Genomic DNA, 57,671 nt, shown 5'->3' on the forward strand with positions numbered 1-57,671 from the left:
TTTTTCCAGATGAGAACAAAGATAAAAATTTGGGTAAAATCAAGCAAATAACAGCACTAACAATACTGGCTAATAGCCCCCCAATTATAACTATTATTAATCACCTCCTTGATTAGTTTAGATTTCCACCCAAAAACCACTACCCCACTATTATATAATATGCCATCATAAACTATTTCTGTATACCATTTGTCAATTATGCAACTTCAGCCTCCTTTTTTATCTACCTTTACAGATCGAGAAAAAAAGGCAATACAAGATTTGACTAGTTATTCTGGTATCCATTCCTTACCAGAAATATGGCCATTAGCAGCTCAACATTTTCGCGATATCACTGCTCTATATAACCCCCATAGCAAACCAGAGGTCAAAATCACCTACTCCCAATTGTGGGATCAAATCCAGCGTTTTGCCATAGGTTTACAGGTCTTGGGGGTAAACAAAAATGATGATGATCCCCACCCCCCACGCATTGCTCTCATAGCAGATAATAGTCCCCGTTGGTTTATTGCAGACCAAGGTATTATGACTGCTGGAGCAGTGAATGCAGTTCGTAGCTCCCAAGCTGAAAAGAATGAATTACTATACATTATCTCCCACAGTGGTAGTACGGTTGTGGTAGTTGAAGATGTTAAAACGTTAAATAAGCTAGAACCTGATTTGGCTGAGCTACCAATTAAGCTGGTCATTTTACTTTCTGATGAAACGGATATGCCTGAGTGGAATACCTTGCCTATTATAGAAACCTATTCGGTGATGAATTTTACTCAGCTGTTAAATCTGGCTAATGATCATACTTTGACTCCTGTCACAATTTCTGGTCATGTTTTAGCAACCTTGATTTACACTTCCGGAACTACGGGTAAACCCAAGGGTGTTATGCTTTCCCATAACAACTTATTACATCAGGTTCAAACCCTGGGAACTATAGTTCAACCCCAACCTGGTGATGTGGCTTTAAGCATTTTACCAACCTGGCACAGTTATGAGCGCAGTGGCGAATATTTTTTACTTTCTCAAGGTTGTACACAAATATATACAAATTTGAGAATGATTAAAGAAGACCTAAAAAGGTTTAGACCTAACTTTATGATTGCCGTGCCCAGACTGTGGGAGTCAATTTATGAAGGGGTGCAAAAGCAGTTCCGTAGCCAACCAGTGAAAAAACAAAAACTAATTCAATTCTTGCTGAAAATGGGTCAAGAATATATTTTTGCTCGACGTGTTGCCCAGGGATTAAGTTTAGAGCATATTGGTGCTTCAGAATGGATAAGATGGGCAGCAAAAATTAAGCAATTAGTCTTATCACCATTACAAATATTGGGGGAAAAGTTAGTTTATGCTAAAGTGCGAGAAGCTACAGGAGGAAAAATCAAGCAGGTGATTAGTGGAGGTGGGGCACTGCCTAGACATATAGATAACTTCTTTGAAATTATCGGGGTGGAGATTTTACAGGGTTATGGATTGACGGAAACTTCACCGGTGACTAATGCTCGTCGTATCTGGAGAAATTTACGCGGATCCTCGGGACAACCAATAGCAGGAACTCAGGTGAAGATAGTTCACCCAGAAACAAAAGACCCTCTACCTCCGGGGAAAATTGGCTTAGTTCTACTTAAAGGTCCCCAGGTGATGGAGGGCTATTATCAGAATTTGGAAGCTACAAGACAGGTTATTGACAATGATGGTTGGTTTAATAGCGGTGATTTAGGTTGGGTAACACCTGAAAATGACTTGGTGCTAACTGGTAGAGCTAAGGATACTATTGTATTAAGCAATGGTGAAAATATTGAACCCCAACCTATAGAAGATGCTTGCTTGCGATCGCCCTATATTGACCAAATTATGCTGGTAGGACAAGATCAGCGCAGTCTTGGTGCTTTAATAGTTCCTAACCTGGATGCTTTGGAAAAATGGGCGGAAGTTGAGAATATCAATTTACCTACTCAGGATGATTCCACGGAAAATGAAGATCAAAAAATCGGTCAAAAAATTGACTTAGAGAACAAAATAATTCAGGATTTATATCGGAAGGAATTAAATAGGGAGGTGCAAAATCGTCCAGGTTATAGGGTTGATGACCGCATTGGGCCCTTTAAGCTAATCCCGGAACCCTTTTCCATGGAAAATGGCATGATGACCCAAACCATGAAAATTCGTCGTCATGTTGTGGCACAAAAGTATGGTGATACTATTGACAGCATGTTTGTCAAGTAGGTCTAATTAAAAACAATTACAAACTAGTTAGGGTAAACCTATAATCTTTATGGAACTATCGAATCTGGAATTAATGCTCAAACGTGTTGTTAACGTGAAGGTGATTGTAACTCCACTATGGAAAGAGGAAGTACAACAACAATTGCAAGAACAGATCAACCAAACAGATCAGCAGTTGCAACAACTTGACATGGAAGGACAAAGAACAATTAGTGTTATTCAAAAACAGAGTCTGCAACCCCCCGGTCCCCAAACTCTACAACAAATCGACAATGTTCAACTACAAATTAACCAGAAGAAAAGCGAGTTGTTGGAACAGAAGAACCAATTATTGCAAAACCTTCAGCAAGTACAGTATTTGGATTTGGAGCAGGAGGTCAATCAGTTTCAAATGGAAAGTTTTTTCCAGGTGAAAACTGGTGATAATCTGATTAGTAAAATGCAGGTTGAAATCGTTCTTCGTGATGGTGTGATTGAAGAGATTCGTGGTGAAGTCTAATCACAGTCCTGACTAAGATCATCCTGGGTTAGATCCTGAGAAAAACAATCTCTTTGGGATCCAGCCCAGATCACCTCCCATACTTGTGGTGAATTTACTAACAGCGATCGCCCAAAGCGACTCATTTCAACACGATATTTAGTGGTGTTGACCACGCTATTTTTAGCTGGTGAGGGTTTGATAATTGTAACCAAGGCCTGATTAGGTTGGGGATACACTACCTGCACTTGTATTTTTTTATGAGAATCTTTACCTTCATCAATCATATTTAAAGCTATAGTAGCAGGGTCACTTCCTATCAAAAGAGAATTTACTGTTTCTAAAGGAATTATGTGGTAATCAGAACGTTCCAAGTTTATTCGTGCTTCATCGGGATTTATTTGCTTAGGGATTATTTGTGGCTGTCCATGGGCGGATAGGGTCAACCTTATAGAAGGTTGATGCTGAATCCAATAAAGTCCAGCAGTACTAATGAAAGTACCTAGGGCAAAAATTAAAAAAAACTTGAGTCTTGCTAACATGGTTGTGTGTGTGAGAAAGCGGAAGACAGTAACTTGTATCAGAGTGGGTGGCCCAACACGACTATAAGTCAATTAGGATCTCCCATTATTGAACCACCCATTGCACCATACAATTTACTATATGGATATTTCACACCAAGTTTAAGTTCCCGTTAAGTCCCAGTTAAGTTCCACCCTGACCTAAATGTTTGGCGAAAAATTCCCTTGGTGAGCTACAATTTGATTTGGGAACATACGTTAAATTCCACTCAAAAAATTACCAAATTGATTCTAAAGCCACCATTATGAGCATTCATGAAGTATTTATGCCAGCCCTAAGTTCCACCATGACGGAAGGAAAAATAGTCTCTTGGGTCAAATCACCAGGAGATAAAGTGGAAAAAGGTGAAACAGTGGTGGTTGTTGAGTCAGATAAGGCTGATATGGATGTAGAGTCTTTTTATGAAGGATTTCTAGCCCATATTCTCGTTCAAGCTGGTGAAACTGCTCCCGTTGGCGCAGCGATCGCTTATGTGGCCGAAACCCAAGAAGAAATTACCAGTGCTAAGATTCTTGGAGGTGGAGCTAGTGCGGTGACACCCACTTCCCCAGTAGCACCGGTAAGTGCATCTGTGGTTCCAGTACCTATAACAGTTTCCCAAAACGGGTCAAATCATCAACAGGGTAGGTTAGTGGTTTCTCCTCGCGCTCGTAAGCTGGCTAAGGAACTCAAGGTTGATTTAAATAATCTCCAAGGTAGTGGTCCTTATGGTCGAATCATTGCGGGAGACATAGAAGCTGCTGTGGGCAAACAACCCACTAGCCCTGTTATCAGTACCATTCCTACTATTCCATCTACCCCACCAGCTATACCAACAAAATCAGTACCATCCGTGGTTAATTCTGGTCAAGTAGTACCATTAACTACTTTACAGAATGCCGTGGTACGTAACATGATGTCCAGCCTATCTGTACCTACATTTCATGTTGGCTATACCATTACCACTGATGGTCTAGATAAGCTGTACAAGCAAATCAAATCCAAGGGCGTAACCATGACAGCCCTTTTAGCTAAAGCTGTAGCAGTTACCTTACAAAAACATCCTTTACTTAATGCCAGTTATTCAGAACAAGGAATTGTCCATCACCCCCAGATTAATGTTTCTGTAGCTGTGGCCATGGATGATGGTGGTTTAATTACCCCGGTTTTACAGAATGCGGATCAAATAGATATTTACTCCCTGTCGCGGAACTGGAAATCTTTAGTAGATAGAGCTAGAGCTAAACAACTGCAACCCGAGGAGTACAGCACGGGTACATTTACTATCTCTAATTTGGGTATGTTCGGTGTGGATACCTTTGATGCGATTTTGCCACCGGGACAAGGTGCCATTTTAGCAGTTGGAGCTGGGCGTTCCCAAGTTGTAGCTACTGGAGATGGTTCATTTGCTCTCAGACAACAAATGAAGGTGAATATTACCTGTGACCACCGAATTATTTACGGTGCCCATGCAGCTGCTTTCCTCCAGGATTTGGCAAAGTTGATTGAAACCGATCCCCAATCTCTCACAGTTTAGTTCTTAATAGTTTAGAGACGTTGGGTATTCAACTGCAACGTCTCTATATATAATTAGAGTGGGAACTAGTTCCTACCTAGCCATTTTTGACCGTTGAGACGGTAAACTAGACGGGATACCAGCAAGTCAAGGGTGATCTTACGCTCGTCTATTAAGAAGGACTCCAGCGTGCTGGGTTTTTTCCCTTCATGACAGGAAAACCCCTTTTTACCTTGAATGTCTTGGTCGGGAAAGTAAACATTAAACTGTTTAGACCCGTTTTGCCAAGAACCAATGATTTGCCAACACTCCTGGGAAGAATCAAAACCAACAATGGCATATTTCTGCTTGGCAAAGGTCAATTTTACGTCAGAAATACCTTCCTGGGCGATCGCTTTTTGTAAAGCAGGTAAGTAGTGTTCTTGCATAAACTCCTCAAATGGCTTATCTTCCACTGCTGGGGGTTTTTCTTTTTTAGCTACGGGTTTTTGGTTTGTTTCTTCCACCATCACATTGTCCTCTATTGTGTCCATACTTATATTTATTATTCCATATCAATCCGTTTGCTTACCAAAAAAACCACCCTAGGAAATGGGTGGCATTTTGAATGTTTAGGCAGGTGTTAGAAAAATCACTTGATTAAGGCTAGACACATACTGGCCAAAACCGCACCAATCATATAAAACACGCCCACCACCTGCAATTCAGACCAACCAGATAATTCCAGATGATGGTGTAAAGGAGCCATCTTGAATAATCGCTTGCCCTTGCCATCCGGTCCCTTAGTTGCTTTGTAGTAACTCACCTGTGCCATTACAGATAGAGTTTCTACAAAAAATATTCCACTTAAAATAAACAGTCCTACCAAATTATTAGTTAAAAGGGCCACTGCACCTAAAGCACCGCCTAAAGCGAGGGAACCAGTGTCACCCATGAAAACTCGAGCGGGATTGCGATTATGAGCTAAAAATCCCAGACAACTACCACTCACCGCTGCACAGAAGATCATTAAACTGGGTGCGGTGGGAGCAATCAACGCTCCTAAACCCAAAATGGCGATCGCCACTGTTCCCCCAGCTAACCCATCAACTCCATCAGTCAAATTAGTAGCATTGCTTTCCGCGACTAGCACAAAGGTAGCTAAGGGCCAAAACATGAATCCTAAAGGTAAAGAAAAACCCACCCAGGGCAAAACTATATTTGTTATACTAAAGTCTCCCCTTAAAATCATCCACACACAAAAACCAATGGCAAAAACAATTTGTAAAATCAATTTTGTTTTGGGGGATATACCCTTGTTGGATTTCCTCAGCAGGATTTGCCAATCGTCTATCCAACCTATGGTTCCGTAAGCAAGTGTTAAAGCGGAAACAGCCAATACATCTTGAGCAAAGTTGGAAAGCACACAAGCTACTAGCAGGGCCACGGGTATGAAAAATACACCACCCATGGTGGGAGTACCCGCCTTCTTTAAATGGGCCTTGGGTCCATCTTCTCGAATAATTTGCCCAGTTTTTAACGCTTGCAACAGTGGCACAACCCATAAACCAGCTACTGCACTACCCAAAGCACTCAGTAAAAATGGCATGGTTAAAGAGTTGGATTGCCAAAAAGCCCTATTTCCTAGACCATCTACAACTAGGGTGGCACAAGTCATAGCTGCTGCTAAAACCGATGCTAACCCGATCCCGGAAATACTCAATCCTTGGTTGGGAGATAATTTTGCGTCCACAGAAATTTTTCCTTCACTCCACACTTAAAAAAATTCAAACGTTTAACCTTGGTCACCAGGAAGAATAAAACCTATCCTAATCTAAGTTGATATTACTATCATCCATAGTCAAAATGGTAAATTCCATTCTCTTCAATACAAAAAAGCCAATGAATTGGTAATGCTTTATGTTGGTCTCCTTTAAAGAAAACTCATAAATCACTGCTCCATTCCTAGTTAAGTAGGGAGGAACGAGACCCATGCGGGTGTTGGGTTTCATACTTCAACCTAACCTACGTTGATCTTATATTTAATTCCACTCACCCACTTGCACTGCAAAATATCTGCCGTCATCTCCTTAGAAGAGCCTACATATAACAAAACCTTTTTTGATAATTTGTATTTGGTACTGTATTTGACGCGGTGTGATTTTAGTTAATCATTCAACCGTTTTTGGATTTATCCGGTACAGAGCAAAAAAATTTTTTTGTTAACGCCTTACAAATTAAAGCATCACCAGAATTATAACGTGGGAAATCCGCAAACAATAATATTAGATTCTCGGACTTTTGTCAATCATGTTCTTTATTTTACCGTTTCAGTTAGACCGAGCACAATAGTTTTGGTATTAACTGTCATCATTTTGATATAAGTATCCGCATCACTTCCCCTTGCACCCAAAGAGTCGGAATAAAGTTGATTTGTTGCCATTTTTACCCCCGCTTCTTGAGCTACTGTTTTCATCAAGTCTGGATTAATCGTAGTTTCGGTAAATATAGTAGGAATATCCGCTCTAATAATAGCATCTACCAATTCCTTTACCGTTTTAGCACTGGGTTTTTCTTCTGTACTAATTCCAATCAAAGTCCCTATAACCTCCATACCGTAAGCATCAGCATAATACTGAAAAGCATCATGGGAGGTAACTATTTTGCGGTTGGGCGGTGGAATAGTTTCAATTTCCTGTTTGATCCAATTATCCAACTTTTCCAGTTCCTTAGTTAGTTGGGCAGCATTTCGTGTAAATTTTTCCCTGTCCTTATCCGACAACTCCACTAAAGTATCTCTAATAGCATTTACCATGGTTATGGTGTTTTTAGCACTCCCCCACACATGGGGATCGGGAACTATTTCCCCTCGATGGGTTTTTAATTTTAAGGGTTTGACTACTTCCCCCACTGCCAGTTTTCTAGCCATTACACCCGTAGAATTCATTAACTTAATAATTCCTGGCTCTAAATTATACCCATTATATACAATTAAATCCGCTGTCTCTAAGACCTTGCCATCTCCTGGTACTGGTTCATATACATGGGGATCTGTTCCAGGTTGAAGTATTCCAGTTAAACTAATCTCCTCACCTCCTATTTGTGCCACTAAGTCCGTAATTATTGTACTTGTTGCTACAACTCTTATTTTGCTTAGTTTCCCACGACTGCCATTCTTCGAGGTTTCCACCTGAGAAACACTACATCCTAGTAAATATAATGGTAAAAATATTACTATCCATATCCGAATGTTTTTATTTTTCATATTTGTCTCATATTTTTAGCCTTCTTCATAGTAAGCTCAAAGTAGGATCTCAAGAATTATCAATCCTACTATGCAAAACACCTCCCCAAAATTTGGTCTATTACTAAAAACACCTCAAAGGATGCCCATAAATAGAGAGTTTAGGGATATTCATATTTCCCATTTAGGAGTACAATACCATAGACAAGACGCTTTACAGGATATAACCTGTACTATTAAAGCAGGAAGATTAACAGGAATTTTTGGACCTAATGGTGCTGGTAAGAGTACGTTGATCAAAGCAATTCTAGGATTAGTCCCCATGAGTATGGGTAGTGTACTGTATGACGGTAGGCCATTAGTAGACCAACTAGAAAAAGTTGCCTATGTCCCCCAAAGAAGCCAAATTGACTGGAACTACCCCGCTACGGTCTGGGATGTGGTCATGACGGGAAGAGTGAAAAAAACCGGTTGGTTACGTAGTTTTTCTAGTATGAGTCGGCAAATAGCAATGACAGCATTGGAACGGGTAGAAATGTTAAAATATACTGACCGACCTATAGGAGAGCTTTCCGGAGGACAACAACAAAGGGTATTCCTGGCCCGCGCTCTAACTCAAGAACCTGAAATTTTTTGTTTTGATGAACCCTTCGTCGGCATAGATCACAAAACTCAAGGTGTCCTTTTTAACATTTTTCAAGAACTCACAGATCGAGGAAAAATTGTCCTGGTGGTCAATCACGATCTGGGTCAGTCAATTAACCATTTTGACGATTTAATTCTACTTAACTGTCAACTTATAGCTAGTGGACCTCGTCTGCATGTACTTACAGAAACTAATCTACAACGTGCTTACTTTACAATATAATTTTCATTTTTAATATTATTTATGTTAAGCGAAATAATGGAGCCGTTGCAGTATGGATTTATGCAACGCTCACTAATAGTTGCAGTGTTAATTGGTTTGTTATGTGCTGTGGTTGGTACTTATTTAATGGTACAACGTCTGGCACTACTAGGCGATGCTATTAGTCATTCCGTTTTACCAGGACTGGCGATCGCCTTTATAATAGGTGCGAATATATTTGTGGGAGCTTTTATTGCTGCTATGGTAAGCACGGTAGCTATAGCAGTGATTAAAAACCGGTCTCCCATTAAGGAGGATGCAGCTATGGGGATCGTATTTTCTGGTTTTTTTGCTCTTGGTGTCACACTCATTACAGGGATTCAAAAAGCTAATAAAATCGACCTCAATCACTTTCTTTTTGGCAATATTCTAGGTGTTACCCCCAATGAGGTTAGGGATACGGCCATCCTTGCTGCTGTGGCCTTAATTATCGTTTTTTTACTCTACAAAGAACTACTATTCTATACCTTTGATCCCATAGGAGCCCAGGTTGCTGGTCTACCAGTTAATCAACTCAACATTAGTTTGATGTTGCTCATTTCCCTAACCATTGTTGCTAGTATGAAAGCAGTGGGAGTGATTTTAGTCCTATCAATGTTGATTACCCCTGGTGCTACAGCGTACCTATTAGTTAACAGACTACATCAAGTTATGATCCTAGGAGCTGCGATCGCCATAATTTCTAGTATTGTAGGAATTTATCTGAGTTACTTCTATAATTTACCCTCTGGACCAGCTATTGTATTAGTCGTTTGCACAGCATTTGTCCTAGCTTTTTTATTTAGTCCCAAATCCAGAGTTTTGGGAGCCCTTGTAAAACATGGAAGGTAGGAATTACCTTCCCGATTTTACAGATTGGCCCTTGAAAACATTGAAACCTTAATTGATCAATCCCCCCGGCCAAAACTGGGGGTTTTTTTAAAAACATGGAAATTAAACAGAAATCAAATAAATTTTCCGGATTCCATGTTATCCCGTAGGAATAATCAAACTAGTAAATGCACCTTAATTACATTGTTACCCTCAGTTATTAACTGTTCGTTATTGGCTGGGGGATTTATTTTCATACTCGTTAAATATTGATTGGAACCTACCTTAACTAGGATTATAAGACACCCCCCATAAATGTCAATAGTGCCAGTAATCTTTATGTAATCAAACCAGGGAGCTGTAAAACTCCATAGACAATGAGGTAGAAAATTAGGGTGATTAATAGTGTTAATACATAGCAAATACATACAAGCAGTCCATCTGACTCCATACTAGCCGCAGCAAACAGTAAAATGCCAATGGTGGGTATGGGATTAGTCAAAGGTACAGGAGAAATAAGTAAAATAGCCAACCAGGAAATGCAAAGACCGTTACACCTCCAGGTAATATCATGATTTGCCAATTTTGTCAAGCGAGGACGGGCAATTTTTTCTAACAACCTGGTGACCCTACCTAGGTTGTGAAGAATAGTTTGGGCAAAAACCCGGGGAAACTGATAATTGGCAATTTTTTTTGGTAACCAGGGCGATCGCCTGCCCAAAAGCATTTGCAATGATAAGAGCAAACAAGCGGAGCCAAGAGGACCCGTGAGTCCGGGTGGCATAGGGAACAAGAATGGTAAAACCAATAAAGCAATGACTAGAATGAATCCGCGTTGGGAGGTTGTCTCCAGCACGTCACCCAAGGTTAGAGGTTGGTGTGCTAGACGCTGTAGCAAAGATTTTATTTCCTCAGAAAAGGTCAAGCGCATTGTTCAGGGTTTGGGTAAAAGAACGGGGAACGATCAAATATAACACTTGCTTCATTCCCCCTGTCAGTCTTTGATTATCACCTTTTAACTAAAGTCATAGCTTGTTCTAGAGCTTGTTTGCGCTCTGTCACCAAATGGTGGGGGGGTAATAAACTTAGAACTCCCAAATTTTCCAGTCGCTTTTTAATCTTACCAGTGACGCCAACTAGAATAATTTGTCGGCCTTTTTCAACTGCTTCCCGAATTGCACTTTCGATAGTTAAAGAAGCAGTGACACCCATCATAGGAACATCGCTGAGGTCAAAAATAATCACATCACAGTCTTGAATGGCATTATGCTCACGAGAGATGGCCTTGGAAACGCCAAATATCATGGCACCACTTAAGTAGAATAACAAAATTCGACCCCCAGCTTGGTCGAGCAATCTTTTCTCTTCTTCGGTTAAATCAATATCATCATCAGCGTCACTGATGGCCTTAACTTTCTCAGAACTCATGCTGGACAAACGCTCAATTGTGAGGATGTTAGCAACAAATACACCTATCCCCACAGCTACAATCAGATCTACAAAAACAGTCAAGAGTAACACACCATACATAATGATGGAACCCTTGAAGGAAACTTTGTGAGATCGCTTTAAAAAACTCCAATCTAGGATATCAATCCCCACTTTCAGCGCAATTCCCGCTAAGACAGCCATAGGAATACTTTGAGTAACACCAGCAGCACCTAAAACCACTACCAACAAAACTAGAGCGCGGGTGATTCCAGATATTGCCGTCTGTGCTCCGGTTTGGATATTTACTACCGTTCCCATGGTCGCTCCAGCACCGGGCAAACCTCCACACAAACCAGAAACTAAATTGGCAATACCCTGTCCAATCAGCTCTTTGTCAGATTTATGTTCCGTACGAGTTAAGCTATCAGCTATTACTGCGGTTAATAGGGTATCAATACATCCCAACATTCCCAACATAACCCCATCAACCAACATAATCGTTACACTAGTGGGGGTAAAAGTTGGCATTTGCAGTTTTGGCAATCCAGTTTCAATCACACCGATACGTGGGATATCCGCATTACTAAAAAAGACCAGTGAAACTATAGTTCCTAAAACTAGGGCAATTAATTGGGGTGGCACAATGCGTTTGACCTTTGATGGTGTCAAATAAATAATTGCCACAGTCATTACACCCAAAATGAGGGCAATGGGATTAATCTTTTCTAGGAGCTGAGGTAAATTTTGAACTATTCCTAAAACTCCCCCTTTTGGGTTAGGTTGCCCTAAAAACGGTGCAATTTGCAAAATAATTAAAATCACACCAATACCCGACATGAACCCAGAGATTACACTATAGGGCATGAGGGTGATATATTTGCCCAGCTTGAAGATACCAAATATGATTTGAAATATCCCCGCTAACATAACTACGGTAAAAGCCATAGCCATGCCATTTTCTGGATCCATAGCTGTTAAAGAACTTATAATGCCAGTAATTACAACAGTCATGGGACCAGTGGGCTCGGAAATTAATGTGGGTGTTCCACCAAATAAAGCAGCAAAAAAACCCACACAAACTGCACCATAAAGACCAGCAACTGGACCTGCACCGGAAGCAACACCGAATGCTAAAGCCAGTGGTAAAGAGACAATGGCCGCAGTGACACCACCAAAAATATCGCTCCGTAAGTTGCGCGTGTTAATAGTATTAGTTATTTCCATGTTTGTTGATTGGTTTTAGATGGCGTTTAAGCGATGCTTAGGTTGCTCTATCAGCATACTCTTCTTAGGTAGCCAAAATTTACCAACGCAAACAATTTACTGAATATATATTCTTATGAATTGCATAGGTATTAACCTATAGCTGAGGAGAATCCCTAGTTGGGTACAATTAGGCGAATGTGATTCGCCTATTGTCATCCTAACCAACATCATCATGAGCAAAGCGATTAAACAAGAAGTCTAAAGCATAGTTACGCAATTGATAATATTGAGGATCTTCCATAATCAGAGTCCGCTCACGTGGTCGTGCAAAAGGAATTTCCATCACCTCCCCAATTTTGGCATGGGGTCCATTAGTCATCATGACCAATTTATCAGCCAAAAATAAAGCCTCATCAATGTCATGAGTAATCATTAACACAGTACAACGGTTTTCATTCCAGATTTTTAATAACTCCTCCTGCAATTCTTCCTTGGTGATAGCGTCCAAAGCGCCAAACGGTTCATCTAAAATTAAAACCTTGGGACGAATAGCTAGGGCACGAGCAATAGAAACACGCTGTCTCATCCCTCCAGACATTTGAGGGGGTTTTTTCTCCATAGCATCAGACAGTCCCACCATGACTAAATGCTCCCGGACAATGGCTCGTTTTTCCGCTTCTGGTTTAGTTGGGTAAACCGCATTTACAGCCAAATAAATATTCTCAAATGCGGTTCGCCAAGGTAGAAGGGCGTAGTTTTGGAATACCACCATCCGGTCCGGACCAGGTTTAACTATGGGTTGTCCTTCTAATAATACCTGACCCGTGGTAGGAGTGTTAAAACCAGACACCATATTTAATAGGGTGGATTTACCACACCCGGAGTGGCCAATCACACAAATAAACTCACCCTTTTGTACCTCTAAATTTATCCCATCTAAAACAGTAAAAGGTCCTTTTTTAGTCGGGTAAATTTTAGTGACATTTTCAATTGTGAGGAAGGATTGATGGTTACGGACTTGAGTAGAGGATGTCATCTGATTTTTCCCAGGGTAAATTGTTGAACAACTATCTAGAGCTATCTAGAAATATCTAGGCTACAAATTTTCTGTTAATGTCTAGAACAACTTCTGCGACAGAAAAATCTCGTTTAATTTCTAGACCATTAAGATAGGCAAAAGGATCATCAGCGTTAAAAGGTTTGCCATCAAATAACTGAATGGGTTGACGAGTATAACTGATATCCAAACCCAATTCCCTAGCGGCGGTACTAAATACACCCACGCGACAAACCCTTTCCACAATTTCTACCCAGTTGCGAGGAAAAGGAGTTTCACCCCATCTGGCCAGCTGGGTCATAATCCAAGTTTGTTCAGTCCTACTAGGACGATTAATTGCTGAGTTACCATAAAATTGATGGTGGGCATACTCACGCATGGGATGGTCTAAATCGCAGGTGTTACCACTGGGATCTTCCACCTGAATAAAATCCATATCAGTGTTCACATATTCCCGACTGGCTAATATTGCTCTCACCTCTTGTGCATTATTAGGATCTGCACAATATTTACACCCTTCCAACAAGGCTTTGGTTAAGGCAATATGGCTATTAGGATAAGCATTAGCCCAATCCTCTCTCACACCTAATACCTTACCGGGATGTCCCAGCCAAACCTCTAAATCTGTGGCTATGGTAAAACCTGAACCTTCAATAGCAGCACGATAATTCCAAGGTTCTCCCACACAATAACCATCAATAGTTTTAGCCCTCAAATCTACCACCATTTGCGCAGGGGGAATATTTTTCATCTCTACATCCACATCTGGATCAATTCCTCCTGCTGCTAACCAATAACGCAACAGTAAATTGTGCATTGATGCTGGATGTACTACCCCCATGCGGTGCATCTGATCTCGGGTCTGTAACAGATATGATTTGAAATCAGATAGAGTATATATCCCCTGTTCATAGAATCTTTTGGCTAGGGTAATGGCATTACCATTACGGGTCATGGTTAAGGAGGTGACAATTGGTAGGGGCTGACTTTTATTACCCCCCAAAGATAACCACATGGGCATACCCGATGGCATTTGAGCAGCATCTAAATAACCGCCATTAATACCATCAACAATACCTCGCCAATTACTTTCTCTGACCAAATGAACTTCGTCTAAACCATGTTTGGCAAACAAACCCTTTTCTTGGGCTATTGCCAAGGGCGCGCAGGCTGTAATCGGCAAAAAACCAACTTCCAAATTGACTTTTTCTAAGCCATGACGGGCAATATTGGGAGTTTTCCTAGCCCGCAGTTTCTTGATTCTTTTTTGCTGGTTGAGGAAGTAAATCATCTCGCTACGTAGGGTATAGTAACTGGGATGCTCTACCACTTCCATCCGTTTGCGAGGACGTGGAATATCTACTTCTAAAATATCCCCAATTTTGGACTCTGGTCCGTTGGTTAACATGACGATTCTATCTGATAATAAAACAGCTTCATCCACGTCATGGGTCACCATTACCGCAGTTACCTGATTCTCTTCACAAATTTGCATTAATTGTTCCTGCAAATTTCCCCTGGTCAGTGCATCTAAGGCGCCAAAAGGTTCATCCAACAATAACAATTTAGGACGGATTGCTAAGGCACGGGCAATGGCTACTCTTTGTTTTTGTCCACCTGATAACATCGATGGTTGTTTGTCTGCATGGGGACGTAAACCTACCATGTCTATATGTCTTTCAACCACAGATTTACGTTCTCCTGCTGGCATTCCATGTAGCACGGAATCTACTGCTAGGGCAATATTTTCTCTCACGGTTCGCCATGGTAATAGAGAGTAGTTTTGAAAGACTACCATTCTATCTGGACCGGGTTTCTTGATTCTCTGTCCTTCTAGGGTGACTAAACCCTCTGTGGGTAAATCCAGTCCAGCAATCATATTTAAGAGGGTGGATTTACCACAACCGGAGTGGCCAATGAGAGAAACAAATTCACCCTTTTTAATTTGTAGGTCAATACCTTTGAGGGCAATATATTGACCGCCATTACTTAGTTCAAAGACTTTGTCAATTTGATCAACAGCAACAAATACAGACATAGGTTTGTTTTGTGGATTGTAGATGAGGGAAAGTGAGTGAGGAAAATCGGAAGAGTAACTATTAAGTAACTATTTTTGCTCTGGTAAAATTCTTGTTTGTAACCAAGCCATTAATTTATCAAGTAGTAAACCCACAACCCCAATGTAAACCAGGGCTAAGATGACTTCACTAACCTTGTTAGCTTGATAAGCATCCCAGATAAAGAACCCAATACCAACAATACCGGACATGACGATTTCTGCTGCGATAATCGCTAACCATGCCAAGCCAATGGAAATCCTTAACCCTGTAAAAATGTAGGGTAAAGCTGCGGGAATCAAGATGTTTAAGAAATACTCTTTTTGGGAAAGTTGTAGGACTTTAGCCACATTATTATAATCGGTGGGTATTTCCTTCACACCAACCGCAGTGTTAATGAGAATCGGCCAAAGGGAGGTGATAAAAATTACGAACAATGCCGCTGGTTCGTTCTGTCTCAACGCAGCCAAGGAAATAGGTACCCAGGCTAAAGGTGGTACTGTCCTCAGTAATTGAAATAGGGGATCTAAAGCCTTAGACATGGTAGAATTTACACCAATCAAAATGCCTAAACCTATCCCTACCACAGCAGCTAATGTATAACTAATGGCTACTCTTTGTAAACTGGCAAAAACTTGCCAAAACAAACCTTTGTCAATCCCACCTCGATCATAAAATGGGTAAATAATCAATTGCCAAGTGTCTTGTACTACTTGAATTGGTCCGGGTAACGTACCACCTGTCAGAGAAAATATCTGCCAAACAACCAAAAAGGCCACTATGGCAACAAGTGGGGGTAGAATTTCTGGGGTCTGTTTAGTGATAAATGCCACTATGAAATTCTCGGAACTGTTGTTACTAGTACGGCGTTTGGCAGTGAATGTTGTCATTTTTTTATCCTTTTGTACTCTATGGATTTCAGTCGGTGATCGAACAATACCATCATCAATTTTCCCATACATGTCTGAAACCCAATAAGATCCTAGGGATATTAATGAGGTTTCAGGGTCTTGGCTACAGTATTGATTAAAGCGATCAAATGTTCACTTTTTTGATTTTCAAGCTCTTTAAGTACCCACGGGGATCCGAAGGATCAAATGTAGTACCATCAAAGAACTTCTCTACACCACGGGATGTGCTAGTCGGAATATCAGCATCGGGTATACCCGCTTCTTTGGCAGCTTCCCGCCATATATTTTCTTTGTTAACTCTGTTGATTATATCCTCTGATTTTTCTAGGTATTCTGGTGGGAGGAATCCCCAACGAATACTTTCAGTTAAAAACCACAGGTCATGGCTTTTATATGGATAGGAAACACTACCTCTTTCATCTTTCCAATATAATACTGCCATTGACTTATCTTTGACCTGTTGGCCATCTCCCATATCATAGTTACCCTGGAAGGGGTCTGTCAGGAAGGTAGGTGATAGGTTATAGTAGTTAGGGCGAGCTAAAATGTTGGCAGCAGTTTCTCTGTTCTCAAATTTATCTAACCACTGCTGTGCCTCCATAACTGCTTTTAAAATCGCTTTTGTAGCCTTCGGGTTAGCATCTACCCACTCCCCTCTTATGGCAAGGTATTCCTCAGGGTGATTCTTCCATATTTGGGCAGTCAGTGCGGAGATAAAACCTATTTTATCTTTCACGATTCTATAAGGCCAAGGATCTCCCGTGCTGAAAGCGTCCACAGTTCCAGTTCTCATGTTGGCCACAGTCTGAGCTGTAGGTACGGGAATTAATTTCACGTCAGTATCAGGATTCACACCTCCCGCTGCTAACCAGTAACGCAGCCAAAATTCTTGATTAACTTTTGCAAAAGTAAATGCTGCTGTAAAAGGTGATGGGGTTGATTTTAATTTATCAAAAACTGCCTTACCACCCTTGGACAGGTCTAAACTAATCTGCTTACCTGCGTGCTTACTAGCGATCGCAATGCCGTTACCCTGTGTATTTAATTGAGCCAGTATATACATGGGTATTTTGGCGTTTCCTTTAGTAATTAACCCCTCAGTGATTAAGTGTGGCATGGGCATTTGGTACTGTCCACCATCTACACCTCCTCCTGCAGAACCAATTTCCGTGTTATCTCGCATGGAACCCCAAGATGCTTGTTTGGCAAGTTCAACTTCGGTCATTCCCCATCTTTTAAAGAATCCTAACTCCTGGGCAATAATTAACGGTGCAGCTTCCACAATGGGAAGATATCCTAACTTAACCTTGGTGGTTTCTGGTGTGATCTCTGGTGTTAGGTTTACTGCTTCTACCTGTTGACTTTGGGAGCTTGTTCCTCCACCCTTTTCTGGTGGATTTCCTAAACATCCTTTAATGAATACCGCACCGGTGGCAATTCCAGCTGTGGTAAGGAATTTGCGTCGGGAAGTTTGACTCCATGATCCGGACATAAGTTTATCTCCTGTTGTTAATACCTGTTTTTACCTGGGAAAACTCTGGTTGAGTCAGAGTCTAATTTTTCGCTATAAGAAACTCTGTACTAGTGAAAGCTTAAACAGATTTTCCTAGCATAAGTTTGATTCATGATTTCGATTAGGCTATAGACTTTTGTTAATCTCTTACTACTTGCTATCCCCTGATTACACCCCCTGGTTAATTAGTTATCTTGGATGGGATCAACTGTTTCCTGTCAACCGGTCAAACTTAGTGTACAGGGTTTTAAAAAAAATAGATCACTGGTCAACAGGAAATTGTACACAAATATTGGATTAGATATATAAGAAAAAATTTATATTTTTAACCCAATAGTTATCATTGTTCCCAACCTATGGTTTAATTATTCTGGATGTCAATATAATGACAAAAAAGTTAATAGAATAGATGAAAATAATTTTTCCCATAGATTTTAATTTATGGAATACGTCTGGTGTATATCATCCCCTAGCAAAATTAAAGTAGAATTAAGTAAAGATCCAATGAAAATCATTGCTTACAGTTATACAGATCCACTTTTAGAAACTGCACCCGATGACTCTATTTGGGGTTGGGAGGTAGATAAGATTTATCATGACCTGGGAGGAAGGTCTCAATTACAACAGTTAATCTGGGACTGCCATTCCCCTACCTATCTTCTGATTAGACGTTTAGAAGAACTGGGAGATACTCTACAACAAGTGGGCGATCGCCTGAATCAACTAGAAACTATGGGAGTAATAATTATTGCTATAGAACAACCATATATATCGGAAAATGTTGAGGTACCCCTGACTATGCTGGATTTAGCCCAGGAAATTCAAAGCCAACAGCGTAGTCGTCGTATTCGTCGTGGACACGCCAAAAATCGTCTGGAAGCCTTGCGACCACCTGGTAAGATTCCCTATGGCTATCGGGTCAGTAAGGGAAAGTACATTATTGATCGCAGTACATCTCCCGTAGTCAAAGAATTTATTGATCACTTTTTACTCTATGCTTCTGTACGGGGTGCAGTTCGTTACCTAGCCAAAAAATACGGTAAAAAAATCTCCGTTACCACTGGTAGACGGTGGTTAACCAATCCTGTTTATCGTGGTGACACTATTTATCAAAATGGAGAAACTATCCCTAACACCCATCCTGGTATAATATCTAAGGAAGAATCAGCCCAAGTTGACAGAATTTTACGCAGTAATAGTCGTTTATCATCCCGTACAGCTAGTGCGCCCTATTCCTTAGCTGGACTAGTCCTATGTAATCAATGCCAACAAAAAATGAATATTAACCGGGTTACACACTCTTTCCAATCACAAGAGTACCTATATTTGCGAAACACCAAGTGTCCCCAAAATCCTAAATGTCATTCTATTTCTTATCAACAGGTTCTAACCAGAACCATTGAAACTATTTGTCAAAATTTACCTACAGCTGTTGCCCAAGTAAATTTTACCCAATTAGATAATATGAAAAAAAAGTTAACTGCTCAAATTGTAAGTCAACAAGAAATTCTTGACCAGTTACCCGTCTTAATAGAAACGGGAGTGCTAGATCAAGAAACAGCAAAATTAAGGCGTTATAAACTCCAGACAGAAATTTCTCAACTGGAGTCTCAGTTGGCTATTCTCCCTCCCGTGAATTTGTCCTCCGTTGCACAAGCTGTCTCCATTCCACAGTTCTGGATGGACTTATCGGAGGTAGAAAGGCGTTTTTACCTCCGAGAATTTATTCGTCAAATAGAGATTATTCGTCAAGGTGAAAATTGGAATTTACAAATCATCTTCAGTTTTTAAAAACTACTCCCTAATTCCCCGTTCCCTTGTTCCCTTTACCCGTATTTCTCACATTCATAACTTTACCTAGTAAGTCAAACCAAAAAGGCGCACCCATAGCAATGGCAAAACCACTGACTAGCCAACCCATTATCATATTAGAACTTACAACCGAGACACCATTAATTTTGATCGGATTAGTCCCCAGTTGCTCAGCTAAGTTTTTTTCACTCCAACCAATGGGTAAACTAATATCCTCTAATATCTGATTGGTGTCAATACTTTTCAAGTTAGGATCCAGCACTTGCTGATCTATGGTCTGTTGAGCTTTATAAACAATTGCTTCCCTCAACGCTGTATCCTTCGATAACCGATCAATAATGTAAAAGGTATCCGCGTTAGCACCAAAAGCTATAACAATACCAATTAAAATTGCCACCCCTTTGGCATTACGTTTATAAACACCTCCAGCTCTTTGCATGGAACTATCAAAAGAATTTTCTATTTCTTGTCTTAATACCCGTATCCCCTCCTCTGTAGTTTTGGCTTTATACTGGGCTCGCTTGGCCATGGTCGCAATGTTATGCTTCATTCCCGGTGGTAAGCTATCAATCAAATCTCTAATGGTGGCATATTTTTCACTATCTCTCTGTTGTAAACTACTTTGAATTTCATTATATCCAGCTTTACCAGTTTCCATTAATTGGATAATTTCACTAATACTGGGCTTGAGACCCGCAACAGTAATTGCTTTCTCAAGACTAGGAAAAATATGATTTTGTAAAGTTTGCAACCGCTTGTGTGTTTCCATTAACGCTGGATGATTATTTTCAATATTAGCTTGAAAATTGTTGATATATTTGCTTAAACTATCCTGCATCCGATTCACACTAGTATCTACATCAAATCTTTGATTTTTAAAGTCATCCACAATTTGCCTATATTCAGAGTCTAGATTCACAAAATCATCATTAATATCATGAGTAACATTAGTTGATAACTCACTAGCTGCTATTTGTCTTAAAGACCTGGTTAAAATTAGTTTAATTTCTCGCAAATGTTGAATTTTAAAATTTTCTAACCTCACTTCTGCAAGAGCATGAATGATTTTAGGCACTTTTAACTCCTCTAATAAACCAGAAACAAAACTGTCACTAGAGATATAGGAAGGTCCACTATTTTGATTGGCAAAAATTTTGTTTTCCGGTGATGATCTAGAAACCAAATTTTTGACTGAACGAACTATGTCAGCTACCTTCCAGGTCATTTTTCTGGGTAAGGTTGATAAAAATCCCTTTGTTTCCTGGTTAATGCTCCTAATGATAGGATTATTATAAATCCTATTCACCAGGTCCAGTACATCCTTAGTATCTGAATTCTTTACATCCCCTGCTAAGAATATCTCAATAGATTTTTTCAGATGTACCGCTCGCCATTGCAAAACAGTAGCAATTAGCTCTTGAATCTCCGAGGCTAACAAACTTAAAATTAGGTAGGTGAAAACTAATCCTAGGGCTATATCCAAAACAACAGGTAGGTTCATTGGTAAACTCCTTATAACAGACTGGTCAAGTTGGTTTTGTGTCACTTATAACATTTAATTGACGCAAAAAATGTTAAATTGTTTAAAAAATAACTAAGAAAAGTTTTGTTCAAAAAATTATTATTTTCTGCTGAAAACTGCGCTATTTTTAGATCTAGTTATTACTTGTCAGCACAAACAATTAATACAGGGTGACACAGAGCAAATGGAGATCCGATCAGTCAGCAAAATTATCAGTAAAATTATTACTATGGAATATGCAAGAAGGAAGTTATATTTGGATTTGGCCACAACAACAGTATGGTGCAGTTAATAACCGGACTGATAGGATATTTCTAACCATACTAGTCCTAGCAGCAATATTACTATTTATTATTGATCTTGGTGAAGCACCACTTACCAGTCAGGAAATTTCCGTTTCTGTAGTAGCCAGTAAAATTTCTCAAATAGGTACTATAGGCTACTCTACTTCTGACAGTGTGCTTACACCTCATCTTATCCACTGGTTAGTAGCTCTGGCGTATTTTCTGGGAGGTAACAACGAATGGACAACCCGTCTTCCAGCAGCTATTCTTACCTCCTTTTCCGTACCCCTATTGTACTGTATTGCTAGAGAGACTTTTCGGATTCGGGCTATTGCTATTTATAGTTCATTTATTTATCTTACTATTTTACCAGTGGTTTGCTATGGCAGGTTAGCTATATCAGATGGTATATTTACCACCATGTTAATGGTTCTAATTTTGTCCGTTTTGAGATCGCGCCGAGATTTGCGCTACTGTTTGGGTATAGGAATCTGTTTGGGAATGATTTGCCTGACTAAGGGACTATTAGCAATATTATTAACCTTTATAATGGTAATGGTGTTTCTATTTTGGGACACACCAAGAATCCTGATTAGTTCCTATTTATGGCTAGGAATTTTTATTGGTTTATTACCCTCCCTAACCTGGTACATTTGTCAACTAGTAGAACACAACCACTGGTCAGGGGACTGGGGAAATCAAACCCAACCTCCCTGGTACTATTGTGTGGAGTTGATAAAATGGACTTGGCCGTGGCTGGTGTTTTTACCGCAAACCATTAGAGCTACTTGGGAAAACCGCAATTTTAGCTGGGCAAAATTGACTATGGTCTGGGGTGGAGTCTATTTACTGATGATATCCTTAGTCAAATTTAAACTGACTTGGTACTTATTTCCTGTGTATCCCAGTTTGGCATTGGCCTTGGGATTCTACTTGACAACAATTGAAGACTGGACTTCATTTTTTTCCTACCCTCGGATTTGGGTGATCAGTTTTGCCATTTTGTCTCTGGTGGCCTCTGGAGCTAGTATTTATCTGGGGTTAACAATTCCTGGAACAACTGAACTACAGGTAGTCCTGGGAACTGCGGCCATAACCATGATTTTAGCCGCAATCCTAGCACAAAAACAAGACCGGCAATTTTTGCCCATTCTGGTCTGGGGAAGTTACATTTCCCTACTTCTGCTAGTTCGCTCTCACCACTGGATATGGTAAGCCAAAAAAATACTAAATTCCCAATCCCATCTATCAAAGGTGACGTAATTGATTAGGGTACTGTTTATAACTAGTGTTTTGTTCAGTGATTACCATTGTCGTCAATATCACGCTAATTCCCACTCCCACTAGGAGCAAGTATCGCCTGAGGGAAAACAAGTCGCGTACCAATCTCGATAAGGGTTGACTTTGACGGCGCAATGCCGAACCCAAAACAATTTTCCGCCAGCTAAAGGGGTCACGCACATAGTGACCACTTTTGCAAACTACTAGCCTTTCGTGACAGAACGGACAGGTGAAAAGTCCCATGTACGTCCCAAAGGATTTTCTTGTGTTACTCCCCCGGCAAATCGGGCAGCTTAGATGATTACTATCAGAAATGTTTATGTTCATTTATGGAATTTGCCCAGTCAATGGAATAGACAACTGGGAATTTAGTCACAGTTTCTCTTCCAATAGTTGTTTACTAGGTAAATTATGCCTCACAATAAAGACTAACAGATAAAAATTAAATTTTTCGTTATATTTACTGGTTTTCCATGAGCTTATTGCCCCCCACACAAATGCATAAGGTATTTCAACCGACTACCTTTCCTCATATTTCCACTTTCTTAACTAATCTGATTCGCCGTTTCGAGCCATCCCAGGAAACGGTGGTATTATTTCTAGCTATACTTATCGGTAGTGGTACAGGTATGGGTGTAGTAACCTTTCACTATCTAATTGAATTTGTTCACGACTTAATGTTAGAAAACCTAATGGCATCCATAGGAAGGTGGGGAGCTTGGACTTTAGCTTGTGTTCCTACCTTGGGTGGCATAGTTGTTGGTTTAATGCGTTGGCGCACTCAGGATTTTGGTCCTGGGCTTTTGTCTTTAATTGCTGTTTCCCAAGGGAAGGAAGTTAAGCAAAAACTTCGTCCCGTTACCAAAATGATAGCTGCTGGTGTTTCTTTGGGTAGTGGTGCTTCCCTAGGTCCAGAGGGTCCGAGTGTGGAAATTGGGGCAAATTTTGGGGTTTTATTCTCAGATGTCTTACAAGTTTCTCAAGAACGACAAAGACTGTTAATAGGAGCAGGCGCTGCTGCTGGTTTAGCCGCTGGGTTTAATGCTCCCATTGCTGGGGTGTTTTTTGCCTTGGAAGTGGTTTTGGGCGCTACCTCTTTTGCTACTTCGGCAGTTAGTATAGTTTTACTAGCAGCAGTGGTGGCAGCCTTAATCGCCCAAATTGGTTTGGGCGGTCAACCGGCTTTTACTTTACCTGCATACGAGGTTCGTAGTCTTTTGGAGTTACCCCTATATCTGGGTTTAGGTTTGGGAGCTAGTGTGGTAGCTCTTACTTATAAACAATCTATTAGCATGGCCCAAAACTTGTTTAATGGCAAATTTAAGGGTCTGGCATTTTTAGGTAAGATTCCCAAACCTATACAACCAGTTATCGGTGGTTTTCTGGTTGGTTTGGTAGCTTTAAAGTATCCCCAAATTTTGGGTATTGGTTATGGAACCGTGGAAGCTATTTTACAAGACCGGGAATTTTCTTTGTATCTCTTGCTGGCTTTAATGTTGTTAAAACTATTAGCAACGGCAATTAGTTCGGCCAGTGGTTTTGTGGGGGGACTTTTTGCCCCAGCAATGTTTTTAGGCGCATCCCTGGGTTCTGCATACGGAAAGTTCCTGTCCTTGATATTCCCAAGTGTAGCTGAGTATATGGCTGCACCCCCCGCTTATGCCATGGTTGGTATGGCTGCTGTTTTGGCTGCCAGTGTTCGAGCTCCTTTAACTGCTATATTAATGTTATTTGAACTGACCCGTGACTACCGTATTGTTTTGCCTTTAATGGCAGCAGTGGGTTTAAGTATATGGCTCATGGAATTGATTAAACCTACTGTTAGTTCCAATGTGAACCTACAACAAATTGGTCTTGCGGAATTAAAAGATCACAAATTGGAAGTAATTCAAACCACTTCTGTTGCTGAGGCCATCCATTTCCACCCCAAAAAAATCCCTGCCAATCTTAGCGTGCTAGAAGCAGCTTTGGAAATGATCCATGATCATGTTCCTAGCGCCCTAGTGATTGATGCTAATGAAAAATTGGTGGGTATTGTCTCTTTGGATGATATTAATCGCACCCTTTCTCGCTGGGAAAACTACCAAACTCCCTCTGACCAACTAAAACCCGATTTTTTTGGTCAAACCATTCTCGATATTTGTACCACCGATATCCTTTATGCTTGGCAAGATGAACCTTTGTCTGAGGCTTTAGACCGTATGGCACTCAGAGGACTGCAGCAATTACCGGTATTAGACAGGCATAATCCTGATTGTATTGTGGGTTTGTTAGAACAAAAGGAAATTGCTTTAACCTGTAATTTAGCAACTACTCGCAAAGCAGTAGAGCCTTATTTATCTAAAGACTGCTGAAGTAATGAAAACTCCCCGCTTTAAAAAGACGGGGATTCGGAAATTTTCGATAATTAGGCTGTTACTTCTTCCAGCTGATCATCATCTTCTCTTTCTTCTGGCTCTACTTGTCGCAGTCGAATATGCTTTTTACCTAAGGTGATGACAAATTCATCGCCGGGTTTTAGATTCATCTGTTTTGTGTAAGCTGAACCTATGAGTAAATTGTTGTTCGACTGGACGCTAACTCTATAGCTGGCACTCCTTCCACCACGACCGTTGGCACCGGGTGCACCATCTAACTGAATACCCTCGGCCTCAATTAAGGCGTTCAAGAACTTCATTATATTCACCCGCTCTATGCCATTCTTGGTAATGGTATAGTAGCCACACTGTTTAGCTTTCTCTTCCCTGGTTTCGCTCCCTAGCTCCTTAACCCTTTGGAGCAGTTCTTCACCAACAAGAGGATCAATTTTCTTTTGCTTAGGCATCAACTTTGGCTGGAATTGGATAACTGAAGTGGTTGATTCGATTTGATTTTAACTGATACCCGAGCCAATGGGAAGCCCCTAAATTGGTTCCCCAAACCTGCTCTTAGTTTACAGTTAAACTATATGGAAATTATAATAGAAATTGTTGCACAATTATCTATTTTGTCAAGGGGTTTTTTTGAAGAAAATTTTCTCCCTCCTCCTACCTTTAGGTGGATAAGTTGATTTGTACACTGATTTTCAGGATCGAATTCATTAAGTTTTTTAAACCCCTGTCAATATTTCCTAGGTTGGAGGAAGATGGGGGAGAAAGTTTGTTGAGCGGGTTAACTATAAAGATGAAATTAACTACCAGGGGACACTATAGTGTAAAGGCGTTGCTGGATTTGAGTTTACAACCAAAATATGGGCCTGCTTCCGTGAAGGTGATCGCCTCGCGGCAAGAAATTCCTGCTGCTTATTTAGAAAAGCTATTGATAGAAATGCGTCATGCTGGTTTAGTTCACTCCCTACGTGGGAGTATTGGTGGCTATAAATTAGCAAGACACCCTCAACAAATTTCCATAGGGGAGATTTTAGAAGCGGTGGGGGAAAATATCACTGATTTGGCTGTGAAAGTTTCACCATCCACACAAGCTGAAGATTGGGTAACATTTACTTTGTGGCAAAGACTCAACCAAAAGTTACGAGAATCTCTATATAGTATTACCTTGGCTGACCTCTATTATGATGCTAGAAGCAGACAAGCTGCTGTTGGGGAAGAAGCAAGTTTTGTGGTTTAGTTGGAATTGGATATGAGCTACATCATATTAATAATGGCTGCTTTCTTAGATTACATCATTGGTGATCCCTGGGGTTGGCCTCACCCTGTTAGGGTAATGGGTTGGTTTATTTCTGGTTGGACTCAATTTTCCTGGCAACACTTCTATGGCCCCCTATCACAGCGTCTAGCTGGTATTGGTTTGGCCTTGACTACAATTGGTGCTGCTGCTGTATCTGGGTGGCTGATTGTTCATATTGCTCAATGGTTACACCCCTGGTTAGGTATTACTGTTGCCAGTATTTTGCTAGCCAGTTGTTTTGCCCTTCACAGTTTAACCAAAGCTGCTTTGGATGTTATCAAACCTTTAAGTGATGGCCAATTATCACAAGCTCGAGAGATTCTCAGTCAATACGTGGGTAGAGATACAGCAGATCTCTCGGAATCAGAAATCCTGCGAGCAGTTTTAGAAACCGTGACGGAAAATGCCACTGATGGGGTTATGGCTCCCCTATTTTATGCTATTATCGGTATATTGATTCCCGCTGTTGGTCCTATTCCTTTGGCCCTAGGTTATAAAGCCAGTAGCACTTTAGATTCTATGGTTGGTTATCGAGAACCTCCCTATACCTATATCGGTTGGTTTAGTGCTAAACTAGAAGATTGTTTGACTTGGGTTCCCTGTCGTTTAACAGTCATCACCTTGGCTATTTTGTCACTTAAACCCCTGCGTGTTTGGCGTCTTTGTAGGCGGGATGCCATCCAAGACCCTAGCCCCAATTCTGGTTGGAGTGAATGCGCCTATGCTGCCATTTTGGGCGTCCAGATGGGAGGATTAAACTGGTATAAAGGAGTAGCTAAGTATAAGCCACTTTTAGGAGATCCTATTTATCCCATTACTTCTACTTCCATTTATCGAGCTTTACAATTAACTCGATATTCCTTTTTACTTTGGTTAGGGTTGACAATTATAGCATATAAAATTATCACAACTTATTATATTAACTATCATGTCTACTAAGGTAGTTGAAATTCTCTCCTCGGAAGAATTACGTCGTACTTCAATTCGTCTGGCTTCTCAAATTGTAGAAAAGACTCGGGATTTATCACAGTTAGTTTTTTTAGGTATCTACACCAGAGGAGTATGTCTAGCCAAGTTATTGGCACGTCAAGTCGAAAATTTAGAAGGTATCAGCGTCTCCGTGGGAGCATTGGATATCACATTCTATCGTGACGACCTAGACAAAATTGGACCAAGAACCCCAGCTAAAACTCACATACCTTTTGATTTGACGGGTAAAACTGTGATTTTGGTGGATGATGTGATTTTTAAAGGTAGAACTATTCGCGCAGCTCTGAATGCTGTTAATGAATATGGTAGACCGGAACTAATTCGTTTAGCAGTTCTAGTAGACCGGGGTCACCGAGAATTACCTATTCATCCAGATTTTATCGGTAAAAAATTACCAACTACCAAGGAAGAAATTGTTAAGGTTTACCTGCAAGATTTTGATGGTAGGGACGCAGTGGAGTTAATCAGCAATTAATTGATGGCAAAATTATTTATTCCATTTACCGCACTAATGGTTTGCAATAATTGGGTAGCAGTAAAAGGTTTACATAAAAATGCTGTTACACCCATATTATAAGCTGCATTAATTTTATCACTGGGTGCTAACCCACTAAAAGCAATAATTTTTAAATGGGGATTAATTTTCTTGAGAGTTCGAATACTGGTCAATCCATCCATGGATGGCATAACTATATCAGTTAGAATCAGGGATATCTGATCTCGATGTTCCACATATAAGGCGATCGCTTCAATACCGTCATGGGCGGTCATTACCCGATAGTTATAATTCTCTAGTGATGCTTTTGTTATTTCACAAATAGCTGGTTCATCATCAACCACCAAAATGGTTTCTCCGTGACCACGAGGAGGGGATATTTCTGTGGTCTCCATAATTTCACTTGTATCTTGAGCTGGTAAATAAACTTGAAACTCACTACCCTTGTTTTCTCGACTGTAAACATTAATAAAACCACCATGAGCTTTAACAATCCCCAAAACCGTAGAAAGTCCTAAACCCGTACCCTGACCAACATCCTTAGTGGTGAAGAAAGGTTCAAATATCCGATCAATAAGAGTTGGTTTAATACCTACACCCGTATCTCTGATGCTAATTAACACATAAGCACCTGGTTTAAAATCAGTATGTGTTTGGATATAATGGTTATCAATCAATAGATTTTCAGATTTAATACTTAAAGTACCACCATTGGGCATAGCATCCCGGGCATTGATACATAAATTCATTAAAACCTGATGTAATTGAGTAGCATCACCACAGACAGTCCATAGACTTTGAGGAATTTCAGTGGTGAGAATAATAGATTTAGGGAATGTTTCTTTAATAATATTCTGAATTTCTATGAGTAAGTGTTTTATTTGTAAAATAGTCCGTTCCCCTTCCATACCTCTAGCAAAGGATAACACTTGTTTCACCAAATTTGCTCCACGTTTAGCATTAGCAATTAATATAGGTATGAGTTGACGAGGTTTTTCATCTTTCACTTGAGTTTCTAAGATTTGTGCCGTCATCAAAATTGGGGTGAGAACATTATTTAAATCATGAGCAATACCACTAGCCAAAGTACCAATACTTTCTAATCTTTGAGCCCGTATAAATTTCTGCTCCAATTGCTTTTTTTGGGTAATATCAGTATTAACTACTAAAATAGATTGATGTTTACGGTTGAAGGTCATTACTAATGTCCAGCGACTAGCAACAATTACTTCTTGCTGGGACTTATTAATTTGTGTCAGTTCCCCCTCCCAATTTCCATAGCTTGTTAGCACTTTAAGCACCCGGGAAAGTTGAGGTAACTTTTCTGCTGAAAATAAGTGATGAATTTGTTTTGTCATTGCTATTTCCTCAGACCAACCATATATACGTTCTGCTGCTTTATTCCAAAATAAAATGTGCTGATGATCTAAATCAGTTACAAAAATCGCGTCATTAGACCCATCCAGCAAGATCTCTTGTTGGTGAATTTTATCATCTTTTTGTTTTTTTTCAATCGCATAACGGATGGATTTTTCTAACAAAGGGGCTGTTAATTGACTTTTTTCTAGATAATCAAACGCTCCAATTTTTATTACCTCTATATCTGATTTTATATCCTGTTTATGTGCTAACAGAATAAATGGAAAGTTCCAACCATTTTCTGTAGCCTCCCGCAATAGTTTTAAGCCATTATTACTCTCTAAATAATAGTCGACTAGATAAATATCATGTTGGTATTGGGCTATGGATTCCTTCGCCAATTGATAACTATTCACCCATTCTAAGTCGCAGGTAATCAGCTGGAATTGTCTAAACCAGCTGCGAGTTAAAATATAATCATCCTCAGCATCATTAATTAACAAAACTTTTATGATTTCATCATTCATGATTATTCGATTTTTATCATCTCCAGCAATCACAAAAAATCCACTCCCAACTGTTCATATCTTTTTACTAACTAAGTAGGGAGGCGCAATTATTTGTAGGATGGGTCGAGTCACGAGACCCGTGGTGTTGGGTTTCATACTTCAACCCAACCTACGTTAATCTTATATTTAATTTCACCGACCCACTTACACTTGTATAATACTTATATAATTAGTAGTATTTTTAAGTGTATTATTAATCCCCCTTGAGGAAGAAAAATCGGAGTTAATAACAATACCTCAGCCAAGATCCCGAAACGCAATAAAATCGTAACGCACCCTACCATATTTGGACAATTTTTTCAATGATCGGAAGAAAAGAGGTTAGAATTCCCTAGGTATAGCAGTTTAAAAGACATTTAAAAAACATGAACCCCCCGAAAATCTTAGTTAATTTACCGACTAAACCCAGAGCGGAAGACAGTTTTGCCATTACCATAGCTCCCCTATTACCAGAAGAAATATACACTGCTGCTCAAGACCTGGCCAATGGTGCGGTTGTATTGATGAGTGGTGTTGTTCGTAATCAAACCGATGGTAAGGCTGTAGTAGCATTAGAGTATCAAGCCTACGAACCTATGGCTTTGCAGGTGTTTTACCAAATTGCTATCCATATTCGTCATAAATGGACTAATGTGAATAGGGTAGTGATTCATCATCGTATTGGCAAATTGAGAGTGGGAGAAATTAGCGTCCTAGTAGCGGTAGGATCTCCCCACCGAGGTGAAGCCTTTGCTGCTTGTCAGTACGCGATAGATACCCTTAAACATCAGGCACCAATTTGGAAAAAAGAATATTGGCACGATGGTTCTAGCTCTTGGGTAAGTATTGGCTTGTGTCAACAAGAATGTTGATTTAGCAATAGGATAGAATGGATAATTAGATCCTAAAGATCTGCGGAGGGTAGGATGGGATTCAATCTCTATGAAACCGACTTTTACGGGTGGACCCTAAAACAGTCCAGGTTACTTAAACAAGGCGATTTTCGACAATTGGATATTACTAACCTAGTAGAGGAAATTGAGTCATTGGGGAAGCAAGAACGTCGGGACTTAGAAAATCGCCTAGCCATTTTAATCGGTCATTTGCTCAAGTGGGAATACCAAGCTGAAAAACGCAGTAAAAGTTGGAGGGCAACTATTCGCGAACAAAGACGCATGGTACAAAAACTGCTCAGTCAAAACCCTAGTCTTAAACCTTACTTATTGGAGTTAATTGCTGATGGGTATGAATCTGGCAAGGATTTAGTCGTGAGGGAGACTCCACTAGACTACCTAGACCTACCGGAAAAGTGTCCTTATATACCTGAGCAAATCTTGGACCGGGAATACCCCCGTGAATGATAAGTGGAAAATATTTCAGTTTGTTACTATTTTGTGTCATCCCCAGGAATATGACCTTAGACTAATGCGGGTATGAATATGATTGAAATAGGAACAAAGGTAAATGTGTCTAGCAAATGTCTTTTGCCACCAATTTGTCATTGCCCTTTCCTTTATAGCTTGTATTATGGGGTTATGGTTGCTTAGGAACAGTCAACAGCAAACAGATGAAACTGAGGAAACCGAAGCAGTTCTCTTAAGAATGAGCTTTACCTACTGGTTAGTTTATTGTATTGCCTTCACCTGTGAAAAAATTCTCATAAGCTCAGAATGGGAAGGTTTAACAATGACTCTAAGAATTACTACGGCCTTGGCATATTTTTTAACTTTCTCTTGCATCCTGAGTCTACCACTATATAAGTTCGCTGTCCATAAAGTTGAAATTGATTGAAAGCTATCATAAGGATCAAAAGAGGAGTGCTGGGAACTCCTCTCGTGATGCTTAATGCTCATGCAGTTTTCATAGCGATCGCGATCGCATTTTCCAATTCTTCCTGTGGTAAACTAGTAACCACAAACACTTCCTGTACGGTTTTACCCTGGCGTGCAATTACCTTATAACCACCGCGAATTGGTACGGAGACACGCAACTGCATTTTAGGAGCGTGTCCTTTAACTCTGCCAATTACTGCTGGCGTTACAGTAGTAATGCCATGTTGTTGACATAAACGTTCTAAAATAGGAATAAGTCCGGGAATATGGGTAGAATGATTCCAAACAAGTCTACCATCTGTTAGTTTACTCATATTAGCTAAGCTGCTTCCAGGGGGGCCATAGTCAATCCAGCGCGACGCAGCTGTTGGTGGTATAATTCCGCTTGTTCTTGAGGTCCTACCCAAACAATAGCTTGTCCCTCATAGTGTACCTGGTTAGTTAGCTCCCAAGCTTGTTCAGTGGTCATTCCCGGAATATACTTCATTAAAGATTTAGCCACATGCTCAAATGTATTAAAATCATCATTTAACACAATGACCTTATAATTGGGATAGGGTTTGCGAACTACTTGAGTTCCCTGGTCAGGGGTGACAGTAGGAGCTGAGGCCATTGCATAAACGGGAGATGGTCTTGTTTTCATAAATCAAAAACCTACGGTTGAAAAAAACACTTCAACTCTCCAGTGTAATTCAATGTTGGGAAACAGGTTGAGCTGAGGATTTTAGCCGTCCACTGGAGAGGAATAATTATAGATAGGGAAATCATGAACAGCAAAAACTCCACTTTTTCCGGACTAACATTAAAAAGCCTAGTTCTATTGTCATCTTTATTGATATGTAATAGTTTGACTATTGGAGGGTTTGAATTGTCTGCAAATGCTCAGGTACTGTCAAGTGCGGAAAGGGAAGAATTAAGTAGACTTAGGACAGAAACTAAGATTCAGAAGCAACTACAGTCGTATTTGAGTATTTGGTTGACATTGCTCAGTTTGTTTGCGGTGGGTTTAATAGCCACTCTATGGGTTTTAAGAAAGGCCATAATTAGGGATATTGTTGGACGAGCAATGAGACAAATTGGGAGTATAGAAAACTTGCAGACGGAGCTAATTGGTACTAATCAAAAGACAACTAGTTTGATTGAGTATTCACAAGATTTAGCCATGGAGTTAGAACAAAAGGTGAATCACCTGAAAACGACTATTGAGGGTGAGGGAGGGAAATTATCCGTACTTTTATCTGATTTGCCCAAGTCGAAGCAGGAATTTTTAACTGCGTTGGAAAGGGAAGTAACAGCTGCGCAGGAGAATATTAGTAGCTTAGAATTTAAGCTGAATACTCAATTGGAGCAAGTGACTCTTGCTGCGCAACAGCAAAGGGTAACTATTGAAAATATTAAAAAACTAGAATCGGAGCTATTTGCCCAGTTTTCGGAAATAAAATTATCTATAGAAAATCATCGAGATACTGCTGTTAGTGATATTAGTAATTGTCGTTCTCAGTTAGTTGAGCAGTTTGAGATTTTGGCACTGGAAACTCTAGAAAACAAAACCCAGGTTGTGGAAGCTATCACCAAAAATGCGTCGGAATTTACTGGTAATTTGTCCCAGTTACAAACCAATGCTCAAGAACAAATAAATAGCTTTACTGGTAATTTGTCCCAGTTACAAACCAATGCTCAAGAACAAATAAATAGCTTTATTGGTAATTTGTCCCAGTTACAAACCAATGCTCAGCAGAAGATGGATGTCTTTACATCTAGTTTATCAGATATAAATCAAGCCAGTAAATTACAATTATCGGATTTACAAACTGATGCTCAAAAACAAAAAGACGATATTTGCAACGATTTGGCAAAATCACAGTCCGAATTTTCTCACTACTTGCTACAGCTAAAGAACACCACTGAAAGTCGCCAAGGAGAAATAATTGATAACTGGCAAAAATCTGTTGATGAGGTTGAACAGATGCTTTTTAACCTTCACAATGATGTAGAGGAACAAAAAACTAATATATTAGAAAATCTAAAAGCTTTGGGCTTAGAGTTCCAGAAGCAAATTGGGGATTTACACAACTCTACTGAACAACGTCAGCGCAAATTCTTTCAAACCTCCCAACATTCCGTTGACCAGTTCATATCAGAGTTTACCTCTGAACTATCAGTTATGAAATCACACATTAAAAATGATCTTGATCATCAAAAAACAACCTTGATAGCACGACTAGCAAAACTAGAAAAGTTAGAGGCTCAATTTGTTGATAAACTAGAAAAATTGCAACTAGATGCGGAAAATCGCCAGTATGAAACCTTAAAAGAATTATCACAAATGACTCCCCAAACTCCCGTAAAGGAACAACAGCTATCACCACCGGGGACTGACACCAATACTATTGATGTTAATAATATTACTGATATTAATATCAATGTTGATAATCCTGATAATTTTGATCATCGGATTCAAGAAGCAGAAGAGCTGCTTTCACAAAACCGTTATGAAGATGCTTTGTCAATTTATGAAAAAATCACCAATATTCAACCCAACCAGGGAGAACATTGGTTAAAACGTGGTTTTATCCTCAATAAACTCAAAAGACATAAAGAAGCAATTGGAGCATACAATCAGGTAATTAGAATTAACCCAGCACACTACCAAGCATGGTTTGACATTGGTATTACCTGTGGTAAACTAGGTAAACATCAAGAAGCTTTCAATTGTTTTAATAAAGCCACAGAAATCAAACCGGAAGAGAGTGTTGCTTGGTTGAATCGTGGTTTATCCCTGGTGGAATTAGAAAATTACGAAGAGGCCATATTTTCCTTTGATAAAGCACTAGAAATCCAACCCAGTTCCTTTAAAATTTGGGATAAAAGAGGTTATACATTAGTCAGATTAGGAAAAGACGAGGAAGCAATTACTAACTTTAATAAAGCCCTAGAAATCAACCCAGACTACGGTAGCGCCTTATATAACAAAGCAGCTTGTTATGCACTACAAAAGAATGTAGAATTAGCCTTGATCAATTTGCAACAAGCTATAAAAAACAAACCTAGTTATAGGGAAGACGCTGCAGGTGATATAGACTTTGATGACATCAACCATGACCCCAGATTTCAACAATTAATTCATGGTGATTAAACCTGGAAAATCCCTCCTATCTCCAATCTTCCCAACTTTGATTAAAAATGGAAGTATCAGGAAAAGCAGTTGGATTTCCGTTCTGGTCAAGAATTTTCCTGAGCATCTGTAACTTAGGTTCGAATCTCGGTAAATTATCAACCAACTCATAGGGAAATATATTTTTCCTCAGTGCAAAACTCGCTACAGTCCCAGCAGCAGCACCGGAAGACCATTCAAAAGAATGGACTCGATAAGCAGCAGCAGCGATGTGACTAGTAGCAATGCTTTTACCCCCAACTATTAAATTATCAATTTTTTGGGGGATCATTGCTCGCAGTGCAATTTGAAAAGGATAAGCATAACCAGCACCCCTTCTTTCTCCAGGACGTTCTATATTACCTGGTGCTTCTGGTGGACTTTTATCCATACAAGGATGAAAATCTATAGCATAATGTCCGATACCTACTGCATCTGGAAAAATTGTGGAGCGACTACGATTTACTATCCTATCTGATGGTAGTTTACCTGTAATTACAGAAGTTGCTTCTAATCCTGCAAGGGTTGCTTTCAACTGACGATACATAGCTGGTGACAGGGTTTTGCGGTAATATTCATCATTATAATTGCGACGAGAAATATCCACTTCCCAAATACTAAACCCTTGGGGTTGTCCCCAACTAGGACGACCAATAATTCTTCTTCCCTCCCTCATATAAGGATATTTTGATAACCCATGTTCAGTTCCCATGGGTGAGTTCAAACCAGTTAATAAAATGTGATTTGGTTGGGGTTGTTTGATGTTTTCACCCAGTAAACTATCCGTATTTCCCGCTACTAGCCAGTAATAATAGGCAAGGGCGTTTTCTTCTCCTTTGCGGAGAGTTTCCGTTCTCATTCCTCCCATCCATCCACCTGGATTCAATTGACCTGTGGATTGTAACTGTTGGCGAGTATAAATTAAATTATCCTGGGCTGTTCCTGGACGGTAGTCATTACCCCAAGTCCAGTTCTGCATGGATATATCTCCAGGAGTGGGAGTGGTAAAATTAATTCCCCCAAATCTACTCCATGGACCTGTTTGGGGACTCCAAATACGACGATAGGTGAAAACTAAATCAAAGTTGGCCAGTCTGGGTAGTTCATAGCTAAAATAGGGAGCATATTGGGGATAAAATGCTGGCATGGTTTGGTTTTGTGGCTCTTTTGTGGCCTCCATGGCAAAGGTGTAGGTAAAACCTTGGGTACAATAGGGATCCCCTGTGGTACTTGAAGATGAAGGTTCCAGATAGGAAATGGGATCCACTCCCAGACGATAGGGTACATCTGCTAGAGCAATAATTTCCCCAGTTTCAGTAGTATCCACAATATACCATTGTTTGCTTTTTGGGGATGTTTTGGGAACAAAGCGAATGATGGTTTTATCCAACTGGGATGAGTTTTTATAACTGTAAGAATCCTCTATGGTCTGAGATAGGGGGAAGGTGTTCAGAGGTGGTGCATTTTTCGCTGGTCGATGTTGAATTGCGATCGCACTGTTAATGATCTTACCATTTTGAGAAATCTCTAGATCTTTAACCACGGTATTGGGAAAAAAGTGTAATTTTCCTCTTCCTTTGTTTTGTGCGTCTTGCAACATTTGGTAAAGAATCCGATGACCATCCCCGGGGAGAAAACAAGAGTCGCTTACCCAACAGTCACCGGGGTTAATTGTCCCATATTTTTTTGCAATTCGGTCTCTTAATTCTAAATATCCGCGAGAGTAAAATCTTTTGATCCGTTGGGTTGGTCTTTCATCTAGCGCTGATGTACCCTGGGCGGAAATTTGTCCCCCTAACCAGTCAGTTATTTCGGTTAAACAAACTGTGTTCCCTGCTAGTAAACTTTCGTAAGCTGTGGCAATTCCTGAAAGTCCACCACCTACAATGAGAATTTCACAGTTGACGATTTTGTCTGGATTTCGCGGTGGGTTTGCCAGGACGGAACTGGGCGAAAAGACTATGGTGAGTGTAACAACACCTGTTAGTATTTGATTGGCTTTTTTCTGTTTACTTTTCATGCAATTCGCTTTATAACCTACTTAACTGTTTTGGCTTTATAGCCCGAAAATGAGTCAAAACGCCTACTCTCACTTTTACCCACCGTTCTGACTAAAGCTATAATAGCAAAAGGATTTATCTTCTATATAGATTTTCCTCGGTTGGGGTTGAGAAAACCCAAAAAACCACGGGATTGCCTGGTCAAATTATTTATATATGTATATATAGGGGTAAATAATAAGAAAAAATTATGTTTATAGGGGGTTGAGATAAGTTTTTCTGTGGTCGAAGTTGAAGTATGAAACCCAACACCCGCATGGATAACCCATACTACAAATAATTGTCCCTCCCTACAAGCGATCGCTCTTTCACGAAGGGTGGAATATCAAATATTAGTGGGTAGTATTGAAAGACCAGCGGGATGGTGATTTACAAAAAAGGAAAAGCGATCGCGAATATCAAATACTAGTGAGTGGAATTAAATATAAGACAATGTAGGTTGGGTTGAAGTATGAAACCAAACATCCCCAACCCATCCTATAAATAATTGTACCTACCTACAAGCGATCGCGAATATCAAATAGTAGTGAGTGGAATTAAATATAAGACAATGTAGGTTGGGTTGAAGGATGAAACCCAACACCCGCATGGATAAACCATCCTACAAATAATTGTGCCTCCCTACAAGCGATCGCTCTTTCGCGAAGGGGGGAACATCAAATATTAGTAGTACAGTTTAATTATGGGAACTCTTATAGTTGACTAGTTTATGTCCTAATCTTGATGGCTACAGCTATATATGATTGAGTGATGATAAGTGATGATTTTTGTATTAACCAATCCTGATTCAGAATCGATAAAAATACCCCTAATTAGTTTCTATGTAGGTAGAGACCTTTTAGAGGTATTTTGAAGTCATTAATGTTTTTTGCAAGCAAGGGGGAATGCAACCAAGAAATTTGATAATTGATTAACTGCAATTGTTAAAACAACCCAGCTCTGACTAGAGTATTCCCTATGAATAGACCTTAGTTATATCTCATGTAGAAGATATAACGTTTTCCCCCCTGTCTCATCTATCCTAAGATATAGTTAATATCTACCCTAGGATATATTGACTAATTTATCATATATATGATAGAGGAAGATTGATTTACAGACTAATAGCTCATTCTAAATAATTAGGAAAAGGTTATATTAGGTTAATTGCTAATTCCTCGCTACTATAAAGTAAGCAAAGTAAGTAATATTGATTAAGCGTAATTTACTATGAATGGTTTACCTCGTCGTTATCACATTACCACATTCGGTTGCCAAATGAATAAAGCTGACTCAGAGCGCATGGCTGGTATACTGGAAGATATGGGCTTTGAATGGTCAGAAAATCCTCAGAATGCTAATCTGATTGTCTACAATACTTGCACTATTCGGGACAATGCAGAACAAAAGGTTTACTCTTATTTGGGTAGACAGGCTAAACGTAAACACCAAGAACCGGATTTGACTCTGGTTGTTGCTGGCTGTGTGGCACAACAAGAAGGCCAGGCTTTGTTGCGACGAGTGCCAGAATTAGATTTGGTTATGGGTCCCCAATATGCTAACCGCTTGAAGGATTTATTGGATTCGGTTTTTGCGGGTAATCAAGTAGTAGCTACAGAAGAGGTACACATATTAGAGGATATTACCCAGCCCCGTCGTGATAGTCGGGTAACTGCTTGGGTGAACGTAATTTACGGTTGTAATGAACGTTGTACCTATTGTGTAGTCCCTAATGTCCGGGGTGTGGAACAGTCTCGTACCCCTGAAGCTATTCGTGGAGAAATGGAAATTCTGGGTCAACAGGGTTATCGGGAAATCACTCTTTTGGGTCAAAATATTGATGCTTATGGCAGAGATTTACCCGGTTCAACCGCTGAAGGTCGCCATCTGCACACCTTTACCGATTTACTCTATTATGTCCACGATGTGCCGGGTATTGAAAGAATTAGATTTGCTACTAGTCATCCTCGCTACTTTACAGAAAGGCTGATTAAAGCATGTGCAGAGCTACCCAAAATTTGTGAACACTTTCATATTCCCTTCCAGTCCGGGGATAATGAAATATTGAAGGCCATGTCCCGAGGTTATACTCAAGAGAAATATCGGCGGATCATTAACACAATTCGTAGCTATATGCCAGATGCTTCTATCAGCGCAGATGCTATTGTGGGATTTCCCGGAGAAACAGAAATACAGTTTGAAAATACTCTACAATTGGTTGATGACATTGGATTTGACCATTTAAATACTGCTGCTTACTCACCCCGTCCCGGTACTCCAGCAGCACTGTGGGATAATCAGTTGAGTGAAGAAATCAAGAGCGATCGCCTGCAAAGATTGAATCACTTAGTTAATGTGAAAGCAGCACAGCGATCGCAGCGTTACCTAGGGAGAATGGAGGAAGTATTGGTAGAAGATCAAAATCCCAAGGATCAATCCCAGGTCATGGGTAGAACCAGGGGAAACCGTCTGGCCTTCTTTCAGGGGGATATCAATCAACTGAGAGGAAAAATGGTCAGGGTACAAATTCAGGAGGTTCGCGCTTTTAGTTTAAGTGGTGAACTGGTGGAGTAAGATCTTCATAGGTCAAACTATCTATATTCTCAAATCTTTGCCTGCTTTTTGCCTATAATCTACAATGGGCAAATCTTGACATTTATTTATTCAGACCGAAAAAAGAACTTACTATGCGAACTCACTATTGCGGAGAACCTCGAAAACATCATATTGGAGAAAATGTAATATTATATGGTTGGGTAGACCGTCACCGCGATCATGGAGGTGTAATTTTCCTAGACCTGCGCGATCGCTCTGGTATTGTGCAAGTTGTAAGCGATCCACAGCGCACTCCAGAATCTTATCAAATAGCCAATAGCATACGCAACGAATACGTCCTCAAAATCACTGGTAGAGTGACGGAGCGTCCAGCTGAATCCCTGAATCCCCGTTTGCTCACGGGTGAAGTAGAAGTATACGCAGATCATATAGAACTACTCAATTCCGTTAGTAAGAATTTACCTTTTCAGGTTTCCAGTGGGGAGACGGAGAATGTGAGGGAGGACGTGCGGTTAAAATATCGTTATTTGGACTTACGACGGGAAAGGATGGCTAAGAACATACAACTGCGCCATCAAGTGGTCAAAGCCATGCGTCGTTATTTAGAAGACCAGGAGGGTTTTATAGAAATAGAAACTCCTGTTTTGACCCGTTCTACTCCTGAAGGTGCTCGGGACTATATCCTTCCTAGTCGGGTTAATGAAGGTCAATGGTTTGCCCTACCCCAATCCCCGCAGTTGTTCAAACAAATATTAATGGTGTCGGGGATGGATAGGTACTATCAAATTGCTCGCTGTTTTCGGGATGAGGATTTGCGTGCAGATCGACAACCGGAGTTTACCCAACTGGATATGGAAATGAGTTTCATGTCAGAAGAGGAAATTATCCAGCTGAACGAAAAATTAGTTTGTCACATTTTCAAAACCGTTCAAGATATTGACTTACCCCATCCCTTCCCCCGGTTAAGATATCAGGATGCCATGAATAAGTATGGTACGGACAAACCAGATACCCGCTATGGTTTGGAACTAGTAGATGTTTCTGACGTAGTCCAAGATTGTGGTTTCAAGGTGTTCAGGGATGTGGTTGCTGGGGGGGGTATGGTGAAAATCTTACCTATTCCCCATGGGAATGATGCCATCTCCAACGTACGGATTAAACCCGGTGGAGACATTTTTCGGGAAGCAGCAGAAGCTGGTGCAAAAGGTTTAGCATATATTCGGGTTAGGGACAATGGGGAAATTGACACTATTGGTGCAATTAAGGACAATTTAACGGCAGCACAAAAACAAGAAATTTTAACTAGAACTGCTGCAAAAGAGGGACACTTGTTACTTTTTGCTGCTGCTGATGCTTCTGTTGTTAATAAGACTTTAGATAGATTGCGTCAGTTTATTGCTAGGGAGTTTAACTTAATTCCCCCTGGGAAGATCAACTTCCTCTGGATTACGGAATTTCCTATGTTTGAATGGAATGCTAACGAAAAAAGATTAGAAGCTTTACATCATCCATTTACCGCTCCTCACCCGGATGATTTACATGATTTGAAGACTGCTCGCGCTCAAGCCTATGATTTAGTGTTGAATGGATTTGAAGTAGGTGGAGGAAGTTTAAGGATTTATCAACGAGAAGTACAAGCGCGAGTATTTGAGACTATTGGGCTTAGTTCAGAGGAAGCACGAAACAAATTTGGTTTTCTTTTAGAAGCTTTTGAGTATGGCACACCTCCCCATGGTGGAATCGCTTATGGGGTGGATAGACTAGTTATGTTACTAGCTCAGGAAGAGTCCATTCGTGATGTGATCGCTTTTCCTAAAACCCAACAAGCTCGCTGTTTATTGACTGATGCACCTGCAACGGTAGAGATTAAGCAGTTAAAAGAACTTCATGTGAATTCCACTGTAAAACCTAAAGAAAGTAGCCTTTGACCTATTATTTAAACATGGGTAGAAAAAGGCTGTAAACCCACAGCCTTTGGCTATGTTAAGATGCCCACTAATACTTTCATGAGTATTTCCAAATCCATAGGGACGCGATATAGCATTAGATCTTGGGTAACCAGTTTGCTCTCAGGTTGAAAACTGCCAAATTGCCAAATTTCTCCTGTGGTTACTGCTCCGTACAATATAGGTTCAGTCCTCCATATCCATTCATTTAGAGCAATTAGCTCCACAGCAAGTTGGGTAAAACCTCTAGTTAAATCCGCTTGTTTGGCTTCCACAACCAATATTTGGTGTTCAGATTTTAGGTAGTAATCTAAATCTCCCCGCAAAAATTGGTTGATTTCTATAGGGTATTCTATATTAATGCTGGATCGGGTAATGTGGGCAATTTCTAATAAAATCGGGGCTATTAAAACCTCTCTTCTAGCTGCTTCGCTAGTGAGATTGACTATTTGAATTGCTTCTTCTAATCTCTGTTTTAAATCCTCCAATCTAGTAATCTCATTCTTACTCGTTGGTAGGTCAATCCTACTCTTAATTAAATTTGCACCTAATTCTCTTAAAATGTCACCAGGGGCAAATTTTAAATCAAAGTATTTCCGAAAGGTATAGGTTTCACCGACTTTGAGAATTGATGGACGTTGTATATTATCCATAAAACTACTAAACCGTTATGTTTCTATTACCTCATAAGCACTCAGTAGCTTGTAAACGGGTTTATATAATGCGGATGAAAGGACTTGAACCTTCACTCCTGTCGGAACTAGAACCTAAATCTAGCGCGTCTGCCAATTCCGCCACATCCGCATTAGTATCTAATACTATCATAGCAACTTTTCCTTGGCAAGAGGGATCTGCTATTTTTTTTCTTTTTGATCAAATTTCTCCATCAATCCCTATAGCCACACGGGGTAGACGATGTTTGAACCCACAAATGATTTCCCAGGAAATAGTGTTCAATTGATTTGCCCAATCATCCGCTGTGATGTTCTCTTCTCCCTGTTCCCCTAATAGGGTGACTATTTCCCCTTCCTCTACTTCCACCAGGGAACTAATATCTATCATCAGTTGATCCATAGTAATCATACCAATCTGCTTAACTCTTTGACCCTGCACCAATACATCCATTTGGTTAGAAAGACTTCTGGGCACTCCATCAGCATAACCAATACCAACTACTCCAATTCGCATTTCTCTAGGAGCAATAAATTTATGCCCATAACTTACCCCTGTTCCTTCACTAATTGTTTTTATATGTGTGATTCTCGCTTTTACCTGTAGTGCGGGACGCAGTTGCAAATGATTTCTCTGGTGAGCAGCTGGATAAAGTCCATAAATGGCTAGTCCCGCACGCACCATGTCATAGTGTAATTCTTTGTTCCCTAGGGTAGCAGCAGAATTGGCTAGGTGTAAACTTGGTATTTTTATGCCCATTGCCCTAATTTGAGCGATCGCCTGTTGGAATCTTGCATGCTGTTGTTCCATAATTGTGGTATCAGGACTATCCGCTGTAGCAAAGTGAGAATAAACACTAGCAATATGTAACCGAGGCAGTCCTTGCACCAACTGAGCAAATTCACCCGCTTGTTGCCAGTCAGCACCTAGTCTTGACATTCCTGTATCTAACTTAATATGAACTGGCAATTCATAATTATAGTCAATAGAATTTAATAAATCAGAAAATATTAAAGCTTGTCCTGGACTACATAAAGTAGGTTCCAGTTGCCAAGAGGTGATAGCATGAATTTGTTCTGGTGTATGGGTAGCACCCAAAATCAGGATTGGGGCCTTAATTCCAGCCTCCCGCAATTGAATACCCTCGGTAACTGTAGCTACTCCTAGCCAGGTGGCCCCCGCAGCTAAAACAGTTGTAGCTACAGTAACAGCACCGTGTCCGTAGGCATCCGCCTTGACCACAGCCATCAATTGGCTTCCTGGGGATAAAAACCCTACTAACTGCTTCACATTATTAGACAAGGCTCCTAAATCAATTTCTACCCAGGCACGTTGTGAAAACCAAGCGTAAGTATCTTGCACAATAAGCATTTTCATGTAATCTCCCTGTTTTGAAAGTGGGGAGATGTAAAATTCTCACCCCTATTTAACCACCATTTTTAACCTTTGGGCTGTCTCATCTGTCTAAAAAGGTATATTTGTGTTAGAATGTTCAAAACTAATACCTTGAGCTAAAATCAATGGGGAAGGTTTTAGTCCTAAACGCCTCCTACGAACCGCTCAACATTACCACTTGGCGACGTGCCATCGTTTTGTTGATTAAAGGCAAAGCAGAACATGTGGAACACAATGGCAAATTCCTCTGTTCCGATTTTCCACTGCCAACCGTAATTCGGTTGCGTCATTATGTCCGCGTTCCATACAAAGAAATCCCACTTACACGTCGAAACATTTTTCACCGTGATAGTCACACTTGTCAATACTGTGGCTGTACCGGTGATGATCTGACATTAGACCATGTAATACCCCGATCTCGTGGTGGAGGTGACACTTGGGAGAATATTGTTACTGCTTGTGTACGTTGCAACGTCAAAAAAGGCTGTCGCACCCCCCAAGAAGCCCGGATGCCATTACGGTATCCGCCGCGCCAACCTCATAGTAGTCTCTACTTTGAGGTAACGAAACATCTGAAAAGTGGACTTCATCAGGAGTGGCAAAAATATGTTATAGGACTTTAACCAATTAACTGGGAATGGGGATGTTTGGGTGAAAAGGATTAAACAGATCATATAGATATATAATTCCATAACAATTAGAACTGTCCGCACCATGTTGAATTCTAGTGTTTCTCAAATTGAGACTTTCACGCTGACCACAGAGCCAAAGGGGGAGGATATAGAAATAGAGACTACGGTTGACATTCCTCCATTGCATCGAACTCAGGCGCTACCATCTAATGGTGATGGGAACATTGCTAATGCTTCCCGTTCCCTGGGCGCTCAAAAGTCAGAAGAATTACAAAAAACTCTTCTCGCCCACCGACACGAGCGCCATTTGGTCATCCTCCAAGACTTTCCTGACCCGGATGCTCTCTCTAGTGCTTGGGCATATCAACTCATTGCTCAACAGTATGACATCAAGTGTGAAATTATTTATGCGGGCACTCTCAGCCATCAGGAAAATATCGCTTTAGTTAAACTCACTGCCTTACCTGCTCAACGCTGTACAGCACAAAGCATTAAAACTAAAGATTTGGTTTCTTATCAGGGTTTTGTCTTGATTGATAATCAAGGAACTACTTCTGCTTTAACGTCTGCCCTTCAGCAAGCTGGAATCCCTTTGATTACCCTGGTAGATCATCATAGTTTACAGGGGGAACTCAAGGCCGAGTTTACTGATGTTCGTCCATACGTGCGAGCAACAGCAACTATTTTTACCCAGTATTTACAGTCAGGTCTACTCACCCTGGATAGCAGTATGGGACAGCATGTGAAATGTGCTACAGCATTGATGCATGGGTTAAGATCTGATACTAACCGGTTAATGCAAGCCCAGGAAGAAGATTTTATGGCTGCTGCATACCTGAGCAAGTTCTATGATGCTCAACTACTTAATGCCATTCTACAAGCTAATCGCTCTAAGCGTGTAATGGATGTTATTGAGCGTTCTCTGAAAAATCGCATTGTCCAGAATAACTTTTCTATAGCTGGTGTTGGTTATTTGCGGTATGATGACCGGGATGCCATACCTCAAGCGGCGGATTTTTTGGTGACAGAAGAAAATGTGCATACTGCCATGGTATATGGAATAGTACATGATGAGGACGATGAGTTGGAAGTGGTGATTGGATCCTTGAGAACTACAAAGTTGACCTTAGATCCGGATGAGTTTATTAAAGAAGCTTTTGGACAAGATAGTACGGGAAGATTTTTTGGCGGTGGACGCACTGGCGCTGGTGGGTTTGAGATTCCCATGGGATTCCTGTCTGGTGGTAATGAGAATTCCGCATACGCTAAGATTAAGTGGGAAGTTTTCGATGCCCAAATTAAACAGAAACTGTTAAAACTAGTCAATCCCAAGGATAACCCAATCTAGTTAATACATGGCATGGACTTCTTTACACGCTAAAATACATCGCACAATCCGGAATCGTCATTTATTTGCACCCCATGAACATTTATTGGTTGCCCTATCCGGTGGACAGGACTCACTGTGTTTAATTAAGTTGTTGGTGGACTTACAAGTTAAATGGAAGTGGAAACTGGCGATCGCCCATTGTGATCATCGTTGGCGAGAAGATTCCCAAGCGAACGCGGATCATGTAAAAAATCTAGCAACTAGTTGGGATTTACCATTCCACTTACAAATTGCCACTGATCCGGTAAATAGCGAAGCTGATGCTAGGAATTGGCGATATAGAGTATTTAGGGAAATTGCTGAAGATTATGGTTATAAATACATCGTTACGGGACACACCAGTAGTGATCGAGCGGAGACCTTAATATATAATCTGATTCGGGGGAGTGGTGCTGATGGTTTACAGTCCTTAAATTGGCAAAGATCTTTAGGGGAGAAGACGATGTTAGTTCGTCCCCTGTTAGAGATTACCCGGGAACAAACTGGAAAATTTTGCCAAGACTTTGACCTACCAGTTTGGGTGGATAGCACAAATCAAAATTTACAGTACCCCCGAAATCGTATTCGTCAGCAGTTACTCCCCTATCTTGCAGCAAACTTCAACCCCCAGGTGGAATCCCATTTATCTCATACAGCAGAGTTGTTGCGAGCAGAAGTAGAGTATCTAGAACAAATAGCTCACCAGTTGAGGTTACAAGCCTTAACAAAGTGTGAAAATGGTGATTTACGTCTGAATCGTCATTTATTGAAACAACAGCCCTTAGCTCTCCAACGCCGGGTGATCCGTCAAATATTGCATGAAGCGTTACCACAAACCCCCAATTTTGATCATATTGAAAAAATCACAGATTTAATTAACGCCCCCAACCGTTCTCAAAGTGATCCTTTTCCTGGTGGTAGCATAGCAATAGTAGAAAATGCTTCCATAGTTATTCGACAACCCATTCTAACTCCAACAGAAAAAGAAAGTTAGAATGGGCCACAACCCACTTGGAAAACTCCCGAAAATATGATCACTCGCCAAAACCGACACGCCAAATTACCAGAAAATACTGATACTAAAAGTCTCAATCAATTCCCGTCCTTAAAAGACGAGTTGTATCTGAGGTTTTATTTGTCCTCACCCGAGGAATTTGCCCTACCCTTAATTAGCATCAAAGAGGTAATAGAAGTTACTCCCAATCAAATCATACCCATTCCTAACACCTCCCCATTGGTTTTAGGAGTAGTCAATTGGCGAAGTCGGTTAATTTGGGTAGTAGACTTAGGAAAGTTTATGGGAGAAATGATACCTTTAAATCTAGAACGTAGATCACAAGTATCAGTTATTACGACTGAGTATGAAGACACCATAATTGGTTTAGCAGTAGACCAAATATGTGCTACGTTTTGGTTAGATATGGAATCTGTAGTAGCTCCAACCGATGTACCAGATGACACAGTTCCTTTTGTTCACGGGGAATGGCTAGATAGTGAAAATAACAAGTCCGTAAAACTGATTAATCAAAAAATAATTCTGCAAAGCGATAAATGGACAAGTATGGTCAAATTTAATCAGGAGGAGAAATGATAAGTACAGATGAGCCAAATTCCAAATATCAGCAGGCATTAACAGCTTACATAAGAGGTGATTATCAAAGTGCTGCTACTCTAATAGACCAAGTAGTCAGCATTTTAGGAGAAGACCCTAATTCCCACCTGTTGCGGGGTAATATATACTATGCTCTAGGAAAATTTAAGGTTGCCAAAGCGGAATATGATCGGGTACTGGGTTTAACAAATAATCAAGAAATACTAGGTTCAGCTCGTCAAAAATTGCAAGTGATTGAACAGGAGCTAGTCACTGACAGCTCTGCTTTAAAGAGTGGTTCTGATGGTGCTTTCATTGGAGATCCCAGTAGTGTGGAACAACTGTTTTCCGATATAGAAGAAAATGATCCATCACACCTTTTGGAATCAGATAAAAAGTATAGTTATAACGATATGGACAAAATTGAATTCCTGGTTAATTTCGATGAATTTGATGATTTAAAAAGTATTTCATCTTGGGAACCGGTAGAAATGGATGAAAACATAGATACCCATGATGAATTAGCTGGTAACCATAACCAAAGGTTACTAGAAGATAAATCCGTAAGTACCCAAGATCCATTACCAGAGAATGTTCCCGTTCGACAAAATTCTTCCTTAAATGCTGTTTTAAAAAAACAGCAGTGGTCTACCGCACTAGTAGTAGGTTTTACCTCAGCCCTAACAGCTGCTGTAGTTGGCTTTGGAACCAGCTCATGGGTATCCCAACGTGAATGGATGAGAAATGCCAATTGGGGAGTACCGCTAGGTGCTGGAATTATAGGTGGAATCACTGCTGCTTCCATGGGTGGTCTGGCACATCAATCTGTTCGACGTGCTTTTCACGAACAAAACTCCGGCCAAGCCAAAGAGTTAGCAGTCACTCTTAACTCCGTAGTAACTATGACCCAATCCCTAGAGGAAGTCAGGAAAATAGGTAAAGCAGCTCAAACCTCGGTTCATCGCGTTAATGACATTAATAGTCAAGTTAGTGAAGCTCTGGAAAACATGGTGGCGGAAATTTTGGTAGTTGGAGAAACCCTAACAAAAACCGAACCTCAACTAAAACACTTGGTCGAGTCTTGTCAAGAAATTAATTCCTTGGCTACCTTAGCATCCCAATTAGCCTCTCGTACTAATTTGTTAACATTAAATGTCAGTATTGAAGCAACAAAATATGGCGTAGGAGGAAGAGGACTGGCAATTATGGCCAATGAAATATCCCAACTAGCAGATAAGACAGCTAAATCTATTAAGCAGATTCAAGACATGTTTGGAAACATTGATAAGGAGACTAACCATATCCTACTCACTATGGAAGGGAGTAAACAACGAGTTATCAATAGCACGAAACTTGCACAACAAGCTAGGCAATCTCTGGAAGATATTACTCCTATAATAGCTGATATAGACTCCTCAATTGAGAAAGCAACTCTTAACTCCCCCTAAATACCATTATTTAAACCTAGGTAAAAACAAAAAGTATGCATGATGCTAATAGTTTTTGGGAAGATACGGGAAACAAACCTGAAAAAAAACCTGTAGATGAGAATTTGGAAGATTTGATTAAGGAGTTGGAAGATAGCTTATTGGCAGGATCTAAACAAGTCTCATCACAAATAGTCAGGGAAAAGGGAGCTGGTCCTACTCCCACAGAGAGAAAATCCCAAGTTGCCAAAATACCAGAGCCCTCGTCTCTTGCGGGTAAGGAGGGTGTCAATATTTCTTTTGATCATTTAAATCAAATGGCAAGTTTGGTGGGGGACTTGCTGACCAGTCACCATGTCCTAGCACATAATCACCAGTACCTGTGCCAATCTTTAGACCATCTGCTCTCTCAAATTCAACACCTTTCTCAGATCGGTATCAGAATACAAGAGTTAAATGACCCATCTAGTCCTTTTTATTCCCTGCACCAAGAAATTATAGAATGTACTTCCACCATGGTGGAGTCCGCAGTAGATATTGATTTTGTTCAAGAGGAAATTCAAACTTTAAGTGAGCAGTGTGATCAAGTCACGGAAAAATTACGAGATAGTTGTGTCAGCATACAACGGATCCCTTTTGCTCGAGCTAGTGAACGATTACGTAATCAGGTGACTATTGATGGAGTGAAGTATGGCAAAAAGGTAGACTTGGTTATACAAGGACAAGAAACTCTTGTGGATAAGCTAATTTTACCCCACCTGACTGATTGTCTGATTTATATACTCCATCATGCTATGTCCCAGGAAACTAAAACTCCTTCAGTTCGCATTGCTTCTGGCAAATCACCTGCAGGAAAAATCACTATCCAGGTTTCTGTTAAGGGTAAATATAATCTCCTATCTATAACTTTTATATCTGTAGCTAATAATACTCTGGGAATTAACTACCATAGGCTAATCCAAAATTTGCTACCCATTCTTCACCAAGTTTATGGCACTATTAGCACTGATTCCTCTAGAACTTTGACTATCAAGTTACCTATTAGTTTAAGTGGTCTGACTGCTTGTGGAGCTATATGTTGTGTTTTCCATAACTACACAATTGCTTTCCATCAGGAATATGTGATGGAAACCATGGATATATTGGTGAAAGACCTGGCCAGGGATGCTAAAGGTAAACCATTTATCCGCTGGGGAGAACGGATTTTGCCTTTACGCACTCTCTCTGAAGTATTAGGATTTCATCGTCAAATTTTTAATACTCCCTCAACGGACAATGGTCAAAACACTTCTGTAGTTATTCTTCACCCCGGTAGTAGTGATATTGTAGTCGCTCTCCAGGTTGACCAGGTGTTGGGTGAAAGGGAAATCTTTGTTAAACAATTCCCGGGAATTTTACCCAAACCCACTGGTCTTGCAGGAGTTACCATTGACTCCGATGGTACTATTGTTTTTGTAGCAGACCCCTGGGAAATTATTACTCAATTAAATCTAGTGTCACCGACCTAATTAAGATCGGTGATTTGCTAGTTTAGGCAAAGGCTGCCGTTTTTACATCATTATTAGATAGGATATCCTGCAATTCGTCAGCATCCACCGTTTCTTTATCAATCAGCATTTGAGCAATTTGGTCTAAAATCTGACGGTTATTTAGTAGTACTTCCTTGGCTCGGGAGTATGCCGTATCAACAAGTTTGCGAACTTCTTCGTCAATTGCAGCGGCAGTCTCCTCCGAGAAATCCCGTTCGGACATGATGTCTCTACCTAGAAACATATTACCTTGCTGACGACCTAAAGCTACAGGACCCAAGCGATCGCTCATACCAAAACGAGTAATCATTTGTCTAGCTACTCTAGCTACCTGTTGCAGGTCGTTGGAAGCACCAGTGGTTACTTCTTCTTCACCAAAAATAATTTCTTCTGCTAAACGACCACCCAACGCAACGGCCATTTGATTTTCTAGATATGCGCGGCTATACAAGCCTGTATCCATCCGGTCTTCACTGGGAGTAAACCAGGTTAAACCACCTGCACGACCACGGGGGATAATGCTAATTTTTTGTACGGGGTCATAATCAGGCATTAATGCACCAACTAAAGCATGACCAGCTTCATGATATGCTACCAAGGTTTTGCGTTTTTCGCTCATTACCCGGTCTTTCTTTTCTGGACCTGCTAATACCCGATCAATAGCATCGTTAATTTCATCCATGGAAATTTCGGTCAAGTTGCGACGTGCTGCTAAAATTGCTGCTTCGTTCAACAGGTTGGATAGGTCCGCACCGGTGAATCCGGGAGTGCGACGGGCAATTCTATCTAAGTCTACATCTTTTGATAGGGTTTTACCTCTAGCATGAACTCTGAGGATTTCACTCCTTCCACCATAGTCAGGACGGTCTACTACTACTTGACGATCAAATCGACCAGGACGCAATAGAGCTGAATCAAGAACGTCTGGACGGTTAGTGGCAGCAATAATGATAATTCCTGTATTACCTTCAAAACCATCCATTTCCGTTAGTAATTGGTTGAGGGTTTGTTCTCTTTCATCGTTACCTCCCCCTAAACCTGCTCCTCTTTGACGACCTACCGCATCAATTTCATCAATGAAGACTATACAGGGAGCATTGGATTTTGCCTGTTCAAACAGGTCTCGCACTCTAGATGCACCCACACCCACGAACATTTCCACAAATTCTGATCCGGAAATACTGAAGAAGGGTACACCCGCTTCCCCTGCTACTGCTCGTGCTAATAGGGTTTTACCTGTCCCTGGTGGTCCTACTAATAATACACCTTTAGGAATTTTCGCGCCAATAGCAGTAAAGCGATCAGCATTTTTTAAAAAGTCTACAACTTCATTTAATTCCAGTTTGGCTTGGTCAATACCCGCCACATCCCCAAAGGTAACTTGGGTTTGGGGTTCCATTTGCACTCTGGCTTTAGATTTCCCAAAGTTCATCGCTTGACTACCAGGACCACTCTGGGCCCGACGTAGTAGGAAAAATAAACCTACTAATAGCAATACAGGGAAAAATAGGCTACTGAGTGCTCTAAACCAAAATCCGTCGTCTGTTTGAGGTAGTACGGCAATATCTACACCTTTATTGCTTAGGGTGTTGATTAAATCTGGGTCGTTGACCAGGATGACCCGCTTTTTGTTCGGATCATATTTTGGTGTCACCACCGCTGTGGTCCGATCTGAACTGAGGCTAACTCTTTCTACCCGCCCCTGTTCCACCTGTTGGATAAATTCACTATACCTCCACGTTTCTACCTGTGGCGGTTGATTGTCAAAAAACGCTGTCCCTAAGGCTATTACTACTATAAATAACAGCGCGTACAGCCCCGCATTTCTCCATCTCTTGTTCACTGAGGTATATCCTCCTAGTTTTGGGCGTTAGTCTAAGTTCTCTAAAATAAGAGAGATTTTATGAGAATTATGTTAACTTATTTTAAGATATACCAAAACTTCACTCCTGTCATGATAGAAATAATCTTTTGATCTCCCAAAAGCATGAATGTCTAGGATTATATTCTAACCTCTCTTGACAATCCTGCACCATATATATGGGAACTATCTCTACCACGCTGTTGCTATAGGCGATCGCCTCTAGGTTTTTGACCAGGTTTCCTGTCCATGGTTCTTGCTTGACGGGAATTTGATTTTTTTGTAAGTGCCCGATAATGAGCGATCGCTCGATTCCCGGGAGAATTCCCTCTGTGAGAGGTGGTGTCCACCAGCAGTGGTCTTTCCAACCCCAGAGGTTACCAGTGGCAGTTTCCAGCCAATTTCCCTGGTTATCTACTAAGATTACTTCTTGGGCTTTGAGACTTTGGGCATTAGTTTTTGCCAACCAAGGAGCCAGATAGTTACCAGTTTTATGCTCGGGTAGGGAACGGTTCCATCTAACATCGCCAACAGCGACCATTATACCATGATTTTGTCTTTCAGCTAGGTTTTCTGGGAGGAATCTACCTGTAATCCATTCTCGACCATCGGGGAAAACAGTGATTCTGATGACGGGGAAATTTTGTGAAAGTATTTCCGCACCTTGACGTATAGATAGCCAATTAGGCTCTTTCCAGTCAAATGTCTCTAGAGTAGATTTTAAACGAAAGCAGTGAGCATGCCAACTAGTTAGTCTATGATTTATACAGCTTTGATATACCCTAATAGTTGTAAAAACTGTAGCTCCGTAAATTAGTCCTGGGTCATCAACATCTAATGTCAGTGTTGTTGATTTTATCAGTTGACCACAATACCAATACATCATCCGTTCCTATTCATAACCGAAAAAGTCAGTCCCTTTCAGGAAAAATAACAATGGGTAAACCCAAGTTATTAACAACTACCTTACCACCTAAATTTTCAATTTCGCCAATAGCAATTTGTCGAGTTTTACCATCCATATTATTTTGTAAAACCATGCTCCAGGTGGCAATACGAGCAAACTTACTGTCAGGATTCCTCAAAAGGAAATTAGCAGTTTTTTCAGAGAAGAAAACCACTTTTTGCGCCTCTGGATCATCATATTCCCGCGCCCAAGTAGCAGCTTTTATAAAAGACTGACGAGCTGCTTGATGATCACCTAAAAATAATAACTCATCAATACCCTTATAACTCCACACATAATAGGACTTTGGCGGTAATTTGGGGGAGAGCAATTGTAAATTAGTCGTCATTAGATTAACAGCAGTTTTAGGCATCCCAGCATATAAAGAGGTGCTAACAGAAAGACTTAAATAAGCATCAAGGAATCTTGGATCATGTTTGAGAACGATTTTTAAAAACTCCGGACTTAGACCATAACCAGTCCTCTGTCTTTGCTGGTCATCCCCAAAGTATTGTAAAAACTCGATATACACCCATTTAGAGAGTATATTGTTATAACCAAAACTGGGCATGTTATCAAGCAATTTAAGACGTAAAGCATTTTTCTGGTCATCTTTTTCCACAGACTCCCCTGACCTATTTTCTGGAGCGGTTACCAATTCCTGTAGTCGTAGGTACTGATTGGAAGTCACAGCGAGAATAGACAGGCTAAAAACCAAGGGAGCAATAATCAATTTGCGAGCTGATAGCATAGTAAAATTTACTCTTGTTAAGTTTTTTTAAAAACAATGGAAAAAAAATCTCAAGTAGTTAATAATGCCCTAGTGGAGTGCTAATGGAAACCCATACAGTCCTATCCACACTTGTTCACATAGTACCTAAAAGTAAGTATGTCTGAAACCAACCTCTCCGCCAACCTAGAAATCCAAACAGTGCAAATTGAAAAGGTCGAGTCAGCAAAAGTAAATAAGTTCCAAAGCCAGCTTAACAATTTAGATTTTAAGAGCAATGCTGTGAACTTGAGTAGTGTCATGGATATTGTTAAGACAGTCCTTGCAGATGTAATTGAGTTACAAATTGAAACTTCTGTTATTGATGAGTCATCATATAACAACAACGCTTCTAGTGCCAAACCAGAGAACAAAATGGTAACCCGTATTAACCTGGTTGATGGTGACATTAGAAATGAAATAGGTACTAGCTTCATTGGTAGTGGTCCCTATGTAGAGCTGAGGGAATTTCATTTGAGCCAAGTTCAGGAAGGTCGGGAAATAATCCAAAAAAACATAGAAAGCGTGCAAAAACTGGGTGAGATTTTGATGTCAATGGTTAAACAAAGTCAAAATAGCCAAAGTTCGCAACTAGCAAAACTTCCCTAGCATTTATCCACGGTACTTAATGCGGAGAGCAACCCCCATGTTAGCAAAAGACTCAAATTCTTTGGAATCTCAGCCAAGTCAAGGTACAGCAGGGAGAGCTAAAGACCTACTGGGCAAATTTGTTGATACCGTAGGCGTAATAGTTAGGGATATTACAAGCTTAGAGGTAAATACAATAGTTGTAAGTAGTATTAGCGGTTCCAAATTCAACCCCTGGCAATCATACTATAATATTTATGCCATAAGTCAACCCAATTATTTTGCCAGTAAGAACATTGTGTCCGAGTTAGAAGACCGTTATATTAATATATTCTTGCAATTGGAAAGAGAATATATTTATACGCTTTTAATCAAGGAATTAGAGTCTCCATCACCCAAAGCTCGGGTGGTGCAGGAATATCGTAGTCGTCTGCAATATATAGATGAAAATCGCTTAAATTCCGATGGTACAAAAGTATCCCAAATAGTTTTACCCTCACCTTTTGACCAGGAAAGTCAGGTGGAAAATTATCAGAAAATCGCCGAACTAGTGACTGATGATAAGTTTGTATTGACCTTGCGGAAGGTTTCAGAAATGAAAGCAGCACTGGATGGGGGTGATGTCACAAGTGAAAATGTGGATACCATCTATGCTCAAACCATCATCCAATTAGACGGAGATATTATTACTCGTTATCACCGCGATTTATTCAGTTTGAAGGAATCTGATAAAGATCTAATTATGAAGGTTCATAATGATGGAGTGGTATCTGGAGAAAAACAATGGCGTGAGGTAATAGACTTCCTGATTAATTTTATCAAAGGTATTGCTTCTTGAACTTAGATATGTTAGTAGTTTGGGTGGGTGATGCGTGAATATATTCCAAGAAAATTACCAGAAACCAGACCTGAATCATAGTTTGAATTATGGTTTCTTATTTCCCTGGCAATTTCCCCAAAATAATGGCCAAGATAATTGTTGCTTAGAGGTAAAAGCTGAGGAAGGAGCATATAGTTTTTATTTAAATAGAACTATTTTAGAAAAAATTGCACAGTTAAAATTGCAGGGTATATCTTTAGATATACCCAAGGGACTGTTATTGAATTTATGGTACTATTCCATTTTTGATTCCCTTGTTGATAGGGATGAGAATTATGATAAGAGTGTGGATATTTATCAACATCCCCAGTTATCTGTTTTAATATATTTCTTCCTGGTAAAAACTTGGAAAATACTCACCAGTCAGAACCGCAATAAAACCATTAAATTTCAATCTGGGTTTACCTTTAATTCCTATTATCAATCAACTGAAAATCAGCATTTTGATAATTTAAATATTATGATGCAAAGCACCATACTATTTGACGGTGATATCATCCAAAAAATATCCCAGGACTTAATAAACAATGGGGATGCTTCTGGTATTGTCAATTCCCATTATTGGCTAACAGAACAAGTCACCAAATGTCTAAGAAGTAATTTGAATTCAGTGTATTGGTTTGTATCTGCTATATTTCCCGCAGCTGTCATAACCTGGAAAATCTCCTCCGGAATGTCATTGTGGTTATCAATATTAATCTCCACCTTAGGTTGGATAATAATATTTTTAGTTTTGGGAATATTGAGTTTACTAATTATCAGTGAATTGAAAAAATTAGTGGTGAGGATAAAAAATAAATCTGTAGATAAATTTATAGAACCTGTTATTAGCTGGTTGGTTTGGGTAGGGACTAACTTGGTAATTAGTATCAATGTTTTTTCCCGTGATTGGGTTTTATTGATCGCAAATTCCCTATTTATGCTCCTACTCCCCAATTTACTTAAATACTTCCTTCCTAAAGCGGGTAAATATTTATTCAAATTCTTTATGAAGTAACCTATCTTGAGATTTCTCGTTCCAATTTTTGATGACGAATAGAATAGTCCAATAATTCCATAGGGTGCATTACAGATACTTTCCCCAAATATTTACTGATTTGTAAACTACATCCTGGGTTAGGAGAAGCAATAATATCAGCACCTGTATTTAATAAATTCTGTGCTTTTTGCTCACCTAGCTCCTGAGCAATTTCCGGTTGTAGTAGATTATAAACTCCTGCACTTCCACAACACAAAGCAGCATCTAAAGGTTCTTTTAAAGTTACCCCTGGAATTTGTTTTAAAAGTTGACGAGGTTGAAGACTAATTTTTTGACCGTGCAATAAATGACAAGCATCTTGATAAACTAAAGTTAAAGGTTTGTCGCTCAAGGATGAAAGTTCAGCAGTTAACCCAACCGACACTAAAAATTCCTGCGCATCTTTTACCTTTGCTGCAAATATTTGAGCTTTTGCTGCGTATTCTGGGTCATCAGCTAAAATATGACCATATTCCTTTAAGGTATGACCACAACCAGCAGCATTAATAATGATAAAATCCACATTGCTATCTGCAAAACTGTCAATCATTTGTCTTGCTAAAGCTTTTGCTTGTTCTGTTTGTCCTTGGTGTTCAGGAAGCGCAGCACAACAACCCTGGGACTTGGGAATGATTACCTCACAACCATTAGCAGTTAAAACCCGCACTGTTGCTTCATTAACGGGGGAGAAAAACAGACGTTGTACACATCCTAAAATCATTCCTACTCGATAGCGTTTTGCACCCTGAGCGGGAATGATATCTGGTAAATTATTACCAAAAGACTGGATGGTAATTTTCGGTAAAATTGATTCCATCGCAGCTAACCTAGGAGAGATTTTCTGGATTAGTCTGGTAGCGCGTAACAATTGGGAAATTCCCAACTTCTGATAGAGAAATAGGGGAAAAAGCAATATTCTTAAAATATCTGGATTAGGAAAAAGGGAGAAGATTAATTGTCGGATTAATTTATCAGCAAAACTGCGCTGATAATTCCTTTCTACCTGGTGACGAGTCGCGGAAATCAACTTATCATACTGTACTCCAGAAGGACAAGTAGAAACACAGGCAAGACAACCTAAGCAAGAGTCAAAGTGTTGAACTGTAGCAGTATTTAGGGCAATTTCCCCTTCGTTAATAGCATCCATTAAATAAATACGACCTCTGGGTGAGTCCATTTCTTTACCTATCACCCGATAACTAGGACATGTGGAAAGACAAAATCCACAATGCACACAACTATCAATTAATTTTGGGTCGGGGGGATGGTTGGAATCAAATCCCTGTAGATTTTTCATATCATTGCTGGAACCACTGGCAATTTGCATGATTTTGTTCCTCTTTTAGTTTTTGACAGTTTTTGATATTTTTGATTTATACTTTTTAAAAATCTGCTTGATTAATTATTACCAAAATTTAAATTGCCAAATTTAAGTCGCCAAACTTAAATCCCACCTATAAATCGACCAGGATTTAATATGGAATTGGGATCAAATTGTTGTTTAATCCGTCGCATAATTTCTATGTTATTGGCATTATAACCCCAAACATCCATATTTTTTTTGACTGTTACCGGTGCGGATAACATACTTAAAAACCCTAAATTCTCCTGACACAAACTGC

Annotated in this window: 49 protein-coding genes and 1 tRNA gene (1 of these 50 only partly in view); 26 read left to right on the forward strand and 24 right to left on the reverse strand. The window is 40.1% G+C overall.

The window, feature by feature from the left end:
- Positions 1 to 198 precede the first annotated feature (198 nt).
- Together ASL19_RS11995 and ASL19_RS12000 are read left to right on the forward strand one after the other, a co-directional pair.
- Positions 199 to 2,217: a long-chain fatty acid--CoA ligase gene (locus tag ASL19_RS11995; RefSeq protein ID WP_200959864.1), complete on the forward strand. Its 2,019-nt coding sequence runs from the start codon at positions 199 to 201 to the stop codon at positions 2,215 to 2,217.
- Positions 2,218 to 2,266: 49 nt separating this feature from the next.
- Complete coding sequence (locus ASL19_RS12000; RefSeq protein ID WP_006275857.1) at positions 2,267 to 2,716, forward strand: YlqD family protein; 450 nt, start codon at positions 2,267 to 2,269, stop codon at positions 2,714 to 2,716.
- On the opposite strand, the gene ASL19_RS12005 is transcribed toward ASL19_RS12000, so the two are convergent.
- Positions 2,713 to 3,309, reverse strand: coding sequence for a hypothetical protein (locus tag ASL19_RS12005; protein WP_082604691.1), 597 nt, complete (start codon positions 3,307 to 3,309; stop codon positions 2,713 to 2,715). The two genes, ASL19_RS12000 and ASL19_RS12005, sit on opposite strands and share 4 nt — an antisense overlap.
- A gap of 212 nt (positions 3,310 to 3,521) precedes the next feature.
- Here ASL19_RS12005 and ASL19_RS12010 point away from each other — a divergent pair, with 212 nt between their 5' ends.
- Entirely contained in the window at positions 3,522 to 4,793 is a 1,272-nt protein-coding gene (locus ASL19_RS12010; protein WP_057178604.1) for a dihydrolipoamide acetyltransferase family protein, read from the forward strand.
- A gap of 65 nt (positions 4,794 to 4,858) precedes the next feature.
- Here the strand turns inward: ASL19_RS12010 and ASL19_RS12015 are convergent, their stop codons facing one another.
- The 3 genes from ASL19_RS12015 to ASL19_RS12030 form a co-directional block, all read right to left on the reverse strand.
- The gene (locus ASL19_RS12015) at positions 4,859 to 5,305 is read right to left on the reverse strand and encodes a DUF2996 domain-containing protein (RefSeq protein ID WP_057178530.1); all 447 of its coding nucleotides are present in this window, start codon (positions 5,303 to 5,305) and stop codon (positions 4,859 to 4,861) included.
- 98 nt (positions 5,306 to 5,403) lie between these two features.
- Complete coding sequence (gene mraY, locus ASL19_RS12020; RefSeq protein WP_057178605.1) at positions 5,404 to 6,504, reverse strand: phospho-N-acetylmuramoyl-pentapeptide-transferase; 1,101 nt, start codon at positions 6,502 to 6,504, stop codon at positions 5,404 to 5,406.
- 564 nt (positions 6,505 to 7,068) lie between these two features.
- A complete protein-coding gene (locus tag ASL19_RS12030) occupies positions 7,069 to 8,016 on the reverse strand; it encodes a metal ABC transporter solute-binding protein, Zn/Mn family (RefSeq protein WP_057178531.1) in 948 nt (315 codons plus the stop codon).
- Positions 8,017 to 8,137: 121 nt separating this feature from the next.
- Here ASL19_RS12030 and ASL19_RS12035 point away from each other — a divergent pair, with 121 nt between their 5' ends.
- Positions 8,138 to 8,863, forward strand: coding sequence for a metal ABC transporter ATP-binding protein (locus ASL19_RS12035; RefSeq protein ID WP_115538592.1), 726 nt, complete (start codon positions 8,138 to 8,140; stop codon positions 8,861 to 8,863).
- 21 nt (positions 8,864 to 8,884) lie between these two features.
- Complete coding sequence (locus ASL19_RS12040; RefSeq protein WP_057178533.1) at positions 8,885 to 9,733, forward strand: metal ABC transporter permease; 849 nt, start codon at positions 8,885 to 8,887, stop codon at positions 9,731 to 9,733.
- A 316-nt stretch (positions 9,734 to 10,049) separates the two neighbouring features.
- On the opposite strand, the gene ASL19_RS12050 is transcribed toward ASL19_RS12040, so the two are convergent.
- The 6 genes from ASL19_RS12050 to ASL19_RS12075 form a co-directional block, all read right to left on the reverse strand.
- Positions 10,050 to 10,643 (reverse strand): exopolysaccharide biosynthesis protein, encoded by a 594-nt coding sequence (locus ASL19_RS12050; RefSeq protein WP_057178535.1) that lies wholly within the window; start codon positions 10,641 to 10,643, stop codon positions 10,050 to 10,052.
- Positions 10,644 to 10,720: 77 nt separating this feature from the next.
- Positions 10,721 to 12,367 (reverse strand): SulP family inorganic anion transporter, encoded by a 1,647-nt coding sequence (locus ASL19_RS12055; RefSeq protein ID WP_057178536.1) that lies wholly within the window; start codon positions 12,365 to 12,367, stop codon positions 10,721 to 10,723.
- A 199-nt stretch (positions 12,368 to 12,566) separates the two neighbouring features.
- On the reverse strand, positions 12,567 to 13,385 hold the full coding sequence (locus tag ASL19_RS12060; protein WP_057178537.1) for a nitrate ABC transporter ATP-binding protein: 819 nt from the start codon (positions 13,383 to 13,385) through the stop codon (positions 12,567 to 12,569).
- Positions 13,386 to 13,440: 55 nt separating this feature from the next.
- Positions 13,441 to 15,444 carry a nitrate ABC transporter ATP-binding protein gene (locus ASL19_RS12065; protein WP_057178538.1) on the reverse strand — a complete coding sequence of 668 codons (2,004 nt, stop codon included), beginning with the start codon at positions 15,442 to 15,444 and terminating at the stop codon, positions 13,441 to 13,443.
- 69 nt (positions 15,445 to 15,513) lie between these two features.
- Positions 15,514 to 16,353: a nitrate ABC transporter permease gene (gene ntrB / locus ASL19_RS12070; protein WP_057178606.1), complete on the reverse strand. Its 840-nt coding sequence runs from the start codon at positions 16,351 to 16,353 to the stop codon at positions 15,514 to 15,516.
- Between the two features lie 145 nt (positions 16,354 to 16,498).
- Positions 16,499 to 17,866, reverse strand: a complete 1,368-nt coding sequence (locus ASL19_RS12075; protein WP_057178539.1) for a CmpA/NrtA family ABC transporter substrate-binding protein — start codon at positions 17,864 to 17,866, stop codon at positions 16,499 to 16,501.
- A 525-nt stretch (positions 17,867 to 18,391) separates the two neighbouring features.
- Between ASL19_RS12075 and ASL19_RS12080 the strand changes: the two genes are divergently transcribed.
- A complete protein-coding gene (locus ASL19_RS12080) occupies positions 18,392 to 19,678 on the forward strand; it encodes a recombinase family protein (protein ID WP_057178607.1) in 1,287 nt (428 codons plus the stop codon).
- Positions 19,679 to 19,688: 10 nt separating this feature from the next.
- Here the strand turns inward: ASL19_RS12080 and ASL19_RS12085 are convergent, their stop codons facing one another.
- A complete protein-coding gene (locus tag ASL19_RS12085; RefSeq protein ID WP_057178540.1) occupies positions 19,689 to 21,200 on the reverse strand; it encodes a hypothetical protein in 1,512 nt (503 codons plus the stop codon).
- 191 nt (positions 21,201 to 21,391) lie between these two features.
- Between ASL19_RS12085 and ASL19_RS12090 the strand changes: the two genes are divergently transcribed.
- Together ASL19_RS12090 and ASL19_RS12095 are read left to right on the forward strand one after the other, a co-directional pair.
- Positions 21,392 to 22,720, forward strand: coding sequence for a glycosyltransferase family 39 protein (locus ASL19_RS12090; RefSeq protein ID WP_235528996.1), 1,329 nt, complete (start codon positions 21,392 to 21,394; stop codon positions 22,718 to 22,720).
- A gap of 539 nt (positions 22,721 to 23,259) precedes the next feature.
- Positions 23,260 to 25,140 (forward strand): chloride channel protein, encoded by a 1,881-nt coding sequence (locus tag ASL19_RS12095; RefSeq protein WP_057178542.1) that lies wholly within the window; start codon positions 23,260 to 23,262, stop codon positions 25,138 to 25,140.
- Positions 25,141 to 25,193: 53 nt separating this feature from the next.
- Here the strand turns inward: ASL19_RS12095 and ASL19_RS12100 are convergent, their stop codons facing one another.
- Positions 25,194 to 25,610 carry an AbrB family transcriptional regulator gene (locus ASL19_RS12100; RefSeq protein ID WP_057178543.1) on the reverse strand — a complete coding sequence of 139 codons (417 nt, stop codon included), beginning with the start codon at positions 25,608 to 25,610 and terminating at the stop codon, positions 25,194 to 25,196.
- Between the two features lie 338 nt (positions 25,611 to 25,948).
- On the opposite strand from ASL19_RS12100, the gene ASL19_RS12110 reads away from it, so the two are divergent.
- From ASL19_RS12110 to pyrR, 3 genes are read left to right on the forward strand one after another with little or no spacing between them, the layout of a single operon-like run.
- Entirely contained in the window at positions 25,949 to 26,392 is a 444-nt protein-coding gene (locus ASL19_RS12110) for an Rrf2 family transcriptional regulator (RefSeq protein WP_057178608.1), read from the forward strand.
- Between the two features lie 12 nt (positions 26,393 to 26,404).
- Positions 26,405 to 27,391 (forward strand): adenosylcobinamide-phosphate synthase CbiB, encoded by a 987-nt coding sequence (gene cbiB / locus ASL19_RS12115; RefSeq protein ID WP_057178544.1) that lies wholly within the window; start codon positions 26,405 to 26,407, stop codon positions 27,389 to 27,391.
- Positions 27,381 to 27,917 (forward strand): bifunctional pyr operon transcriptional regulator/uracil phosphoribosyltransferase PyrR, encoded by a 537-nt coding sequence (gene pyrR / locus ASL19_RS12120; RefSeq protein WP_006275882.1) that lies wholly within the window; start codon positions 27,381 to 27,383, stop codon positions 27,915 to 27,917. Before cbiB ends, pyrR begins: the two co-directional genes overlap by 11 nt.
- Here the strand turns inward: pyrR and ASL19_RS12125 are convergent.
- A complete protein-coding gene (locus ASL19_RS12125; protein WP_057178609.1) occupies positions 27,914 to 29,824 on the reverse strand; it encodes a response regulator in 1,911 nt (636 codons plus the stop codon). The two genes, pyrR and ASL19_RS12125, sit on opposite strands and share 4 nt — an antisense overlap.
- A gap of 407 nt (positions 29,825 to 30,231) precedes the next feature.
- On the opposite strand from ASL19_RS12125, the gene ASL19_RS12130 reads away from it, so the two are divergent.
- From ASL19_RS12130 to ASL19_RS12140, 3 genes are all read left to right on the forward strand, one after another.
- Positions 30,232 to 30,717 (forward strand): molybdenum cofactor biosynthesis protein MoaE, encoded by a 486-nt coding sequence (locus ASL19_RS12130; protein ID WP_057178545.1) that lies wholly within the window; start codon positions 30,232 to 30,234, stop codon positions 30,715 to 30,717.
- Positions 30,718 to 30,771: 54 nt separating this feature from the next.
- Positions 30,772 to 31,206, forward strand: coding sequence for a DUF29 domain-containing protein (locus ASL19_RS12135; RefSeq protein ID WP_057178546.1), 435 nt, complete (start codon positions 30,772 to 30,774; stop codon positions 31,204 to 31,206).
- Between the two features lie 103 nt (positions 31,207 to 31,309).
- The gene (locus ASL19_RS12140; protein ID WP_057178547.1) at positions 31,310 to 31,636 is read left to right on the forward strand and encodes a hypothetical protein; all 327 of its coding nucleotides are present in this window, start codon (positions 31,310 to 31,312) and stop codon (positions 31,634 to 31,636) included.
- A gap of 58 nt (positions 31,637 to 31,694) precedes the next feature.
- Here the strand turns inward: ASL19_RS12140 and ASL19_RS12145 are convergent, their stop codons facing one another.
- Together ASL19_RS12145 and clpS are read right to left on the reverse strand one after the other, a co-directional pair.
- Positions 31,695 to 31,991 (reverse strand): DUF2103 domain-containing protein, encoded by a 297-nt coding sequence (locus tag ASL19_RS12145; protein ID WP_006278795.1) that lies wholly within the window; start codon positions 31,989 to 31,991, stop codon positions 31,695 to 31,697.
- A 5-nt stretch (positions 31,992 to 31,996) separates the two neighbouring features.
- Positions 31,997 to 32,320 (reverse strand): ATP-dependent Clp protease adapter ClpS, encoded by a 324-nt coding sequence (clpS, locus tag ASL19_RS12150; protein WP_006278794.1) that lies wholly within the window; start codon positions 32,318 to 32,320, stop codon positions 31,997 to 31,999.
- Positions 32,321 to 32,443: 123 nt separating this feature from the next.
- Here clpS and ASL19_RS12155 point away from each other — a divergent pair, with 123 nt between their 5' ends.
- Positions 32,444 to 34,813 carry a tetratricopeptide repeat protein gene (locus ASL19_RS12155; RefSeq protein ID WP_057178548.1) on the forward strand — a complete coding sequence of 790 codons (2,370 nt, stop codon included), beginning with the start codon at positions 32,444 to 32,446 and terminating at the stop codon, positions 34,811 to 34,813.
- A gap of 16 nt (positions 34,814 to 34,829) precedes the next feature.
- Here the strand turns inward: ASL19_RS12155 and ASL19_RS12160 are convergent, their stop codons facing one another.
- Positions 34,830 to 36,851: an FAD-dependent oxidoreductase gene (locus ASL19_RS12160; RefSeq protein ID WP_057178549.1), complete on the reverse strand. Its 2,022-nt coding sequence runs from the start codon at positions 36,849 to 36,851 to the stop codon at positions 34,830 to 34,832.
- Between the two features lie 1,249 nt (positions 36,852 to 38,100).
- On the opposite strand from ASL19_RS12160, the gene miaB reads away from it, so the two are divergent.
- Both miaB and aspS read left to right on the forward strand, forming a co-directional pair.
- Positions 38,101 to 39,444, forward strand: coding sequence for a tRNA (N6-isopentenyl adenosine(37)-C2)-methylthiotransferase MiaB (miaB, locus tag ASL19_RS12165; protein ID WP_057178550.1), 1,344 nt, complete (start codon positions 38,101 to 38,103; stop codon positions 39,442 to 39,444).
- A gap of 113 nt (positions 39,445 to 39,557) precedes the next feature.
- On the forward strand, positions 39,558 to 41,354 hold the full coding sequence (gene aspS, locus ASL19_RS12170; RefSeq protein ID WP_057178551.1) for an aspartate--tRNA ligase: 1,797 nt from the start codon (positions 39,558 to 39,560) through the stop codon (positions 41,352 to 41,354).
- A 50-nt stretch (positions 41,355 to 41,404) separates the two neighbouring features.
- Here the strand turns inward: aspS and ASL19_RS12175 are convergent, their stop codons facing one another.
- The 3 genes from ASL19_RS12175 to alr all read right to left on the reverse strand — a co-directional run bounded on the left by ASL19_RS12175 (position 41,405) and on the right by alr (position 43,421).
- A complete protein-coding gene (locus ASL19_RS12175; RefSeq protein WP_006278789.1) occupies positions 41,405 to 42,025 on the reverse strand; it encodes a hypothetical protein in 621 nt (206 codons plus the stop codon).
- A gap of 69 nt (positions 42,026 to 42,094) precedes the next feature.
- Positions 42,095 to 42,176, reverse strand: a tRNA-Leu gene (locus ASL19_RS12180).
- Between the two features lie 69 nt (positions 42,177 to 42,245).
- Entirely contained in the window at positions 42,246 to 43,421 is a 1,176-nt protein-coding gene (gene alr / locus ASL19_RS12185; protein ID WP_057178552.1) for an alanine racemase, read from the reverse strand.
- 143 nt (positions 43,422 to 43,564) lie between these two features.
- Between alr and ASL19_RS16860 the strand changes: the two genes are divergently transcribed.
- The 6 genes from ASL19_RS16860 to ASL19_RS12215 all read left to right on the forward strand — a co-directional run bounded on the left by ASL19_RS16860 (position 43,565) and on the right by ASL19_RS12215 (position 49,966).
- Entirely contained in the window at positions 43,565 to 44,062 is a 498-nt protein-coding gene (locus ASL19_RS16860) for an HNH endonuclease (RefSeq protein ID WP_040010093.1), read from the forward strand.
- Positions 44,063 to 44,153: 91 nt separating this feature from the next.
- Positions 44,154 to 45,419: a bifunctional oligoribonuclease/PAP phosphatase NrnA gene (locus tag ASL19_RS12195; protein WP_006278786.1), complete on the forward strand. Its 1,266-nt coding sequence runs from the start codon at positions 44,154 to 44,156 to the stop codon at positions 45,417 to 45,419.
- A gap of 7 nt (positions 45,420 to 45,426) precedes the next feature.
- On the forward strand, positions 45,427 to 46,434 hold the full coding sequence (gene tilS / locus ASL19_RS12200; protein WP_057178553.1) for a tRNA lysidine(34) synthetase TilS: 1,008 nt from the start codon (positions 45,427 to 45,429) through the stop codon (positions 46,432 to 46,434).
- A gap of 36 nt (positions 46,435 to 46,470) precedes the next feature.
- Positions 46,471 to 47,031 (forward strand): chemotaxis protein CheW, encoded by a 561-nt coding sequence (locus ASL19_RS12205; RefSeq protein ID WP_057178554.1) that lies wholly within the window; start codon positions 46,471 to 46,473, stop codon positions 47,029 to 47,031.
- Positions 47,028 to 48,479, forward strand: a complete 1,452-nt coding sequence (locus ASL19_RS12210; RefSeq protein ID WP_057178555.1) for a methyl-accepting chemotaxis protein — start codon at positions 47,028 to 47,030, stop codon at positions 48,477 to 48,479. Before ASL19_RS12205 ends, ASL19_RS12210 begins: the two co-directional genes overlap by 4 nt.
- 35 nt (positions 48,480 to 48,514) lie before the next feature.
- Entirely contained in the window at positions 48,515 to 49,966 is a 1,452-nt protein-coding gene (locus ASL19_RS12215) for a chemotaxis protein CheW (protein WP_057178556.1), read from the forward strand.
- Positions 49,967 to 49,988: 22 nt separating this feature from the next.
- Here ASL19_RS12215 and ftsH3 read toward each other — a convergent pair whose 3' ends face one another.
- The 3 genes from ftsH3 to ASL19_RS12230 all read right to left on the reverse strand — a co-directional run bounded on the left by ftsH3 (position 49,989) and on the right by ASL19_RS12230 (position 53,545).
- Positions 49,989 to 51,830: an ATP-dependent zinc metalloprotease FtsH3 gene (gene ftsH3 / locus ASL19_RS12220; protein ID WP_006278775.1), complete on the reverse strand. Its 1,842-nt coding sequence runs from the start codon at positions 51,828 to 51,830 to the stop codon at positions 49,989 to 49,991.
- Between the two features lie 109 nt (positions 51,831 to 51,939).
- Positions 51,940 to 52,731 carry an aminotransferase class IV gene (locus ASL19_RS12225; protein WP_006278774.1) on the reverse strand — a complete coding sequence of 264 codons (792 nt, stop codon included), beginning with the start codon at positions 52,729 to 52,731 and terminating at the stop codon, positions 51,940 to 51,942.
- A gap of 28 nt (positions 52,732 to 52,759) precedes the next feature.
- Positions 52,760 to 53,545 (reverse strand): hypothetical protein, encoded by a 786-nt coding sequence (locus ASL19_RS12230; protein ID WP_057178557.1) that lies wholly within the window; start codon positions 53,543 to 53,545, stop codon positions 52,760 to 52,762.
- Between the two features lie 138 nt (positions 53,546 to 53,683).
- Here ASL19_RS12230 and ASL19_RS12235 point away from each other — a divergent pair, with 138 nt between their 5' ends.
- Genes ASL19_RS12235 through ASL19_RS12245 form a run of 3 tightly spaced genes read left to right on the forward strand, consistent with a single transcriptional unit; the run spans position 53,684 to position 56,028 of the window.
- Complete coding sequence (locus ASL19_RS12235; protein WP_057178558.1) at positions 53,684 to 54,172, forward strand: hypothetical protein; 489 nt, start codon at positions 53,684 to 53,686, stop codon at positions 54,170 to 54,172.
- 37 nt (positions 54,173 to 54,209) lie between these two features.
- Positions 54,210 to 54,989: a hypothetical protein gene (locus ASL19_RS12240; protein WP_057178610.1), complete on the forward strand. Its 780-nt coding sequence runs from the start codon at positions 54,210 to 54,212 to the stop codon at positions 54,987 to 54,989.
- A 34-nt stretch (positions 54,990 to 55,023) separates the two neighbouring features.
- Positions 55,024 to 56,028 carry a hypothetical protein gene (locus tag ASL19_RS12245; RefSeq protein ID WP_057178559.1) on the forward strand — a complete coding sequence of 335 codons (1,005 nt, stop codon included), beginning with the start codon at positions 55,024 to 55,026 and terminating at the stop codon, positions 56,026 to 56,028.
- A 1-nt stretch (position 56,029) separates the two neighbouring features.
- Here the strand turns inward: ASL19_RS12245 and ASL19_RS12250 are convergent, their stop codons facing one another.
- Both ASL19_RS12250 and ASL19_RS12255 read right to left on the reverse strand, forming a co-directional pair.
- Positions 56,030 to 57,376: a (Fe-S)-binding protein gene (locus tag ASL19_RS12250; protein ID WP_057178560.1), complete on the reverse strand. Its 1,347-nt coding sequence runs from the start codon at positions 57,374 to 57,376 to the stop codon at positions 56,030 to 56,032.
- A gap of 116 nt (positions 57,377 to 57,492) precedes the next feature.
- Positions 57,493 to 57,671: the end of an FAD-binding oxidoreductase gene (locus ASL19_RS12255; protein WP_057178561.1), read on the reverse strand. Its footprint extends 1,105 nt past the window's final position; only the last 179 of its 1,284 coding nucleotides appear in the window; its start codon lies beyond the right edge, outside the window; the stop codon is at positions 57,493 to 57,495.

The sequence above is a fragment of the Cylindrospermopsis sp. CR12 genome, from assembly GCF_001432185.1.
Lineage (GTDB): Bacteria > Cyanobacteriota > Cyanobacteriia > Cyanobacteriales > Nostocaceae > Raphidiopsis > Raphidiopsis raciborskii.

Excerpts from the sequence above, each read along its gene's own strand:
- ASL19_RS11995 (WP_200959864.1), top strand. The coding sequence starts at position 199 with ATGCAACTTCAGCCTCCTTTTTTATCTACCTTTACAGATCGAGAAAAA.
- ASL19_RS12000 (WP_006275857.1), top strand. The coding sequence starts at position 2,267 with ATGGAACTATCGAATCTGGAATTAATGCTCAAACGTGTTGTTAACGTG.
- ASL19_RS12010 (WP_057178604.1), top strand. The coding sequence starts at position 3,522 with ATGAGCATTCATGAAGTATTTATGCCAGCCCTAAGTTCCACCATGACG.
- ASL19_RS12015 (WP_057178530.1), bottom strand. The coding sequence starts at position 5,305 with ATGGACACAATAGAGGACAATGTGATGGTGGAAGAAACAAACCAAAAA.
- ASL19_RS12030 (WP_057178531.1), bottom strand. The coding sequence starts at position 8,016 with ATGAAAAATAAAAACATTCGGATATGGATAGTAATATTTTTACCATTA.
- ASL19_RS12035 (WP_115538592.1), top strand. The coding sequence starts at position 8,138 with ATGCCCATAAATAGAGAGTTTAGGGATATTCATATTTCCCATTTAGGA.
- ASL19_RS12040 (WP_057178533.1), top strand. The coding sequence starts at position 8,885 with ATGTTAAGCGAAATAATGGAGCCGTTGCAGTATGGATTTATGCAACGC.
- ASL19_RS12050 (WP_057178535.1), bottom strand. The coding sequence starts at position 10,643 with ATGCGCTTGACCTTTTCTGAGGAAATAAAATCTTTGCTACAGCGTCTA.
- ASL19_RS12055 (WP_057178536.1), bottom strand. The coding sequence starts at position 12,367 with ATGGAAATAACTAATACTATTAACACGCGCAACTTACGGAGCGATATT.
- ASL19_RS12060 (WP_057178537.1), bottom strand. The coding sequence starts at position 13,385 with ATGACATCCTCTACTCAAGTCCGTAACCATCAATCCTTCCTCACAATT.
- ASL19_RS12065 (WP_057178538.1), bottom strand. The coding sequence starts at position 15,444 with ATGTCTGTATTTGTTGCTGTTGATCAAATTGACAAAGTCTTTGAACTA.
- ntrB (WP_057178606.1), bottom strand. The coding sequence starts at position 16,353 with ATGACAACATTCACTGCCAAACGCCGTACTAGTAACAACAGTTCCGAG.
- ASL19_RS12075 (WP_057178539.1), bottom strand. The coding sequence starts at position 17,866 with ATGTCCGGATCATGGAGTCAAACTTCCCGACGCAAATTCCTTACCACA.
- ASL19_RS12080 (WP_057178607.1), top strand. The coding sequence starts at position 18,392 with ATGAAAATCATTGCTTACAGTTATACAGATCCACTTTTAGAAACTGCA.
- ASL19_RS12085 (WP_057178540.1), bottom strand. The coding sequence starts at position 21,200 with ATGAACCTACCTGTTGTTTTGGATATAGCCCTAGGATTAGTTTTCACC.
- ASL19_RS12095 (WP_057178542.1), top strand. The coding sequence starts at position 23,260 with ATGAGCTTATTGCCCCCCACACAAATGCATAAGGTATTTCAACCGACT.
- ASL19_RS12100 (WP_057178543.1), bottom strand. The coding sequence starts at position 25,610 with ATGCCTAAGCAAAAGAAAATTGATCCTCTTGTTGGTGAAGAACTGCTC.
- ASL19_RS12110 (WP_057178608.1), top strand. The coding sequence starts at position 25,949 with ATGAAATTAACTACCAGGGGACACTATAGTGTAAAGGCGTTGCTGGAT.
- cbiB (WP_057178544.1), top strand. The coding sequence starts at position 26,405 with ATGAGCTACATCATATTAATAATGGCTGCTTTCTTAGATTACATCATT.
- pyrR (WP_006275882.1), top strand. The coding sequence starts at position 27,381 with ATGTCTACTAAGGTAGTTGAAATTCTCTCCTCGGAAGAATTACGTCGT.
- ASL19_RS12125 (WP_057178609.1), bottom strand. The coding sequence starts at position 29,824 with ATGAATGATGAAATCATAAAAGTTTTGTTAATTAATGATGCTGAGGAT.
- ASL19_RS12130 (WP_057178545.1), top strand. The coding sequence starts at position 30,232 with ATGAACCCCCCGAAAATCTTAGTTAATTTACCGACTAAACCCAGAGCG.
- ASL19_RS12135 (WP_057178546.1), top strand. The coding sequence starts at position 30,772 with ATGGGATTCAATCTCTATGAAACCGACTTTTACGGGTGGACCCTAAAA.
- ASL19_RS12140 (WP_057178547.1), top strand. The coding sequence starts at position 31,310 with ATGTGTCTAGCAAATGTCTTTTGCCACCAATTTGTCATTGCCCTTTCC.
- ASL19_RS12145 (WP_006278795.1), bottom strand. The coding sequence starts at position 31,991 with ATGAGTAAACTAACAGATGGTAGACTTGTTTGGAATCATTCTACCCAT.
- clpS (WP_006278794.1), bottom strand. The coding sequence starts at position 32,320 with ATGAAAACAAGACCATCTCCCGTTTATGCAATGGCCTCAGCTCCTACT.
- ASL19_RS12155 (WP_057178548.1), top strand. The coding sequence starts at position 32,444 with ATGAACAGCAAAAACTCCACTTTTTCCGGACTAACATTAAAAAGCCTA.
- ASL19_RS12160 (WP_057178549.1), bottom strand. The coding sequence starts at position 36,851 with ATGAAAAGTAAACAGAAAAAAGCCAATCAAATACTAACAGGTGTTGTT.
- miaB (WP_057178550.1), top strand. The coding sequence starts at position 38,101 with ATGAATGGTTTACCTCGTCGTTATCACATTACCACATTCGGTTGCCAA.
- aspS (WP_057178551.1), top strand. The coding sequence starts at position 39,558 with ATGCGAACTCACTATTGCGGAGAACCTCGAAAACATCATATTGGAGAA.
- ASL19_RS12175 (WP_006278789.1), bottom strand. The coding sequence starts at position 42,025 with ATGGATAATATACAACGTCCATCAATTCTCAAAGTCGGTGAAACCTAT.
- alr (WP_057178552.1), bottom strand. The coding sequence starts at position 43,421 with ATGAAAATGCTTATTGTGCAAGATACTTACGCTTGGTTTTCACAACGT.
- ASL19_RS16860 (WP_040010093.1), top strand. The coding sequence starts at position 43,565 with ATGGGGAAGGTTTTAGTCCTAAACGCCTCCTACGAACCGCTCAACATT.
- ASL19_RS12195 (WP_006278786.1), top strand. The coding sequence starts at position 44,154 with ATGTTGAATTCTAGTGTTTCTCAAATTGAGACTTTCACGCTGACCACA.
- tilS (WP_057178553.1), top strand. The coding sequence starts at position 45,427 with ATGGCATGGACTTCTTTACACGCTAAAATACATCGCACAATCCGGAAT.
- ASL19_RS12205 (WP_057178554.1), top strand. The coding sequence starts at position 46,471 with ATGATCACTCGCCAAAACCGACACGCCAAATTACCAGAAAATACTGAT.
- ASL19_RS12210 (WP_057178555.1), top strand. The coding sequence starts at position 47,028 with ATGATAAGTACAGATGAGCCAAATTCCAAATATCAGCAGGCATTAACA.
- ASL19_RS12215 (WP_057178556.1), top strand. The coding sequence starts at position 48,515 with ATGCATGATGCTAATAGTTTTTGGGAAGATACGGGAAACAAACCTGAA.
- ASL19_RS12225 (WP_006278774.1), bottom strand. The coding sequence starts at position 52,731 with ATGTATTGGTATTGTGGTCAACTGATAAAATCAACAACACTGACATTA.
- ASL19_RS12230 (WP_057178557.1), bottom strand. The coding sequence starts at position 53,545 with ATGCTATCAGCTCGCAAATTGATTATTGCTCCCTTGGTTTTTAGCCTG.
- ASL19_RS12235 (WP_057178558.1), top strand. The coding sequence starts at position 53,684 with ATGTCTGAAACCAACCTCTCCGCCAACCTAGAAATCCAAACAGTGCAA.
- ASL19_RS12240 (WP_057178610.1), top strand. The coding sequence starts at position 54,210 with ATGTTAGCAAAAGACTCAAATTCTTTGGAATCTCAGCCAAGTCAAGGT.
- ASL19_RS12250 (WP_057178560.1), bottom strand. The coding sequence starts at position 57,376 with ATGCAAATTGCCAGTGGTTCCAGCAATGATATGAAAAATCTACAGGGA.